General features: G+C 71.1%; 39 protein-coding genes, 1 tRNA gene and 4 pseudogenes (2 of these 44 running past the window's edge). 28 read left to right on the top strand and 16 right to left on the bottom strand.

From position 1 onward, the window contains the following. The 3 genes and pseudogenes from FGW37_RS29620 to FGW37_RS29610 all read right to left on the bottom strand — a co-directional run. Positions 1-215, bottom strand: a protein-coding gene (locus tag FGW37_RS29620; RefSeq protein ID WP_246430876.1) for an IS5 family transposase (it extends 582 nt beyond the left edge of the window). Within the gene, positions 1-215 belong to an annotated coding region that runs on past the window's edge; the region does not span the whole gene. A 119-nt stretch (positions 216-334) separates the two neighbouring features. After that, a complete protein-coding gene (locus FGW37_RS29615) occupies positions 335-808 on the bottom strand; it encodes an NUDIX hydrolase (RefSeq protein WP_179083876.1) in 474 nt (157 codons plus the stop codon). Positions 809-897: 89 nt separating this feature from the next. Then, positions 898-1829 (bottom strand): annotated as a pseudogene (locus FGW37_RS29610) (IS5 family transposase). Between the two features lie 736 nt (positions 1830-2565). Here FGW37_RS29610 and FGW37_RS33555 point away from each other — a divergent pair. Continuing rightward, complete coding sequence (locus tag FGW37_RS33555; protein WP_246430629.1) at positions 2566-2760, top strand: helix-turn-helix domain-containing protein; 195 nt, start codon at positions 2566-2568, stop codon at positions 2758-2760. 61 nt (positions 2761-2821) lie between these two features. On the opposite strand, the gene FGW37_RS29600 is transcribed toward FGW37_RS33555, so the two are convergent. From FGW37_RS29600 to FGW37_RS29590, 3 genes and pseudogenes are all read right to left on the bottom strand, one after another. Next, the gene (locus FGW37_RS29600; RefSeq protein WP_246430628.1) at positions 2822-3937 is read right to left on the bottom strand and encodes an IS110 family RNA-guided transposase; all 1116 of its coding nucleotides are present in this window, start codon (positions 3935-3937) and stop codon (positions 2822-2824) included. A 102-nt stretch (positions 3938-4039) separates the two neighbouring features. Then, positions 4040-4447 carry a hypothetical protein gene (locus FGW37_RS34260; RefSeq protein ID WP_425506616.1) on the bottom strand — a complete coding sequence of 136 codons (408 nt, stop codon included), beginning with the start codon at positions 4445-4447 and terminating at the stop codon, positions 4040-4042. Positions 4448-4493: 46 nt separating this feature from the next. Further along, positions 4494-4697, bottom strand: a pseudogene (locus tag FGW37_RS29590) (IS5/IS1182 family transposase); the annotation flags it as partial. A 530-nt stretch (positions 4698-5227) separates the two neighbouring features. Here FGW37_RS29590 and FGW37_RS29585 point away from each other — a divergent pair. The 3 genes and pseudogenes from FGW37_RS29585 to FGW37_RS29575 form a co-directional block, all read left to right on the top strand. Continuing rightward, a complete protein-coding gene (locus FGW37_RS29585) occupies positions 5228-6985 on the top strand; it encodes an Hsp70 family protein (RefSeq protein WP_179083874.1) in 1758 nt (585 codons plus the stop codon). Between the two features lie 10 nt (positions 6986-6995). After that, positions 6996-7730 (top strand): hypothetical protein, encoded by a 735-nt coding sequence (locus FGW37_RS29580; protein WP_179083873.1) that lies wholly within the window; start codon positions 6996-6998, stop codon positions 7728-7730. Between the two features lie 509 nt (positions 7731-8239). Next, positions 8240-8849: pseudogene (locus FGW37_RS29575) on the top strand (IS5 family transposase); the annotation flags it as partial. Positions 8850-9037: 188 nt separating this feature from the next. Here the strand turns inward: FGW37_RS29575 and FGW37_RS29570 are convergent. Next, entirely contained in the window at positions 9038-11830 is a 2793-nt protein-coding gene (locus FGW37_RS29570; protein WP_179083872.1) for a hypothetical protein, read from the bottom strand. A gap of 464 nt (positions 11831-12294) precedes the next feature. Between FGW37_RS29570 and FGW37_RS29565 the strand changes: the two genes are divergently transcribed. The 4 genes from FGW37_RS29565 to FGW37_RS29555 all read left to right on the top strand — a co-directional run bounded on the left by FGW37_RS29565 (position 12295) and on the right by FGW37_RS29555 (position 15664). After that, positions 12295-13560, top strand: a complete 1266-nt coding sequence (locus FGW37_RS29565; RefSeq protein WP_179083871.1) for an IS701 family transposase — start codon at positions 12295-12297, stop codon at positions 13558-13560. Positions 13561-13954: 394 nt separating this feature from the next. Further along, positions 13955-14392, top strand: a complete 438-nt coding sequence (locus tag FGW37_RS33545; protein WP_246430627.1) for a type I restriction enzyme subunit R domain-containing protein — start codon at positions 13955-13957, stop codon at positions 14390-14392. Further along, on the top strand, positions 14364-15245 hold the full coding sequence (locus tag FGW37_RS33540) for a hypothetical protein (protein ID WP_246430626.1): 882 nt from the start codon (positions 14364-14366) through the stop codon (positions 15243-15245). The genes FGW37_RS33545 and FGW37_RS33540 overlap by 29 nt, the downstream gene beginning before the upstream one ends. Continuing rightward, positions 15194-15664, top strand: coding sequence for a protein kinase (locus FGW37_RS29555; protein WP_246430625.1), 471 nt, complete (start codon positions 15194-15196; stop codon positions 15662-15664). The genes FGW37_RS33540 and FGW37_RS29555 overlap by 52 nt, the downstream gene beginning before the upstream one ends. Positions 15665-15711: 47 nt before the next feature. Here the strand turns inward: FGW37_RS29555 and FGW37_RS29550 are convergent, their stop codons facing one another. Further along, positions 15712-16224, bottom strand: coding sequence for an NUDIX domain-containing protein (locus tag FGW37_RS29550; RefSeq protein WP_179083870.1), 513 nt, complete (start codon positions 16222-16224; stop codon positions 15712-15714). Between the two features lie 1196 nt (positions 16225-17420). Between FGW37_RS29550 and dhaK the strand changes: the two genes are divergently transcribed. Further along, entirely contained in the window at positions 17421-18413 is a 993-nt protein-coding gene (gene dhaK / locus FGW37_RS29545; RefSeq protein WP_179083869.1) for a dihydroxyacetone kinase subunit DhaK, read from the top strand. Positions 18414-18433: 20 nt separating this feature from the next. On the opposite strand, the gene FGW37_RS29540 is transcribed toward dhaK, so the two are convergent. The 4 genes and pseudogenes from FGW37_RS29540 to FGW37_RS29525 form a co-directional block, all read right to left on the bottom strand. Further along, positions 18434-20527, bottom strand: a complete 2094-nt coding sequence (locus FGW37_RS29540) for a nuclease-related domain-containing DEAD/DEAH box helicase (RefSeq protein WP_179083868.1) — start codon at positions 20525-20527, stop codon at positions 18434-18436. 112 nt (positions 20528-20639) lie between these two features. Next, a pseudogene (locus FGW37_RS29535) lies at positions 20640-21611 on the bottom strand (M4 family metallopeptidase); the annotation flags it as partial. Between the two features lie 228 nt (positions 21612-21839). After that, a complete protein-coding gene (locus FGW37_RS29530; RefSeq protein ID WP_246430624.1) occupies positions 21840-22571 on the bottom strand; it encodes a response regulator in 732 nt (243 codons plus the stop codon). After that, positions 22564-24420 carry a sensor histidine kinase gene (locus FGW37_RS29525; protein ID WP_179083866.1) on the bottom strand — a complete coding sequence of 619 codons (1857 nt, stop codon included), beginning with the start codon at positions 24418-24420 and terminating at the stop codon, positions 22564-22566. Before FGW37_RS29525 ends, FGW37_RS29530 begins: the two co-directional genes overlap by 8 nt. Positions 24421-24899: 479 nt before the next feature. Here FGW37_RS29525 and FGW37_RS29520 point away from each other — a divergent pair, with 479 nt between their 5' ends. The 10 genes from FGW37_RS29520 to FGW37_RS29475 all read left to right on the top strand — a co-directional run bounded on the left by FGW37_RS29520 (position 24900) and on the right by FGW37_RS29475 (position 37619). Further along, positions 24900-25973 (top strand): radical SAM protein, encoded by a 1074-nt coding sequence (locus FGW37_RS29520; protein WP_179083865.1) that lies wholly within the window; start codon positions 24900-24902, stop codon positions 25971-25973. A 119-nt stretch (positions 25974-26092) separates the two neighbouring features. Next, positions 26093-28801 carry a class III lanthionine synthetase LanKC gene (gene lanKC, locus FGW37_RS29515; protein ID WP_246430875.1) on the top strand — a complete coding sequence of 903 codons (2709 nt, stop codon included), beginning with the start codon at positions 26093-26095 and terminating at the stop codon, positions 28799-28801. Positions 28802-29222: 421 nt separating this feature from the next. Continuing rightward, positions 29223-31835: a class III lanthionine synthetase LanKC gene (lanKC, locus tag FGW37_RS29510; protein ID WP_179083863.1), complete on the top strand. Its 2613-nt coding sequence runs from the start codon at positions 29223-29225 to the stop codon at positions 31833-31835. Continuing rightward, entirely contained in the window at positions 31832-33124 is a 1293-nt protein-coding gene (locus FGW37_RS29505) for an MFS transporter (protein ID WP_179083862.1), read from the top strand. The genes lanKC (FGW37_RS29510) and FGW37_RS29505 overlap by 4 nt, the downstream gene beginning before the upstream one ends. Beyond that, positions 33111-33305 carry a Fe-S cluster assembly protein IscX gene (gene iscX, locus FGW37_RS29500; protein WP_179083861.1) on the top strand — a complete coding sequence of 65 codons (195 nt, stop codon included), beginning with the start codon at positions 33111-33113 and terminating at the stop codon, positions 33303-33305. Before FGW37_RS29505 ends, iscX begins: the two co-directional genes overlap by 14 nt. 306 nt (positions 33306-33611) lie before the next feature. Then, positions 33612-35225 (top strand): M4 family metallopeptidase, encoded by a 1614-nt coding sequence (locus FGW37_RS29495; RefSeq protein ID WP_179083860.1) that lies wholly within the window; start codon positions 33612-33614, stop codon positions 35223-35225. A 214-nt stretch (positions 35226-35439) separates the two neighbouring features. Further along, a complete protein-coding gene (locus FGW37_RS29490; RefSeq protein ID WP_179083859.1) occupies positions 35440-35823 on the top strand; it encodes a hypothetical protein in 384 nt (127 codons plus the stop codon). Beyond that, positions 35820-36665: a transcriptional regulator gene (locus tag FGW37_RS29485; RefSeq protein ID WP_425506615.1), complete on the top strand. Its 846-nt coding sequence runs from the start codon at positions 35820-35822 to the stop codon at positions 36663-36665. Before FGW37_RS29490 ends, FGW37_RS29485 begins: the two co-directional genes overlap by 4 nt. A 118-nt stretch (positions 36666-36783) precedes the next feature. Beyond that, positions 36784-37248 (top strand): roadblock/LC7 domain-containing protein, encoded by a 465-nt coding sequence (locus FGW37_RS29480; RefSeq protein ID WP_343067204.1) that lies wholly within the window; start codon positions 36784-36786, stop codon positions 37246-37248. Then, entirely contained in the window at positions 37245-37619 is a 375-nt protein-coding gene (locus FGW37_RS29475; protein ID WP_179083857.1) for a hypothetical protein, read from the top strand. The genes FGW37_RS29480 and FGW37_RS29475 overlap by 4 nt, the downstream gene beginning before the upstream one ends. A 23-nt stretch (positions 37620-37642) precedes the next feature. On the opposite strand, the gene FGW37_RS29470 is transcribed toward FGW37_RS29475, so the two are convergent. Then, entirely contained in the window at positions 37643-38038 is a 396-nt protein-coding gene (locus tag FGW37_RS29470) for a rodlin (protein WP_179083856.1), read from the bottom strand. Positions 38039-38244: 206 nt separating this feature from the next. Here FGW37_RS29470 and FGW37_RS29465 point away from each other — a divergent pair, with 206 nt between their 5' ends. The 6 genes from FGW37_RS29465 to FGW37_RS29440 all read left to right on the top strand — a co-directional run bounded on the left by FGW37_RS29465 (position 38245) and on the right by FGW37_RS29440 (position 50035). Then, a complete protein-coding gene (locus FGW37_RS29465; protein WP_246430622.1) occupies positions 38245-45828 on the top strand; it encodes a type I polyketide synthase in 7584 nt (2527 codons plus the stop codon). Then, positions 45822-48173 carry an MMPL family transporter gene (locus FGW37_RS29460; protein ID WP_179083855.1) on the top strand — a complete coding sequence of 784 codons (2352 nt, stop codon included), beginning with the start codon at positions 45822-45824 and terminating at the stop codon, positions 48171-48173. The genes FGW37_RS29465 and FGW37_RS29460 overlap by 7 nt, the downstream gene beginning before the upstream one ends. 115 nt (positions 48174-48288) lie before the next feature. Beyond that, positions 48289-48834, top strand: a complete 546-nt coding sequence (locus FGW37_RS29455) for a TerD family protein (RefSeq protein WP_179083854.1) — start codon at positions 48289-48291, stop codon at positions 48832-48834. A gap of 187 nt (positions 48835-49021) precedes the next feature. Next, positions 49022-49429, top strand: coding sequence for a septal ring lytic transglycosylase RlpA family protein (locus FGW37_RS29450; protein ID WP_218650613.1), 408 nt, complete (start codon positions 49022-49024; stop codon positions 49427-49429). Between the two features lie 72 nt (positions 49430-49501). Beyond that, positions 49502-49951: a DUF6234 family protein gene (locus FGW37_RS29445; RefSeq protein ID WP_179083852.1), complete on the top strand. Its 450-nt coding sequence runs from the start codon at positions 49502-49504 to the stop codon at positions 49949-49951. Between the two features lie 10 nt (positions 49952-49961). Beyond that, positions 49962-50035 (top strand) — tRNA-Lys (locus tag FGW37_RS29440). Between the two features lie 57 nt (positions 50036-50092). Here the strand turns inward: FGW37_RS29440 and FGW37_RS29435 are convergent. Beyond that, a complete protein-coding gene (locus FGW37_RS29435; protein WP_179083851.1) occupies positions 50093-51142 on the bottom strand; it encodes a trypsin-like serine peptidase in 1050 nt (349 codons plus the stop codon). Positions 51143-51339: 197 nt separating this feature from the next. Here FGW37_RS29435 and FGW37_RS29430 point away from each other — a divergent pair, with 197 nt between their 5' ends. Together FGW37_RS29430 and FGW37_RS29425 are read left to right on the top strand one after the other, a co-directional pair. Then, complete coding sequence (locus FGW37_RS29430) at positions 51340-53238, top strand: ABC transporter ATP-binding protein (RefSeq protein WP_425506614.1); 1899 nt, start codon at positions 51340-51342, stop codon at positions 53236-53238. An 87-nt stretch (positions 53239-53325) separates the two neighbouring features. Next, positions 53326-54531, top strand: coding sequence for a serine hydrolase domain-containing protein (locus FGW37_RS29425; protein ID WP_179083850.1), 1206 nt, complete (start codon positions 53326-53328; stop codon positions 54529-54531). Positions 54532-54569: 38 nt separating this feature from the next. Here FGW37_RS29425 and FGW37_RS29420 read toward each other — a convergent pair whose 3' ends face one another. Next, the gene (locus tag FGW37_RS29420; protein WP_179083849.1) at positions 54570-55460 is read right to left on the bottom strand and encodes a DUF2268 domain-containing putative Zn-dependent protease; all 891 of its coding nucleotides are present in this window, start codon (positions 55458-55460) and stop codon (positions 54570-54572) included. A 55-nt stretch (positions 55461-55515) separates the two neighbouring features. Then, positions 55516-57240: a DNA polymerase/3'-5' exonuclease PolX gene (polX, locus tag FGW37_RS29415; protein WP_179083848.1), complete on the bottom strand. Its 1725-nt coding sequence runs from the start codon at positions 57238-57240 to the stop codon at positions 55516-55518. A gap of 97 nt (positions 57241-57337) precedes the next feature. Here polX and FGW37_RS29410 point away from each other — a divergent pair, with 97 nt between their 5' ends. Beyond that, positions 57338-57671, top strand: partial view of a CapA family protein gene (locus FGW37_RS29410; RefSeq protein WP_179083847.1) — the 5' portion only. The gene runs 626 nt beyond the window's last position; the window shows 334 of its 960 coding nt (coding positions 1-334); its start codon is at positions 57338-57340; its stop codon lies off the right edge, out of view.

Raw genomic sequence — 57671 nt, 5'->3', positions numbered from 1 at the left:
TCGGTGAACCGTCGGTGTGTGGTCGGCCCGGAGGGGCCGAAGCCCGCCGGCAGTTGACGCCACGTACAGCCCGTCGTGGCCACGAACACGATGGCCGCCAGCACCTGCCGATCCCCATACCTGCGTCGACGTCCGCCTTGGGGCCGTACCGGAGCGGCTGGGACCGCCCGTTGGAACAACTCCCACAATCCGTCCGGCACCAGACGCTCCACCATCGCCGTCACGACCGTAACCCTAACGATCAAGCCAGTTGAGACCGTCTCTTAGGGCGTGTCCGGCCGATCATGTGAGCCAGGTGACGGTCAAGCAGGCCGGGTAGATGTTGGTGGTTGCCTCAGTGCTGGATCAGGCCGCCGACCGGGATGGACGCGACGTGGCCGGTCACCGGAAGGGTCTGCGCCAGGGTGAGGCCGACGTCGACAAGTGATGACCGGCGCAGGCCAGCGACGTCGGGGATCGGAGTCCAGGTCAACTCGGCGATTTCGCCGTTCGGCTCCGGCCGGAGTTGGCCGCCGGTGATGCGGACTTGGTAGAAGATGCCGACATTCTGGTGCTCTGGTCCGCCGGGGATGGTGCGTTCGGCTGCGGGGATGATCCTTGAGTCCACTCCCAGCAGGCGTTCGACCACCGCGTCGCAGCCGGTCTCCTCGGCGACTTCCCGGATCACCGCGTCGAACGGATCCTCCGCGTGCTCGACCCTTCCGCCCGGAAGGGTCCAGTTGGTCTCGCCCTTCGGTGGTACGTGACAGGCGAGCAGCACCCGCCTGTCCTCGATGCACACGGCGTACGCCGCCAGCCGGAAACTCATCCCAACCTCCCCACCGGACGCTACCCCAACGCCCAAGACCCGCGCGTCGCTAGTTTTACTGGCCCGTCACCCGGGACCTGTCCCGCCGGTTACGTTCGCAGCCAGATGACGAGGGCTGCCACTGTCGCGGTGCCGAGGAAGACATAGCCGCGCTTGTCGTAGCGGGTGGCGACCGCCCGGTGCTGCTTCAAGCGGCTGATCGCCCATTCAACGGTGTTGCGCTTCTTGTACATCTCTGCGTCGAAGCCCGGTGGCCGTCCGCCGTGTGAGCCTTTGCGAAGGCGGGCGGCCTGGCTGTCGATCTTCTCCGGGATGGTGTGCCGGATGCCCCGCCGTCGCAGGTAATCACGGCAGGGCCCATTGCTGTATGCCTTGTCCGCCGCCAGGCTGCCGGGCTTCTTGCGGGGTCTTCCCAGGCCGGTCCGCGGAACGCGGATCTTCTCCAGTACCGACTTGAACTGAATGCAGTCCGCCCACTACCCGGGTGTGACGATCAGGGACAGCGGACGGCATCGGCCGTCCGCGCTCAGGTGGAGCTTGCTGGTGAACCCAACCCCACGAGCGGCCCAGGCCCTCACCTCCAGCACCACCTCCACCAGGCGGGCGACGAGGCTCTGCCACGCGCTTTCGCCCTGGTGTTCCGGCGATTCGGCCCCCTTTCAGGCCGAAACCGGAGGGGATCGGTGCGGGCACCAGCCGCGTGCTGGTGCGCGCGGACGATGGTGGAGTCAACCGAGACGTCCCAGTCGATCTCGCCCGCGGCATCGGCGGCGGCCTGTACCTGCTGGAGCAGACGCTCCCACGTCCCGTCGGCCGACCACAGCCGGTGACGTTCATAGACGGTCTTCCACGGCCCGAACCGCTCGGGTAGGTCGCGCCACTGCACGCCGGTCCGAACCCGGTGCAGAATCCCGTCAATCACCTGCCGGTGATCCCGCCATCTGCCACAACACCTGTTACTTACCGGCAGAAACGGCCTTAGCCGTTCCCACTCCACATTAGTCAGATCACCCCGCCCCATGCCAACACCAACGACCCCGTCAGGGACTCGTCACATGATCGACCGGACAAGTCCTAGCCACAGGGTTGGCTGTCGTCTCGTGAAGCCCTACGCCGATCCTGCCCTGGCCAACTCCAGAGAGGGCCGGCCACGCGAGCGAACACGCAGGAATCTGAAGGAGCAGATCGCTCCGAAACAAGCAACGTAGCGCGGGATCGCCGGTTAGCCAAACCGGCGATCCCGCGCATCATTGGTAGTCCACCGCCACTACCTGCCCGTACGTCGAAAGGTGCTGACGAGACGTTCACCCATTCATTCCACCGCACACCGTCAGCGCTTCACGCCGCCTTGCGCGGAAAAGATCCCGGGCGCGCTTAAGATCTTTCGAATACGCAGCCGGACCTCCGGGGCGCCATGCCGAGGTACCGAGTCTCGTCACGCTCCGGGCAATACCATGCCGGAAGCAAGGGCGAGTTGCATCACTTGACCCGGATGTCCATATCGACCTCAGCGCGCGATGCACAGTGACCTCGCCCACGCCACCTGCCGTTCTCGCTTCCTGCCCCGACACCACGAATTACTGACCAACCACAGGCATGAGAGCCCTACATTTCCTGCGGTTTCGACACGCCGGAATGTAAACAGCATCACTTTGAAAGGAACTGGAGAATCCGCATTGCGCAGTCAGACTAGCGAGCAACAAGGTGCCCAGTACAGCCCTACACACATCCGCGCCACCTGGAGCGGGACGGGGAGCGTGGAGGACGCATCCAAGGCCCTCGGGTTCTCGCGGGCGAAGGGCTACGACCTGGTCCGTCACGGGGAGTTCCCCTGCCGCGTGATACGCATCGGCCGTAAGACGCGTGTTGTCACCGCCTCCCTGCTCCGCGTACTCGACAGCGGAGAGCCGGAGTACAGCGGCGCCCGCGCCGAACACTGCGCACCGTCATAGTCCGCGATGCGACGAGCCCCCGCCGTAGGCCGCCCGGCGGGGGTTCGTCGCATCACAGCCCCTATGAGCGGGGTCCTGGCTGTAGCTGTCTGACCAGGTGGAAGACCTCCCGGGCCGCGTAGCGCTTCAGGCAACGGACGATTTCGCGACGGGTCTTTCCCTCCTTGATCCGGCGCTCGTAATAGTCCTGAGTGCGCGGGTCGACCCGCAGACGGGTGAACACGATGCGATGCAGCGCGGCATTGGCCTGCCGGTCGCCACCACGGTTGAGACGACGGAACTGCCAGCGTCCCGAGGAACGCTCGACGGGACTGACCCCGCACAGCGCGGCGAACGACGCCTCACTGTCCAGCCGTTCCGGATTGTCCCCCACCGTGATCAGCAACGTGACGGCCGTGTCCGGACCGATCCCGACCACGTCGAGCAGCTGCGGGGCATGACATTCCACGATCCGGACCAAACGAGCGTCCACATCCCGGATCTGCTCGGAAAGCTGATCGATCCGGTGAGCCAACAGCCCCAGCGTGATCCGAGTGGCCTGCAGCACAGACTCCTCGCCGACGTCCTCGTGATTGCTCGCGTCGGCGAACCGCGCACAGGTACGGAAGAGTTCGGCATCACCCAGTCCGGCGAGCTCTTCCCGCAAGGCGGGGTCAGCAGTAACGAGGACGGACTTGAGCTGGTTGATGGCCTGGGTACGGGCTTTGACCGCCGACGCCTTCGTGAGCTTGTACATTCTCGCGATCTGCACCGGTCCGTCGCCCGCTTTGGCCCGGGCGCGGGCCCGTCCGGTCAATACGGCTCGCGCCGCGTTCTGGGCATCGAGCGGATCCGACTTGCCGCGCCGACGGCGATCTGACCGGTCCATCCGATTCACATCAAGCACGTCTATGCCCTGGGCCAGCAGATAGCGGGACAGGGACGCCCCGTAGGAGCCGGCCCCCTCCACACCGGCCCGCCTGACGGCTCCCCACTTCCTGGCCCACGTCAGCAGATCACGGTATCCCGCCGCGGTGGCCGGGAACTCGCCGGTGGCCAGCACCGCCCCCATCATGGAGAGCACCGCACCCACATGGGCATCCCGGTGCGTGTCCACTCCCAAAACCACCTCCTCCGCAGGGCGGCGACGGTGGCTCTGCGGAGCAGGCAGCGTACTGGACATGGTCGATGTGGGCATGTCCGCTCCCCTTCCGGTCCGATGGCGCGTCGCGCTGCCGGTACCGGGCCGCGTCGGACGGTCAGAATCGTGAGGACGCCACAACAATCGGCAGGCCCGCCCCTATCGGGACACGCTCCGTCGGCCCGGCACCGACAACGCGCCATCCCTGGCCAACGGCCGACAATGTGTGATCGGGACACTTTGGTCAGGCGAGTCATGAGTCAGACCCCGGACCCGGGACAGCACCCACCCATCCTTCCGCCCGTCACCGCACCCCACCCAGAAACACCGAGCATGCTCAGTCCCAACTCCTGGAACATCCCGGATCTGACTCCGGCCGATCGTTATGCGGCGCACAGGCAAACATCTTCGTTCATGTTGCTTCACGACCGGTGCAGCTCCTCCACGACTGTCTGCACCACGGGGCAGCGCATCAACGTGCCGGTGATCGGGTCCGATCCGCAGTTGGCCGAGCAGCGGCACCGCCCGCTGTGGGCACTCGAAGCGTCCGCAGACCCGATAGCCCATCCCGATGGGGGTGGCGGCAGCGGTGCGGCCGAGGTCGAGGGGCCGTCAATGGCACCGCATGCTGGAAAGTGCGGCTGCTTTCGCACCAGCAGGCCCGGTCCTGAAGCGGGAAGCTCCGGGGCCGGCCCTTGCGGACCGGGTCGGCACCCTCGCGTCGCAGTGCGGTGACCAGCTTGCCGAACTGCCGCAGGCTCAGCCCGGTGAGTAGCGCTATCCAGGAGGGCTCCGACACCGCAATCACACCAACCACGGCAAGATCATCTAACCTCTGACCAGCAGTTACGAGACAACGCTTAAGAGATCCCGTGGCTCTTCAAGACACTCCGCACCGTGTTGCGTGAGTGTCCTGAGAGCTCGGCAATGGCCACCTCGGAGAAGCCCCCCTTCTTCGCTTCCAGGATCAGGCGATCCCGTTCCTGGCACATGCGCCGGTACTCCGTGAGCTTCGCACGGATCACCGCTTCGGCCGCGGGTTTCGGCGCCGGTGCGATCCAGGTTGGGGACCCCGGCACGCACGTATGTGACATGTTGCGCCTATCCGGTTCCATGCGCGGCAGCGTAGAACCGTCGACGGCGAACCGCAGGTCAACACGCTGTGCAGAAATGCGCAGAATGCTCGAAATTGCACAGTCTCATTGGTCTGCTCGGGTGAATATCGTGTTCCTGCCAGGGCTGGGAGTTGAAGGCGCAGCCGCCCCCTGGGACACCTTGACTGCTCCGCCACTGGCGGACCCGCCCAGGGAACTCATCCCGCGGCGCCATCCGAGTAAGGAACGCACAGTGTTCGACGCGCGCGTCTTCGCCGCTGTAGACATCGGGACGTATGCGATCGGCGGAGGCTGGACCACGTCCTCACCAGACAACGAGTCTCCCGAAACGCGAAAGATCCACTTCTTCAACAACTGGGAATCGCAGCCGGGCCCCACCGTGAAGAACCTCTCGGCGCTCCTCCTGGACGCCAGCGGCGAGATGATCGCGTGGGGCTACGATGCCCGGCGCATGTGGCTCACCCAGGGCGTGGCCCTGCGCACCGTAGGAGCCAAGTACTGCCACGGCTTCAAGATGGATCTCGGCGCTCTGGAGGAGGGCGCAAGCCCGGTCGACGACACCTCCGAACCCGAACGCACCGATAACGCCTGCGGCGTGAGCTCCCGTGACCTTTTGACCGCGAACCTGCTCACGATGCTGCTGCGCCAGGTCGTGCAGACGATGCTTCAACAGATCATCGCCAGCGGCTACGACGAGGACGACGTCCGCTGGGTGCTGACGGTGCCCGCCTGCTTCACCGACTACCAGAAGGCCATTTACCGTGATGTGATCAAGAACGCCGGGCTGCCTGGCGAAGACGGTCGGGTCCTTCTCTCTCTGGAACCCGAAGCCGCCGCCCACTACGCCCGCGTATCCGGAGCACGCCAAGGCCACGCCGGCTCCACGCTGATGGCCCCGGGCGCTCGCTTCATGGTCGTTGACTGCGGGGGCGGCACGGTCGACATCACCGCCTACCAGAACGACCAGGACGGCAAGATGATCGAGATCGGGCGATCCCTGGGCGACCGCCTCGGCTCGGACTTCCTCAACCGCCGAGTCGAGAGCGAATACCTTCTAGACGGCTTCGGCAAGGACGTCATGGAAGACATCCGCGAGGCGTGCCCCGATGCCCTGCTGCACATGATCGACCAGTGGGAACGCGCCAAGGTCGCGGTGAGACTCGACCAAGAGGAGAACATCAACCTCCTCATCCCCACCGGGATCGACCGGAAGTTGGGGGCGGCGGGCCGACGCCGGCTGGCCCGCCGCCAGAACAAGGTCGACGACGCCATCGTCCTCACCCCTGCGCAACTGCACGCGCTCTTCGACACCGTCGTACCGGGCACCCTCGGCCTCATCGAGACGCAGCTCAACCAGATGGAATCCGCTCAGAGCGACCCCGACGCCCCTAACATGATTGTCCTTGCCGGCGGCTTCAGCAACTCGCCGTACCTCCAGCAGGCCATCAGGGAGCGCTTCGCGACCCGTGCCACCATCGTCGTGCCCCCGAACCCCGACATCGCCGTCCTGGCCGGCGCTGTTCACTTCTGCTACGACCCGCAGACCCGCGCCCGCCGCAGCCGGTTCACCTACGGCATCGACACCGCGATGCCCTTTGAAGAGGGCATCGACCCTGAATCGACCCGGCTGAGCACACCGGACGGGGACAAGTGCGTGGACAGGTTCAACGTCTTCGCCACAGCCGGACAGTCAGTGCCGACGGACGCCGAGGTCTGCCACGTGATCTTCCCCTTGTTCGACCACCAGAAGAGGATCACGTTCGGCGTCTTCGCCACCCGGGACACCGAGCCCCGATACGTCACCGACGACGGCTGCGACCAGATGGCAGAGGTCACCATCGACCTCGGCCCGGTCATGCGCTTCGACCGGAAAGAGCGCGGAGTACGCACCTTCATGAAGTTCGGCGAGACCGAGATCAAAGTCCGCTCCGAACTGGTGCAAGGAGGCGGCGAAGCCGCTACACAGGTCCGCTTCCATTCCAACTACTGATCCGAGACCCATGATCTTCCTTGAGCCCGGGCAATCCCCGCGGCAGACTGCCAGCTGGCCGACAGAGGTCGACACGGACATGTGCATCCCCCCGGCCCCCGTACCAAGCACCAAAGAAGCCCTGGAGACCGCCCTTCAGCAGATCGACGCGCTGGAGTTCGAGGTGCGACGCGGGGCCACCGAGCATCAACGCATGTGGGCGCACATCAGCCGCCTCGAACGGCAGCTCGGCACTCTCCTTGCCGCCCAACTCGATCGACGCGACGATCTCGCGGGGACACAGCACTGCGAGCACCAGGAGCTCTCTCGCCAGACCCGGACACTGATTGAGCAGCAGTTCCAGAACTTTGCCCGCCAGTACAGCGACAGAACCGACCTCGACACGGACCGGCCCCGCCGGGAGCGTACCGCGCACCTCATGTCCATGCTCATCCGACAGCTCCTGGACAAAAGGCCAGCGTCCAGCTGGTCCATCCAGCAGTCCCTTCGTCTAGGGGAAGACCCCGGCATCGAGGCCGTGATCAACCGGCTGCGGACCGACTGTGTCACCCTGACGGAGCGCATCAGCAAGGTCGGACTCGCACATGAATGGGGCTACGCCCACGCCGTAGGAGCGCCCCTGGACTCTGGCAGACAAGAAGCCTGGGCGTCGTGCGACCCGGATGCGCCGATCTCCTTCCTCGTAGCGCCGGCGTACCTCGTCAACGGGCGCATCTACAGCCGCCAGCTCGTCTATACCGTCTGACGGACAGGGGCCCATGGGCGTGGGCTCCGACCCGTCCTGTCCCCGGCGGCGGACGACACGCCGACGACCGCCAGGCCCACCGCTTAGTCTGCCGAGTCAGGAATCCTGTCCAGGTGGGCAGAGTTGCCTCGTGGCACGTATGGGGCGGCCGCCGGCCGAGCTAACGCTGTTGGATTAGGAACGGACTGCACTGGAGGGGTGGGTGTGACGCCGTTACACGCCGCAGGCATGCGCCTTGCGGTGCCGGATCACCCTGGAGTGCTCAACCGCTGCTTCAAACAATGCCGTGACGCCCATGCATGGCCCCAAAGGGGCCGTTCCAGACTGCGGCAGCTGCCAACCGCCGCGCGTAGAGCCCCCGCCGGCACCTGCCCGGCGGGGGCCTCAGTGACCGTCACGTGTCACGTTGCTGTCACCAACACTGTCGACGCGCCTGGACCACGACGGCCCCACCTGCATGGACAACAGCGATATGGACCACGTAGACGCCAGAAGATGGTTCTGACTACCTGTGGGCACGTTTAGCTCCCTTGTTGCCGCAACACCCCGAGCGGCGGCACTGGTACACAGAACGGCGCCGGATACCCGACCGGACTGCCTGGCGGGCATCCTCTACGTGCTGCGTCCCGGAGTGGCCTGGCGTGACGTGCCACGTCAGGTGGTGGGCTGCTCCGGCGTCACGGCCTGGCGTCGCCTGCGGGACTGGACCGAAGCCGACATCTGGCCCCAGCTGCATGCCGCCCTGCTGGAGATGGACAACTGCGCCGTCAACGGCTCATAGGTCCGCGCCCTCAAAGGGGGCTTCACACAGGACCGTCGCCGGTCGACCAAGGCCGTCCCGGCAGCAAGCACCACCTGATCGTCGTCCAGCACGGCACTCCGCTCGCGGTGTCGCTGACCGGCAGAAACCGACACGATGTCACCCAGCCCATCCCCCTCCTCGACGCCATTCCCCGCATCTGCGGCCGCCGAGGGCGCCCCCGTCACCAGCCCAAGCGGCTGTTCGCCGCCCGCGGCTACGACTTCGACAAGTTCCGGCGATTGCTTCGTAGCCGAGGGATCACCCCGAAGATCGCCCGCATAGGTGTGCCGCACGGCTCAGGCATGGGCAAGACCCGCTGAGTGGTAGAGCGGAGTTTCGCCTGCAGTGAACGGTCCGGGTGGACGAACCGTCAGCCGATCAAGTTCCACTGGCCCTGGCCAGCGGGACTACGGCCTCGCCCATTCATCCCGACGGTCACTTCGGAGGATCCACACCGAGCCTCGAGCACGCCAGCAGTGCGCTCCCAAGCTACGCCGGCAGTAGCTCAGCCCGCGCCGCTAGCGATCTGCCCATCGGCCTCCAAACCATACTTGCGCAAGCGATCGCCTTCATCGTGACGCCCTAGTTCCTTCAATAGATCCACCATCTCGGCGATAGCAAACGGTTCTCCCGCCAGGATTGCCTTCCTGTACCAGGAAACTGCCTCCTCGCCGTTGGCTTGCCGCGCAGTGAGGAATGCCGTGAGATGGAGCGCCGATGTGTGGCCCTTTTGAGCGAGTTGCTTCGCGCGCGACACTGCCTCGTCAACCCGCCCAAGCTGTTCGAAAAGCCCTGCCATGCGCCAGAGGGCGAAGGCATGTCCTTGCTCAGCCAAGGAGCCCAGCCAACGCAGCGCCTCGTCCTCGCGCCCCGACGCGACCAGCAGCTCGGCGGCCGTGTGGAGCACTGCCATGTCCACACGCCTCTCGGGATCCAGGCACCAGCGCAGCGCATCGTCAGAACGCTCTGCCTCCATGAGGATTCCGAGATATGCGGCCGAGGCGAATGACCGGCCGGCCGTCGCGAATGGCTCCAACCACGTCGCAGCTTGCTCGAGTCCTTCACATTTCACGGCCAGTTCAGCTCCGACACCGAAGGCCATGTCATGGCCAGCGTCTGCCGCACGCTTGAAGGACGCGAGCGCCTCGACCGAACGACCGGCCTGAGCAAGTGTATTGGCCTTGACCATCAGGTCGATGGCCCCCCCTTGAGCCAGCTGGTTCAGCCAGGCAAGGGCCCTATCAGCACCATCGGTGTCCCACACCATTCCTACGGACTGCCGGATCGCGAGTGCGTCTCCAGAAAGCGCTGCTCGCCGGTAGAACTCAAGCGCCTCTGCTGGGCGGCCGTTCTGCTGAAGCTGCTCAGCGGCTTCGCGGGCGGCAGCGGCATCACCGCGGTCGGCGAGTCCGCCGAGCCAGGAGATGGTCTCATCCGTACTGCGTGAGTCCGCTGTCAGCTCGACGACCCAGGAGAGCGCGAGCTCATCATTGGCTTCGGCCAGTCGTGTCAGCTGGTTGACTACTTCATCCTTCTGGCCGAAAGCCTCCGACAGCTCGACCAGGTTCGCATAGGCGTCCTCGTCCCTGGACTCGACTGCGCGCTGATACCAGCGCAAGGCTTCCTGGTGCTGCTCGGCTCGTTCCATCAGATCGCCCGCGAGCCAAGCAGTGCCTTCGATGCCCGCGGCTTCGGCACGCAGATGGAGCTGGAACGAGTGTCGAAAGAGACCGCGGTTTCGGGCTTCCCAGGCCAGCCCGACAAGATCATTCGTCTCTGCATGTTCGGGAATCGCACTCCAGAGTGAAGCCGAAGCAGGCCCGGTCGCCCGACTCGACCGTCCATGGTGATCGAGGTAGTCGGCAAGACGAAAATGGGGTTCCGCGTGAACTGCCTGACCGGGACGGGGGCGCACCAGACTGAGAGGACTGGTCGCACCACGGCAGGGCTGCTGAAGCACGGAGAGGGTTTGGTCGAACCAACCCTCCCTCAGAGCGGACCATTCGTGATCGGTGAGATAGCCGACGGCAGCCAGTTCCAGCAGCGTACGAGGCAGTGCTCCACTGCATCCGATCCGGCGGGCATCCATTGCTGCATGGATCACAGCCTGCGCAGGGGCAGGGGCAGTCGTATAGCGCTCCACGAGAGCGAAAGCGGCAGAGAGGTACTGGACAATCCTCCCGTCGCCGACTCGGCGAAGTGCCTCTGCCAACCGCCGGTCCTCGTGTGCTGCTCTGCGCGCTTCCAGCAGAGCTTGCTCATCGAACGAGCGGGGAACGAGGACACTGTGGCCGGCAAGCAGCAAGCGGGCTTCTCGGTGCCCATCCGGTGCGCCCGAAGCCGGCGGCAGGGTAAGCCTTTCCCAGTGCTCCGGCCAGGCTGTTCCCAAGACCACGACCGGGCCCCGGGTGGGATCCTTGAGTAGCTCCCTCAGTGCCGCGGCCGCCTGCTCGCCCAGCTGAGGCGACGCCAGGTAGGGCTCGATTTCGTCGAGCCAGACCACCGTCCTCGGCCCGACGGACAGCACGCCATTTAGGAGTGCCTCCGCTGGGCTTGGAGCAATCGGATACCAGAGTCGCCAGTCGCCAGGCAGCGCTTGGATGGCCTCCCAGCATGCTCGTGTCTTACCCGTGGAGGATTCGCCAACGAGTACGACTAGAGCGCTCTGTTCGTCGATGGCCCGTGCGACAAGCTGGCCCACCCGCATGTCGTGTTCCCGGCTGATGTAGGCCGGCAGCGGGGACAGCCGGTCACCGGGATCCCTTGCTTCGACCTCAATGACACGGTGTACCTCCAGAGCGAATGGATCGGTGAAGTCCCGGATCGGGGAGCCCACCACGGTATGAGTGTGCTGCATGGCGGGCTCCAGGCCCTCTGCGCAGAACACCTCTGCCGTGGCCCGCCCGAAGAACCGGGCAACCAAGGCACGCCGCGGGAAGAGCAGGTCAGAAAGCTGCTGACGGCCCCAAAGTTCGATGTCGAGTGGGTGATACTCCGTACGCAGTTGATGAAGCCGATCCTCCACCGCGGTGTCGCCAGTATAGGCAGTGGTGACCAGCACGAAGCGAGAGGCGTCAAAGGGGCGGGTTCCTTCGGCATACATCCGAACCGCATCTGAGAGGGCATCGGCGGTGAAACTCTGCCAACGCTTAGCCTGATAGACGGTCAGACTGCCATCGTCAAAGTAACCCACGACATCGATGCCGTGCTGCTTCTGCCCGTTCCTGCCGTACAGCCTGGACCGGACCGCACCCTCAACTTCACGGGCCAGCGCCACGATCAGATGCTCGAGACTCACCCAGGACAGCTGCTCTACCTGAAGGAGAAGCGGGGCTGTCACCATAAGCGGCGGAGGAAGATCTGGAGGTGGACCCACAAGCCTGTGACCTGCGTCGATCTCTTCCCAGAATTCTTTCACGTCCACTCTCTCCCCCCACACACAAAGTGCACCCAGTACCCCTGTCTCGCTTCGCCCGACGCTCCCGATGGTCGCATCACGCACGGCGGCAGGTGCCGCACGTGATCCCGAAAAGGGACCCTACTGCCCGGTGTGGCATCCTGCCCTGGCTGGTGGGTCGAAGGGTTGCCCTGTATCCCCCACACACCTTCACCAATTCCGCGGTTGCCAGCACTGCCTGCCTGTGCCCTCGCGGCGACGAACAGATCCTGCACCGCGGGTTTCTCGTAAACTCCCTAGTAGGGCTTGGTCAGGTTCAGTCGTCGGTGGAGTGTCCTGATGATCGGTTGTTCCGTTGATCGGATGTGACGCCTGAGGAACTGGCTGCGGTCCGATGTGATCTGGAGGACTTCACGGAGGAGGTGTTCGAGCCGTTCGCGCGGGCGGATCAGCGCCGGTGGGGCGGGGTGTATCTGCGCGGGCTGTTGCTGGACGGGCAGCGCAAGTCGGTCGAGCCGATGGCAGCCCGGCTCGGCGGGGATGGTAACCGGCAGGCCCTCGCGCACTTCATCACGACCAGCCCGTGGAACCCGGCACACGTACAGGCCCGGCTCGCGTGGAAGATGGAACAGGCCATCAGGCCAACCGCGTTGATCATCGATGACACGGGCTTCCTCAAGGACGGTGACGCCTCGGCGTGTGTGTCGCGGCAGTACACCGGCACCGCGAGGAAGGTCACCAACTGCCAGGTCGGCGTGTCGCTTCACCTGGCCTCCGATCACGCCTCGGCCGCCGTTGACTGGCGTCTGGTCCTCCCGGAGACCTGGGACCCGGCTTCCCCGAAGGCCGACCCGGTCAAGGTGGCCCGCCGCTCGCAGTGCGGCATCCCCGCCGGCGTCGGTCATGTCGAGAAGTGGCAGCTGGCCCTGGACATGATCGACGAGACACGGTCCTGGGGCATCGACGTGCCCCTGGCCGTCGCCGACGGCGGATACGGGGACAGCGCTGACTTCCGTCTCGGCCTCGAGGAACGCGGACTGCACTACGTCGTAGGCATCTCCACCACGGTGACCGCACACCCTGGTGACGCGGTGCTGGCTGTCCCGCCCTACAGCGGAACCGGCCGCCCGCCGACGGCGAAGTACCCCGGCCGGGCCGGGAGCGTGAAACAGCTGGTCACCGAGGCCGGACGGTACGCGGCCAGGTCGGTGCAATGGCGTGAGGGATCCCGTCCCGGCACCGGCCGCAGCGGCCTGAAGCGTATGTACGGGCGGTTCGTCGCCCTGCGGATCCGCCCCGCCGGACGAAAGGTCCGCCAGGCATCCCGCGGTGCGGAACTGCCCGCGTGCTGGCTGCTGGCCGAATGGCCCGCCACCGAGCCCGAACCAGCCCAGTTCTGGCTCTCGAACCTGCCCGCCGACACACCGCTGACCACGCTGGTGCGGTACGCGAAGCTCCGCTGGCGGATCGAGCACGACTACCGCGAGATGAAACAGGCCCTGGGACTCGCGCACTTCGAAGGCCGGACCTGGAACGGGTGGCACCACCACGTCACCCTCGTCTCCGCTGCCCACGCCTTCTGCACCCTCCAGCGCCTGGCCCGAGCCCCAAAAGAAACAGCGCCGGCCTGAGCCTCTACCGGATCGTCCGCGAACTGCAGACCCTCCTTGCCGCCTGGACCGGCGCCTGCCCCACCTGTCACCGCGACATACCCACACCCACACCAACCTGACCAAGCCCTACTAGGCACCGGAGCAATCTGCACCCCCACTGGCCAGCTTCCGCGCCCCGCGATAGCGAAGGCCATGGGCGACTACGTCACCGCCACCGCGCCGATGTGGGGCACGGGTACCGCCGACTATCGACCAGCGCGGCTTCACCGACTGCGGCACCCTGGTCGCGTTCTCCAAGGCACTGTCCCTCGACGGGATCGAGTACACCGAGGCCAAGCTCAATGGCCTCCCCGAACGCGAACTGCCGGCGCGTTTCGGCCACACCCGCGCGGACGACCCGAACCCGCCTTCGGTGCCGAAGCCCGAACATCGCATCCTCGTCGTTGCCGAGAAGTACCAGACCGGCTTCGACCAGCCACTGCCGACGACCATGTACGTGGACAAGATCCTGGTGAAGCTGGCCGCGGTGCAGAATCTTTCCCGGCCCAACCGCACCCACCGGCTCAAGACCACTGAGGACCTGTTCATCCTCGACTTCGCCAACCGGCCCGAGGACATCGAGCAGGCTTTCCAGCAGTACTACGAGGCGTCGGTCAGCGAGCCCACCGACCCCAATCTGCTGTTCGACCGTGAACGTGAGGTGATGGCCTACCAGCTCCTGGTGGAAGCTGAGATGGACACCTTCGTCACCGCATACTTCGCTGCCTTCCAGGGCGGCTCGGCCACCGACATGGCCATCATGAAGGCCCATGCCCGCCTTTATGGCTATTTGCAGCCCGCCCTGGACTAGCTTCAATGCGCTCAGCGCCACCGAACCGGACACCGCCGCCGAATTCCGCCCCGCCCTGGACTCCTACACCAAGGCGTACGGCTGGCTCTCCCACGTCATCGGATTCGAGAACCTCGAACTGGAACGGCTCTATCAGTACGGACGTTTCCTGCTGCGCCGCCTGCCCACGCCCGCCCGGAGCGCCGTCGCCGACATAGGGACGGCCGCTCCGAATCACATGCGCATCGCTCAGACGGGCACCCCGGAGCTGCGCCTGGAGGCAGTGGGCGCGCAGGTACTGCCTGGCCTGGTACCCGAGGCGGCCGTCGCGGTAGCCGAGGCGGAGGAGATGTCGCTGGCCGAGGTGATCCAGTCCGTCAACGACGAGGACGGGACCGGGCTGTCCACCACCGACCAGATCCTGCTCGGCCAGCTCGTTGTCGCCGTCAGCGAGGACCCCGAACTCCGGGCCATCGCCCTGCACCAGGACCAGGACGTCTTCGGCGGGGAACTGGAGAAGGACCTCGACCGGATCGTCATCGACCAGGCGGCGTCCAACGACGCATTGAGGGTCCGCTACTTCGACGACGCCGACGTCAACCGCCTGTTCAAGCAGGTCGCGACGCAGCAGGCGTACAGCTCATCCGGCGGCCGGTCCGACGTGAAGCCGAGCGCCGGGCCACCGAACAGCGGGCCGCCGAGATCAAGTCGTCCGGAAGCCGTCGGGCGGAACCGCCGACCGCATAGCCTGTGCTCTGCAGCACGTCAGGCAAGAGGCCGAACGGGATGGTCACGCTCCAACCACGCAGAGAGGGACCTCGCATGGTGCAGAGCGGCACGCCGAGCTTCGACGCTGGCGTACCGGCCCGCGTGATCGCGGGCCGGTACCGGCTGCACACGCCCATCGGCGCGGGCGGCATAGGCGAGGTCTGGCAGGCGTACGACGAGCAACTGGACCGCCGGGTCGCGGTCAAGATGATGCTGGCCGAGAGCCCAGTCCCGCCCGGGTTCCAAGGTGCGGCCTTCCAAGAGACCCTGCAGACCCGCCGCGCCCGATTCCTGCGCGAGATCCAGATCACCGCCGGCATTGAACACCTGGGTGTGCCGGCCGTCTACGACACCGGCACCGACGAGCCCAGCGGACGGCTGTTCGTCATCATGCAGCTCCTGCAGGGACGCGAACTACAGACCTTCATCGACGAGACCGACTACGAAAGCGAGACGGTCCCCGCCTCCTGGGCCGCGGCCGTCGGCGCACAGATCGCCTCTGTCCTTAGCGTCCCGGCCCTCTGAGCGGAACGAGCCAGCGCGAACCGTGTGTGCTGCAGCCAGCCGATCGGCTACGGTCGGGCGATCGGCACCGTGAGGTACCTGGCCAGCACCGCGTGGCTGTCCGGAGTGAACGTGTGCCGACCGATGAATTCACGGAGTTCGTGGTGCGTGAGCCAGCCGCACCAAGTCACCTCCCCCGGGTCGAGGCGCATGCGCTGGACTACTTCGTTGCCGATGACAGCCTCGTGCACACCCATCCAATGCGGGCTGAGACCACTCCGGTTGAGGAAGGCACCGACGAAACGAACCGGCACGTCCATGCCCGTCTCCTCGGCCAGTTCTCGAGACGCAGCGCTCTGATACGACTCGCCGACGGTTACCGCACCGCCGAACATCAGCTCGTACTGGCCCGGGAAGCGAGCCAAGTTCAGGGCCCACCGATGGACCAGGATGCGCCCTCGGCTATCACAGCACACGGTCGCAGCGATCCGGTGCAGCCACCCGTTTCGGATTGCGTCACTACGGTCCACCACCTCCACGTATTGACCATACTCGTCAACGCGTTCCACCAGTTCACTCATGAATCGCATTGTGTCGGACGCCCCTGACAGCCGCCTGCCTGCAGCGGTGCCCAGGAGGGGCACGTATCCCTCGTGCGGACGGATGAGCGGGTGCGATCGCAAATCAGCCCCCGAAAGCGTCACAGGCACACGGACCGCACGAGACACCGACCGCATTGTGCGCGCCAGCGCAGCCGATCTCACAACGAAGCCGCACCGGAGCGCTTCGGTGCGGCTTCGTCTCTCACAGCTCCGCGGCAGAGGCCCGTCAGGATGGTCCCGACAGGGCTTCGCTGTATTCCCCCGTAGTCACACAGCTATCACGAAACGGGCGGACTCTCCCGTACCGGGAGGTCCTGACCTGCGATTTCTCCCCCACACTGGACTGGCCTAGACGCCCTTGGACGGTCCTTACAACCTGTGCCATGTAGTACCGCAGGAAAGATCCCTCTGCTGGCATCACATACCAAGATCCGGACCTGCTGGAGAGCTCTGTCCTACCTGCGCCAATCACTCAACGTGCCTGCGGTGCCGTCTCAGAGCGACTGGCTTCCCTCTTCGCCGTTGCCCCGCAGCATGGCCAATTCTGGGGGGAATCTGGGGAGTATGGACGGTACTGGGGAGCGCGCGGGGAGAACCGACTACATAACGCGGCACGAACCTGAAAGGCGCCGAAACAAGCATCAGCGCAGGTCAGCGCCGCGAGGTGGAAAACTTCATGACGAACGTAACCCGCTGGGACGAGCACCCCGACGAACCACCGTGTCCGTTCGGACAGGCTTGATCATGGTCGGTTGCGTCCCGATCACTCTTATCGCCGGACGCTGCACGCCGGCACGGCCAGCTACCTGGCCCGCCACAATCAGGCCACATATCCCACAAACTCCGACTCGCCCAGCCATCACCTTCGCGGGGTCTCTCACCCTGGCTGCCGCGCTCACGACAGCAGTCAGGGAGGTCTCCACCTGATGGGGCTCAATTCCTGGGACACCGGAGTTTCTCAGCGCACCGGCCTCAGTACCCTAGGCCCATCACGCTGAGTAGTTCACCATTAACCTGATGCCCCGTCAGCAAAGTCAGCATTGGGTCAGCATCAGTACCGCCACAGACCGCCACCGACCGCCAGAGCCCGCCAAGATCAATTACTCCCTTCATTGCAGCTGACCTGCGGAAATGCAGGTCAGTGACCTAACCCTCCGTTACTGAAGGAGCCCGCTGTGAAAATGCTCATCAACGTTCCCGAGTCCGTCGTCCCCGACGCCCTGCGGGGTATGGCCGCTGCTCATCCCGAGCTCAGTGTCGACGTCGAGCGGCGCATCGTCGTGCGGCGGGACGCGCCCGTGGCCGGGAAGGTGGCGCTTCTGTCGGGAGGTGGGTCCGGGCATGAGCCGTTGCACGGGGGGTTCGTGGGGGTCGGGATGCTGGATGCCGCGTGTCCCGGGGAGGTGTTCACCTCGCCGGTGCCCGATCAGATGGTGCGGGCCGCCGCTGCCGTGGACAGCGGCAAGGGCGTGTTGTTCATCGTGAAAAATTACACGGGTGACGTCCTCAACTTCAACATGGCCGCCGAGCTGGCCGAGGACGAGGGCATTCAGGTGGCGAGCGTGCTCGTCAACGACGACGTCGCCGTCCAGGACAGCCTGTACACCGCCGGGCGGCGCGGTACCGGCGCCACGCTCTTCGTGGAGAAGATCGCCGGTGCGGCCGCCGAGGAGGGGGCGCCGCTGGAGCGGGTGGAGGCGATCGCGCGGCGGGTGAACGAGGCGTCGCGCAGCTTCGGGGTGGCCCTGGCCTCGTGCACCACTCCCGCCAAGGGCGGGCCGACCTTCGACCTGCCCGCCGGGGAGCTGGAGCTCGGCGTGGGGATCCACGGCGAGCCGGGGCGGGAGCGGCGCGCGATGATGACGTCGGGCGAGATCGCGGACTTCGCCGTGGACGCCGTACTGGCCGACCTGCAGCCGACCGGCCCGGTGCTGGCCCTGGTGAACGGGGCCGGAGCGACGCCGCTGCTGGAGCTGTACGGCTTCACCGCCGAGGTGCACCGCGTGCTGCGCGAGCGCGACGTGCCGGTGGCGCGGACCCTCGTCGGCAACTACGTCACCTCGCTCGACATGGCCGGCGCGTCGGTTTCGCTCTGCCAGGTGGACGAGGAGCTGCTGCGGCTGTGGGACGCGCCCGTGCAGACGCCCGGGCTGCGCTGGGGGCGCTGACCCGCCGGCTGCCCGCCGCCTCAGCTCCGCGTCACCGATCCCAGCCACAGCGTGTCCCTCGCCCTCGTCATCGCGACGAAGAGCTGGCTGCGGTGGAGTTCGCGGCGCTCGCGGGCGACGCCGTCGTCGGTGCCGTCACCCGCCCCGGCCGCGGCCGGGGCGTCGTGGTCGGGCAGGTGCACGTGTTTGAACTCCAGCCCCTTGGCCCGGTGGTAGCTGCCCAGCTTCACGCCGGGCACCGGGCGGCCGTCGTACTGCTCCAGGGTGATCGCGGGTATGCCGGCCCGGGTGAGCAGCCGCCGGTAGCGTTCCCGCTCGGTTCCGGTGCGGCAGAGCACCGCCGAGTCGGGCCAGGCCTCGGGGCCGAGGGCGTGCAGGGCGGCGAGGAGTGCCTCGTCGTGTTCGGCCCGGGTCGCCGCGGTGCACCGGGTGACCCGGCCGTCTCCGTAGGCGAGGTCGACGTCGCGGCGCCCGGCCGTGGGGGTGCCGTCGATGTCGTCGAAGGAGTCGTCGGCGACGACGGCGAGGGCGGCGTCCAGGATCTCTTTGGCGTTGCGGTAGTTCTTGCGCAGCACCTGCCCGCGGTCGCCGCGCACGTCGATGCCCGCGTCGGAGAGGCGGAACCCGCCCGGGTAGACGGCCTGCTGCCCGTCCCCGACGAGGAGCAGGCCGTTGCCCGCGTCACCGACGAGCGCGTGCAGGAGGCGTACGCCGACGAGGGTGAGGTCCTGCACCTCGTCGACGATGACCGAGGTGTACGGGGTGGCGCCGGGGTGCGCGAGGGCTTCGTCGAGGGCGAGGGCGAGGATGTCGTTGAAGTCGTGCACGCCCTTGCCGGTGCGGTTGCGCTCGTACTCCTCGTACAGCGCCCACACGGCCTCGCGGTGGGCCCGGCGCAGGTTGGTGCGGCGGCGTACGCGCCGCAGCGTCGCGTACTGCTCGAAGGCCGTGATCCCCCGGCCCTTGACGACGTAGTCGATCTCCTCCTGCCAGTACCGGGGTACCGGGTCGAGGGTTTCGAGGACCGTGCCGCGGCCGTGGCTCTGCCAGGCCCGGCTGAAGGCGTCCACGGCCTTGTCGGGGTCGAGCCGGCCGGCGACGCCCCTGTCGCGGAGGAACTGCCCGGCCCACGCGTGCAGGCTGCTGAAGTCGACCCGGTCGGCGACGGCCGGGGCCATCGTCCTGAGGAACGTGCTCTGCACGCGGGGCAGGTTGTTGGCGAAGGTCACGTAGAGGACCCGGCCGGTCGTGCGCTGGGCGACGTACGCGGCGCGGTGCAGGGCGACGACGGTCTTGCCGGTGCCCGCCGGGCCGCTGACGCGCGCGGGGCCGGACCAGTTGCGGCGTACGAGGGCCAGCTGGTCGGGGTGGAGGAACGTCATCCACTGTTCGATCGGGGCGCTGCGGGCGGCTTCCACGGCCGCGTTCCGTATCCCCTCCACGTCGAAGAGCGCATCGTCGAAGGGCGCGTTCTCGGGCCCGGCCGCGGAGGGCGCCGCCGACGCTGCGGGCCCGGTGCGCGGCGAGGTGTCCTCGTAGTCGCGGAACACCTGCTCCAGGTGGTCGGCGACGGCCTTCACCTCGGAGGGGCGCAGTCGCAGCCGTTCGGCGACGAGCGCCGGTGTCACGTCCCGCTCCCCCAGCAGCCGTACGGTGCCGAGCCGGGCGTTCACGGACCGGCCGGCGAAGACCATCAGCGGCTGGACGGCCACGGGTGACAGGTTCCGCGCGGAGACGGCGTTCTCCGCCAGCCGGGTCACTTTGAGCAGCTTCTCGACCTCACGGTCGTACGTGCGCCCACCGGCCGTCAGGTGGCCGTCGGCCGCCTCGGGGGCGTGTCGCCAGTTCTTGACGTCGATGACGAAGACGCCCCCGGGGCCGACGAGCAGCATGTCGACGTTGGCCGAGCGGGTGCCGGGCCAGCGCCGGTCGAGCAGCAGGCGCCAGCCGCGCCGGGTGAGGACCTGCAGCTTCGCGGCGACCTTGCGTTCGCCCTCGCTCGCGGCTTCCCAGTTACGGACTTCCCACTGGGCCGCCCTGAGTTGTTCGCGCAGCTCGCGCTCGTACCGCCGGGCCTCCTGCGCCCGCTTCCACGCCGATCCCCCCGCGCCCATGAATGCTCCGCCCCTCCCTGACCGCCCCGGACGTAAAGTAATGATCGTATAACGCACCGGAGTGGCCGCGGAGGGCTCTTGCTTGACGCGGAGGGGCCTCTTGCACGGCGTGTTACTTGACGTTGACCGCCGCCCACGCCGCGGCGACCGTCGCGTACTCGCTGCTGCTCGTGCCGTAGAGATCGGCTGCGGCGCGCAGGGTCGCGCCGCGGGCCGCCGCGTAGTCGGTGTTCGAGGTCATGTGGGCGGTGAGCGCGCGGTACCAGATCTTCTCGGCGGCCGCCCGGCCGATGCCCTCCACGGGCTTGCCGTCGTGGGTGGGGCTGTCGTAGGGGACGCCGTTGATGACCTTGGGGCCGCTGCCCTCGGCGAGGAGGTAGAAGAAGTGGTGGGCGGGGCCGCTGGAGTAGTGGACGTCGATGCCGCCGATGCCCGGGTACCAGTAGTCCTTGGACCGGCCGTCCTTGGAAGGGTGGTCCATCCGGCCGCTCACGGTGTTCCCGGTGATGTCGGTGCGCTCGCCGATCAGGTAGTCGCCCGGGTCCCTCGGGTTGTTCGCGAAGAACTCGGCCGCCGCGGCGAAGATGGTGCTGGTCGCCTCGTTGAGGCCGCCGGACTCGCCGCTGTAGGTCAGGTTGGCGGTCGCCTCCGTGACGCCGTGGGTCATCTCGTGCGCGCCGGTCTCGATGGTGATGACGGTCCGTCCGTTCCCGGCGCCGTCGCCGTACGTCATGCAGCGGCTGCCGGAGTCCCAGAAGGCGTTGGCGTAGTCGTTTCCGTAGTGGACGCGGCTGCAGGTGCCGCGGCCGTCGCCGTAGACGCCCTTGCGGCCGTGCGTGCGCAGGTAGTAGTCCCAGACGACGGCCTGGACGTAGTGGGCGTCGACGCCGTCGGACTGCCGGCCGCCCTCGCACCAGACGTTGTCGGCGTCGGTGAACAGTGTGCCGCTGCCGGTGGTCGCGCCCTTCATGTCGTACGTCTTGTGGTTGCCGCGCTCGGGGTCGTTGAGCTCGTACAGACCCGTGGTGGTGTTGCGGGTGGTGTCGAGCGTGACGTTGCCGTAGCTGCCGCAACCGGTGCCGGTGGCCGGCTCACCGGCGGCGCGGGCGCTCGCGGGGCCGGTCTGCAGGCCGGTCAGGAGGAGGACGGCGGCGGCCGGGAGAGCCAGAGCGGGAGCGAGGGGCTTTCTGCGGGGCATGGCGGCACCTTCTTCGGGCTGCGGCGGTGAGGGGCTGTGCCTGCGGGGGAACCGTGGGGCAGGAAAGAGCGTGCCACCGCACGCCGCCTCTTGTCAGGATCCCGACAACGAATGTCAGTTGTGCGATCCGTGCGCCCCGCGCGGCCCGTGCGGAGCATGCGGTGCGTGCGGCCCGTGCGGTGCGTGCCGGAGGTAGGCCAGGACGGCGCTGACGCGCCGGTGCAGTTGCGGTATCTCGGCGAGGCCCAGCTTGGCGAAGGTGGAGTTGACGTGCTTCTCGATGGTCGACTCCGACAGCCGCAGGGACTCGGCGATCGCCCGGTTGGTCTTGCCCTCCGCCATGTGCCGCAGGACGTCGAGCTCCCTGCGGGTGAGCCGTGACAGCGGCGCGTCGGCGGTGCGGGCATGGCTGCCCATCAGCACCTCCACGATGCGCGGGTCGACCACGGAGCGCCCGGCGGCCACCTCGCGCAGGGCGCGCAGCAGTTCGTCGACCTCGCCGATGCGCTCCTTGAGGAGGTAGGCGAGGCCGTCGGTGCCGCAGCGGAACAGGTCGAAGGCGTAGTTCTCGTTGGCGTGCTGGGAGAGCACGACGACGCCGATGCCGGGGTGGCCCGCGCGGATGGCGTGCGCGGCGGTGATGCCCTCGGTGTGGTGGCCGGGCGGCATGCGGATGTCGGCGATGACGACGTCGGGGCGGAATCGCTCGACGGCGTCGAGGAGCTCGACGGCCGTGCCGACCGCGGCGACGACGTCGGCCTGTCCGGTGTCCTCCAGCAGCCGCCGGGTGCCTTCGCGCACCAGGTAGTGGTCCTCGGCGATGACGACGCGCAGGGGGTCAGGCACGGGTCTCCTCCCTCACTCGCTCCACGAGCCGCGCCCGGATGACGGTGCCCGTACCGGTGCCGCTGGTGATCGTGAGCTCGCCGCCCACGGCCTCGATGCGGTCGCGCATGCCGGTGAGCCCGGATCCGCGGGTGGTCTCGGTGGGGAATCCGGCGCCGTCGTCGCGGACCTCCACCAGGAGCCTGCCGCCGCTGCGGGCCATGCGGATGGTGACGTGGGTGGCTCCGGCGTGCTTGAGCACGTTGGTGAGCGCCTCGGAGACCAGGTAGAAGGCGGATTCCTCGATGTCGAGGGCGAAGCGCACCCCGCCCAGCGACTCCTCGCTGTGGACGGTGACGGGCAGCGGCATCCGGCGGGCGCAGGAGGTCACGGCGGCCACGAGGCCCTGGTCGGTGAGGATCGGCGGGTGGATGCCGTGGGCGAGTTCGCGCAGCCCGTCGATGACGCGGTAGGCGTCGTCCTGGACCTCGGTCAGGGCCGCGTCGATGTCGCCGCCGCGGTGCAGGCGGTTGCGGGCGAGGGCCAGTTTGGCGACGAGGGCGACGAGTTCCTGCTGGATGCCGTCGTGGAGCCGGCGTTCGATGCGGCGGCGCTCGGTGTCCTGGGCGTGGACGATACGGGCGCGGGAGGCGTCGAGCTCGGCGGCCTGGCGCTGCACCTCCTCGACACGGGCGCACAGCTCGGCGGCCAGGCGCATGTTGTGCACGGCCAGGGCGGCGGAGCGGGCCAGGGTCTCGCCGATGTCATGGTCCTCGGGGGTGCAGCGGCCTTCGGCCTTGGGGCCGTATTCGATGAGGCCCAGGACGTCCTCGCCGTACAGGAGGGGGAATTCCCCGAGGGGCGCGGTGCCGGGGGGCCGTTCCCCGGCCCGGGCGGCGGACACGGGCAGTCCGTCGCCGCCGAGCCGGACGGCGACCCACTGCAGGTTCAGACCCTCGCGCAGGCCGGTGGCGAGCTGCGGTGCGAGCCGGTCGAGGTCGTAGGCGTGCTCCAAGGTGGTGCCGAACTGGACGAGGAGCTCGAACCGGCTGAGGCGCTTGCCGAAGACGCGGCGCTCGGCGAGGGCGTTGAGGCGGGCGCGCAGCGGCTGGAAGAGGGCCGTGGCCACGACGGCGACGAGCAGGGACAGGCCGACGGGGAAGTACTGGCCCGCGGTGAGCCCGAGGGTCAGGGCCATGCCGAGGTACCAGCTGTTGATGATGAGCCACAGGGACCCGTAGACGGCCGAGCGGCGGATCACGAGGTCGACGCCGAGGAGGCGGTGGCGGAAGGCGGCGTAGACGATGACGAGGGACACGGACACGTAGGGCAGAGCGCCGAGGACCGCGCCGACGAAGTAGAGCACGCCCTGCTCGCCCTGCCAGGAGCGGAAGAGCCGGGAGGCGGCCCGGACCAGTAGGAGGGCCGCGCCGGGCGCGGCGAAGGGCAGGAGAGCGGCGACGTCCGGGCGGCCCACGGCGTGGGCGCGCAGGCAGCGGACGACGAGGAGGACGGCGCCGAGGCCCGGCATCCAGGCCTCGGGGTAGTAGAAGACGACGTAGTGGACGGAGAGCTGCGACATCCCGGTCAGCGGCAGCAGGAGGGGCAGGGCCAGCAGGCCCCACAGGGCGCGCAGGATCCGGCGCTCGTAGGGGAAGAGGACGGCGCCGTCCGGCAGCAGGGCGAGCAGCCGGACGAGGAGGATGCTGACGATCAGGTCACAGGTCTGGCTGAGGACCTGGAGGCCGTAGTCCGCGGGCAGGAGGAGGGCGTAGGGACGCGGGCGGAGGTTCCAGCCGAAGGCCCGGATCAGAAGTGTGGTGCTGTAACGGATCGCAATGGTCGCCGAAAGCCAGGTACCGATCAGCAAGAGGCGCCTTGCGACCGGACTTGACGGTGCGTGCCACCAAATGAACAAGCCGGCGAAATAGCACGGGAGAACGGAACCCAGGATCCACGGCAGCGTATACCTGTTCTGCAGCTGGGTCGTCCCGACGAGCGTTGCCCAGAGCATGCACAATCCGCCGCAGACGGCGATGACGCGCATACCCCCGCTTCTGGCTGCTGCCACGAAGGACATTATCGTGGGCCGTCTCGACGGCAGTCCAGAGAAGAAATCCCCCGACGTGCATGGCGGTTAACCTCCATGCGCTTTGGCGGGCCCCCGGGTGCCCCGGAAAGGCGGCGCCCGGCACACTCGGGGCATCGCATCAGGGAAGTCGCGGTACGGGGGAGACCGGACCCGGGACGGCGCGCCCCCTCCGGGGCGCCCGGGCCCGGTCTGCCGGTCCGCCACCGGCCTTTCGGGTTCTTCGGGTTCCTCGAGTTCTTCGAGAACGGATGGCTGCCATGAGTCGTTCCTCCGGTTCCGGGTCCGGTCCAGAAGTGATCATCTGGGACACCACCTACGCCTGCCCCCTGCGCTGCTCGCACTGCTACTCGGAGTCGGGCCGCCGCCCGTCCCGGCAGCTGAGCCCGCCGGACATGCTGCGGGTCGCCGACGCCCTCGTCTCGCTCGGGCCGCGCGTCGTCGCCCTGTCCGGCGGCGAACCGCTCATCGTCCGGGGCCTCTTCGAGGTGACGGCGAGGCTGCGCGACGCAGGCGTGAAGATGTCCGTCAACACCAGCGGCTGGCTGATGAACAGGGCGCTCGCCGGACGCCTCGCCGACCACTTCGACGAGGTCATCGTCAGCCTCGACGGAGCGACACCCGAGGTCCACGACCGCATCCGGGGCCGGGCCGGCTCCTTCGACCGGGTCATGGCCGCGCTGGCGCTGCTGGACGAGGTGGCGCAGGAGCGCCTGGCGGCGGGGCGCGAACGGCTGGTCTTCGGCATCGACTGCGTGGTGATCCGCAGCAATTTCGGTCAGCTGGAGGACTTCGCCGCCGACATCGCCCACCGGTTCCCCCGGCTGCGCACCCTCGCCTTCAATTCGGCCGTCCCCGAAGGGCTCGCCAGCCGCCGGGAATTCTGCCGCCGCGAACTCCTCGACGACGCCCAGGTGGCCCGCCTGACCAGCGCGGAACAGCTGGCCCGGCTGCGCGAGCTCGCCCCCGCTTCGGTGTCGGTCTTCACCACGGACAACTTCAACCTCGTCATGAACCCCGAGCGGGTGGCGCGCCGCGTCGACACCCCGGTGATGCAGGTGGAGCCGGACGGCAGGGTGCGCGGCATCCCGGTCTACGAGGGGACGGTCGGCAGCCTCCTCGAAGAGCCCGCGGCGCTGCTGTGGGAGCGCACACTGGACCGGCTGACGGATCCGTTCGTCGTGGAGACCCTCTCCTCGGTGCACTCCATGCAGACCTGGGCGGAGGCCGTCCGGCGGATGGACCTGCGCTTCGGGTCCCCGGAGGACCTGGCGAGGATCGGCCGGCGCTCGGTCCGCACGAATCCCCCGGAATTCACTGCCGTTGCGCAATGACCGGCGATATCCGGCAGTCTCGGGTACGAAATTACCGGACGGATTTCACCTCGAATCGCCCGCTTCGCCTCCGCGCCCGATGGAATTCCTCGCCGCTACCGAACGGAGGAGCCGCCGTGATGAAACTCAAGGACTACGACCGCTTCTACCGGGCGGACCCGGATTTCTTCGAATTCCCCGAGCGGCTCGACGACTCGGCGGAATGGCTGCCCGCCGCTCACCGCACACCGCCGAAGGGCTGGGAGCGTACGGAAGCGGGCTGGTGGGTGACCCTGCGGCCGCGCGCGGTGGAACCGCCCGCGCAGGGATGGCGGATCCACGTGTCCGTGACGCTCCCCCGCCTCCCGCGGGCGGCGGAGATCGTCCGGGGCTTCTGCCTGCGCCACGGCATGCCGTTCGACGTCGTCCGCAGCGTCCCCGCCGCCCGGGCGCTGGGCGACGAACACGCGGACCGCCTCACCGGCGCCGACCTGATGACGCTCCACCCCGCCGACGAGGCCACGCTCGCCGGTGCGCTCACCGAGCTCACCACCTTGCTGGAGACGCTCCCGGGCCCGTACGTCATGGGCGGTCTGCGCCACCGCTCCGGGCCCCTCTACGTCCGCTACGGCTCCTCCGGGGCCCGGCGATGTCCCGAGGCCGTCGGTGACGGCCGGGCCTACGGTCCCGGCGACGAGCCCCTCCTGGTCCCTGCGCTGCAGCGCCCCGACGGGAGCCTCGTCCCCGAGAACCGCCGCCCGGTCTTCCGCTGCCCGGACTGGGTCCCCCTGCCCGGGATCCTCGGCCCGGACCTGGCGGCCCTGCACACCGCCCCCGACGGCCCCTTCCCCTACCGGGTGCGGAAGGCCCTGAACATCACCAACGGCGGCGGCACCTACCTCGCGACGGACGGCGTCACCGGCGCCACGGTCGTCCTGCGCGAGGCACGGCCCCACGCCGGCCTGGACCTGCGCGGCGACGACGCCGTCACCCGCCTCACCCACGAGCGCGCCGTCCTCGCGCGGCTGGCCGGCCTGGACTGCGTACCCCGCGCCCTCGGCCACCATGTCCACGCCGGGCACCACTTCCTCGCCGTCGAGCACGTCGAGGGCCGCACGCTGGCCGAAGCCGCGGCCGCCGGATTCCCGCTGACCTCGGACGAGCGGGCCGCCGAAGAAGCACCCGGGTACGCCGCCTGGGCTCTGGACACCCTGGACGGGATCGGCGGAGCCCTGCGCGCCCTCCACGTCCGGGGCCTGCGCCTCGGGGAGCTCAACCCGAAGAACATCCTGCTCCGCGCCGACGGGCGCGTCGTTCTCGCCGACCTCGAGACCGCCACGGACCTGGGCGACGACAGGGCGCCGGCGCTGGGCGAGGAAGGGTTCACGGCGCCGCCCGGCCTGCGGGGCGCGGACGCGACGGCCTTCCTCCTCGACGCCCTGCGGCTGTGGCTCCTGCTGCCCGTCCCGTACCGCAGCCCGGCGACACTGCGCGTCCTCACCGCGGCCGTGGACGAGTTGTACCCGCTGCCCGCCGGGTTCGGGGCCGGGCTGCTGACCGGGCTCGTGACCGGGCTGCGGCCCGGCCCGCCGCCTCACTGCACCGGACCGGTACGCGGGCTCGACGCGGTCCCGGAGGACCACGCCGAGATGCTCGCCGCGGAGCGCCCCGACTGGCCGGCCGTCCGGGACTCCCTGGTCGCCGGCATCCACGCCATGGCCACGCCGGAGCGCGCGGACAGGCTCTTCCCGTGCACGCCGACCGGCCCGGACTCCCTGGGCGGCTACGCGTTCGACTACGGCGCGGCCGGGGTCCTCTACGCCCTGCACCGGGTGGGCGCACAGGTGCCGGCGGAGTACGTCGCGTGGCTCGTGGCCGCCGCCGAGCGCGACCCCGCCCCTCGGCCGGGCCTGTACGACGGACTCCACGGCGTCGCCCTGACCCTCGACCTGCTCGGCCACCGCGAACAGGCCCTCGAAGTCCTCGCCCGCTGCCGGCCGCTCGACGCCCGGGCGGTCCGCCCCGACCTGGCGGGCGGCAAGGCGGGCATCGCCCTGAACCTGCTGCGGTTCGCGCGGGTCACCGGGGACTCGGCGCTGCACGAGAGCGCGCTGCGTACCACCGAGGAGGCGGCCGGGATCGTCACGGCCGGTCCGCTCGCCGCCCGGCGCGGCGTTCCCCCGCCCTGCGGCCTCCTGCACGGTGCGGCGGGAATCGCCCTGCTCTTCCTGCATCTGTACGAGGAGACCGGGATGACGCGTCACCTCGATCTCGCCGACCGCGCGGTGGGGCTCGACGCCGACCGGTGCACCCTCCAGGCCGACGGCGCCCTCACCCTCTTCGACGGCACCCATCACCTGCCGTACCTGCACGGCGGGAGCAGCGGGCTCGCGTTCCCCCTGCAGGGCCTGCTCAGGCACCGGCCCGGGGGTGAGAGGGCGGCGACGCTCGCCGCCGTCCGGCACACGTGCCGGGCCCTGTACGTGCGCAACTCCGGGCTGCTGCGGGGACGGGCGGGCGCGATCGCCACGCTCGCGGCGCTGGACGGCCCTCTTCCCGGGAGCGCGGAGAGGGCCGGGAGCGGAGAGCGGGACAGGAGCGCAGCGAGGGCCGGGGCCGGGGACGAACCCGCGGTCCTCACCCAGATCCGCCGCCTGGCCTGGTACGCGCACTCCTACCGCGGGCACCTCGCGTTCCCGGGCTTCCGGATGCTGCGGCTTTCGGCGGACCTCGCCACCGGTTCGGCAGGCGTACTGCTCGCTCTGGGATCCGCGTTCGAGGGCAACGGCCCCGCCCTGCCGTACCTCGACCCGCGGCCGCCGACCCGACGAGCCGGAGAACGGAGGTGATTCGGATGTCGGAGATCCTGGACCTGCAGGAGCTGGAGGAGGAGCCCCCCTCCCAGTGGCCCTGCGCCAACAGCTCCCACAGCACCCTCGGCATGGGCTGACGATCCGTCACGCACGTGCCGGGTCCACGCGATGTACCGACCCGGGAGGAGGTGAAGCACATGTCGGAGGTCCTGGAGCTGCAGGAGCTGGAGGAGGAGACCCCTTCCGTGTGGCCCTGCGCCAACAGCTACGAGAGCGCTCGCGGCGCCGCCTGACGCGTCGTTCTCCGTAAGGACTGCCGGCCGTGGGCTGCCCGCGGCCGGCAGGTCGGAAGGCGGCAGGCCGGAAGGCCAGAAGGCCGGCAGGCCCTGAGGCGGCAGCACATCACGAGGTCCCGCAGGAGTCCGGGACCCGCCGGAGTCCGCAAGGGAAGGTCACCATGCTCGCTCAGGGTCATCTCGTCGCGGACCCCTTCTTCGTCGAGACGCTCGACCGCATCGAGGACGCCGCCGACCGCTTCGCGCGCGCGGCCGGCCCGCCGCCGCGCGGCTGGCAGCGGGCCGAGCGCGGCGGCTGGGTGAACATCCACCGCCCGGAGGCCCGGCTGCCCCGGCAGGGCTGGAAGATCCACGCCTCCGCCACGGCCGCCCGGGCGGAGCACGTGATCGATACGGTCTGGGACTACTGCACGGGGCGCGGCATCTGCTTCAAGTTCCTCCGGAGCGCCACCGTCCTCAAGCACGTCAACGGCAAGCAGGCGCCGCGCTCCGCCGGGGGCAAGCTCGTCACCGTCTACCCGGCCGGCGAGGAGGAGCTGGAGCGGACGCTGACGGACCTCTCCGCGCTGCTGCGCGGCGTCGAAGGACCGTACGTCCTGAGCGATCTGCGCTGGGACGACGGCCCGCTCTACGTACGCTACGGCGGTTTCAGTCTCGCCTACTGCTTCTCTCCCGAGGGCGAGTACGTGCCGGCGATGGAGGGGCCGGACGGCGTGCTCGTGCCCGATGTGCGGGGGACCTCGTTCCGGGTGCCGCCGTGGGTGGAGGCGCCCGCCTTCCTCGGCGCCCGTATCCGGGCGGCCGAGGCGGGCACGCCCGGGGGCTTTCCGTACCGGGTGGAGAAGGCGCTGCACTTCTCGAACGGCGGTGGTGTGTACCGCGCCGTGGAGCGGGGTTCGGGCAGGCGGGTCGTCCTGCGGGAAGCGCGGCCGCACGCCGGTCTGGACGACAGCGGCGCGGACGCCGTGGCGCGCCTGGAGCGCGAGCACGCGGTGCTGCAGCGGCTGGCCGGCCTCGACTGCGTGCCCCGGGTGTACGCGCGGACGCGTCACTGGGAGCACCACTTCCTCGTGGAGGAGCTGGTCGACGGCGAGAGCTTGCAGGAGGCGGTCGGCAGGCGCCACCCGCTGCTGCGGCACGGCTCCGGCGAGGAGGAGGTCGCCTCGTACACGCGGTGGGCCTGCGACGTCCTCGGGCGGATCGAGAAGGCCGTGGCCGAACTGCACGCGCGCGGCATCGTCTTCGGGGACCTGCAGCCGGGCAACGTCATCGTGCGCCCCGACGACAGTGTCTGCCTGGTCGACTTCGAGACGGCCTTCCCGCGGGACGACGCCGGCCTCCGGCCCGTCCTGGGCACGCCCGGGTTCACCGCCGCGTGGGCCCGGACGGGTCCCGCCGTCGATGCGTACGCGCTCGCCGCCCTGGCCCTCGCGCTGTTCTGCCCGCTGACGCCGCTGCTGCGCTTCGACCGGGCGAAGTACGCGCAGCTGGCGGGCTGGGTGGAGGAGCGGTTCCCGGTGCCGGCCGGCTTCGGCGACCGGCTGCGCAGGGAGCTCGCGCCACCGGCCTCCGTACGGGTCGTGGACGAACCGGTCGCAGGCGACCCCTTCGCGGACGCCGCCCCGGACGACTCGCCCTGGCCGGAGGAGCGTGCGGCCGACGGACGGGCCGCGCTGGATTCCCTCTGCGAGGGCATCCTGCTCAGCGCGACCCCGGAGCGGACGGACCGGCTCTTCCCCGGGGACGTACGGCAGTTCGACGATCAGGGTGCCTCGCTGGCGTTCGGCGCGGCCGGGGTCCTGCACGCCCTCTACGTCACGGGGCGGGCGGACCACCCTGCGTTCGGCGACCACGTCGACTGGCTGGTGCGGGCCTGCGAGCACACCCGCTGGCCGCGGCCCGGGCTGTACGACGGGCTGGCCGGCATCGCCTACGTCCTGGACGAGCTGGGCCGGCCCGGCGAGGCCCGTGAGGTGCTCGCGCGGCTGGACGGGATCGGCCTCCGGGGGTGTGGTGCTGGCCTGTTCGGCGGTCTCGCCGGGATCGGGCTGACCCGCCTGCACTTCGGTGACGCGGACGGGGCGGCGCGGCTCGCCGGCCGGCTCGCCCGCGCACTCGCGGGCCGTGAGCAGGTGGCGGGCAAGCCGGACGCGGTGGGCCTCACGCACGGCTGGTCGGGACCGGCGCTGCTGTTCTCCGGGCTGTACGCGAAGACAGGCGAACAGGAGTGGCTGCGGCACGCGGAGACCGCGCTGGCCAGGGACCTCGGCCACTGCGGTGTGCCGCACGAGGGCCGGGTCCGCGTCCGGGAGGGGCAGCGGTGGCTGCCGACCCTGGACCGCGGCAGCGCGGGCATCGCCCTCGCCCTGGACGCGTACCTGCAGCACCGCCCCGACGACCCGCACTTCGCGCTCCTCCGCGACCGTATGCGCGACGGCCTCGGCACCGAACTGCTCCTCTCCCCCGGCCTCCTCGACGGCCAGGCGGGGCTGCTCTACGGCCTCGCCCACCTTGCCGGCCCCGACTCCGCACTGGTCCCGCACCTGCGGAGTCTGGGCCTCCACTGCGTACGGTTCCAGGGGCGGCGGGCCTTCGCGCCGGCCGGGCTGCTGCGGCTGTCCATGGACCTCGCGACCGGCGCCGCGGGCGTCCTGCTGGCGGTGCACACCGCGCTGGCCGGCGGCCCGGCACGGATGGCGCACCCGCCCCTGCCGCTGCTCCCGGCGCCGTCGCCACCTGCGCCGTGCGGGCGGCGGCCGGGGGCGGGGCCGTGAAGCCCGAGGCGGCCGGGCGCCCGGGCCCGCCCCCCTCCGGCAGCCTGCGCCGCAACCGGGACTTCCAGCTGCTGTGCGCCGGGCAGGGGCTGTCGATGCTGGGCTCGGGCGCCTCGGCCGTCGCGCTGCCGCTGCTGGTCCTGCAGGCCACCCACTCGCCGTTGCACGTGGGGCTGGTGGAGGCGGTGTGGACCGGTGCACTGGCGCTGGCCTGTCTGCCGGCGGGCCCGGTCGCCGACCGCTTCGACCGCCGTACGGTCCTGCTGGTCTGTGAGACCGGCCGGGCGGCGGCGAGTGCGGCCCTGGCAGCCGCGGTCCTCACCGGCTTCTCGCCGCTCCCGGTCCTGCTGGCCGCGGGGGTGGTGCTGGGGTTCCTGACGGCACCGTTCAACGCTGCGGTCCTGCCGGCGGTGCGGCAGGTCGTGCCGGAGAGCAGACTGGCCACCGCCCTGGCGGTCAACCAGGTGCGGGGGCAGTTCGCGTTCCTGCTGGGGCCGGTGGTGGGGGGTGCCCTGTTCGAGGCGGGAGCGAGCTGGCCGTTCTGGCTGGACAGCGTCTCCTACGCGGTCTCCGCCGGATGCGTCGGCGCGCTGCGTACGCGGATGCGGCCGCCCCCGCCGGACGCCGGGCGCGAGGGCCTGTGGCGGTCGTTCACCGTGGGCATCGGCTTCCTGTGGAACGAGCGCCTGCTGCGCCGCCTGACCCTCATCGCGTCGGCGCAGAACTTCGTCTTCGACGGGGTGTACCTGGCCATCGTCGTGATCAGCGCGCGGCAGGGGGCGTCGGGGCTGTCCGTCGGGATGCTCACGGCGACGTCGGCGGTGGGGGCGATGGCCGGGGTCGTCCTCGCCCCGCGCGTGGGCCGGCTCCTCTCCCCTTCCCGGGTCCTGCTCATCACCGGTGTGCTGTGCGCGCTGCTCGTCGGTGCGATGGCCTGCACGGCGAGTGCGCCGGTCCTCGCCGTGCTGCTGGCGGGGTGCACCCTGGCGGTGGCCGTCTCGGGTTCGGTGCTGACGGTCGCCCGCCTCCTGCGCACCCCGGCGCATCTGCAGGGCAGGGCGAACAGTGCCATCGGCCTGCTGTTCATGGCCACTCCCCCGCTCGGCTCGTCTCTGACCGGTCTGTTCCTCGACGAACTGCCCGGCTACGTCCTCTTCCTGCTCTTCGGCGCGCTCCTGGCCGCGCTCGCCGCCGCGTCCCCGCGCGACGCAGCGCTCGCCGCGGCGGACTCCGGCTCCCTGGACCGTTCGAACGGTGTAGGTCACACTCGGGCGCATGCGATGGACTGACATCCAGCAGATTGCGGCGCAACTCGCCGCGAAGCACCCGGACCGCAAGCCGCTCGCCGTCGAATTCCCCGAGGTCCGCGACCTGGTGGTCGGGCTGGACGGCTTCGGCGACGACCCGGCCCGCTACAACGTCCGCATTCTGGAATCCATACAACTCGCGTGGAGCGACAGAAAGGGCTGATCCTCGCTGCCCCGTCCGTCCCTCCGTGCACAGCCGGACGGCGGACGGGGCGCGCGCCGGGGCGGTGCTGCGGGGCCGCACGGCCCGTGCCGGCCGGGCCGCCGATACCACCTCTCCGGCGGCGGCGACGGCAGCGAACCGGACATCGTAGGAAAACTCCGCGCCACAATCTTGTCGCGCACCTGTCAACTTTGAGCGCGAGCTGGCACCATCCTCTCGATTCACTCCTGCATCAACGGGCAGTCCGCCCTGGGATGTCCGATCCCTCGCCGGGCCGCGGCCCGGCGCCCCTGCTAGGAGACAGAGTTGAGACGCTTCACCACCCCCCGCAGCCACACCGTCCGCACCACCGCCCTCCTCGCCTCCGCCGCCCTGTGCGCAGTAGCCGTGCAGACCGGCGTGGCCGGTGCCCAGGCCGAGCGCGGCCCGAGCGCCATGGCGGTCCCGATGAGCCCCGACCAGCGGGCGTCCGAGATACGCGGCGCGCAGGACAACGCCGCCGCCACCGCCGGGAAGATCGGCCTCGGCGCCAAGGAGAAGCTGGTCGCCCGGGACGTCGTCAAGGACGCGGACGGCACCGTGCACACCCGCTACGAGCGCACCTACGCCGGGCTCCCCGTCCTCGGCGGCGACCTCGTCGTGCACCAGGAGCCGAGCGGCCGTACCTCCGTCACCAAGTCCACCGAAGCAGCCCTCTCCCTCACCTCCACCGATGCGGCGCAGCCCGCGTCCGCGGCGGCGAAGGCCGCCCTGTCGGCCGCCTCCGCGGCGCACACTGCGAAGCCCTCGGCGGGCACGCCGCGCAAGGTCGTCTGGGCCTCCTCCGGCACGCCGGTCCTCGCCTACGAGACGGTCGTCGAGGGCGTGCAGCGCGACGGCACGCCGAGCGAGCTGCACGTCATCACCGACGCCGCGACCGGAGCGGAGCTCTTCCGCCACGAGGCGATCGAGACGGGCACCGGCACCAGCCAGTACAGCGGGACCGTGCCGCTGACCACGACCAAGAGCGGCAGCGGCTACCAGCTCAACGACGGCGCGCGCGGCGGCCACAAGACCTACGACCTGAACCAGGGCACGTCCGGCACCGGCACGCTCTACTCCAACGCGACCGACACCTGGGCCGGCGGCCGGCTCACCGCGGGCGTCGACGCCCACTACGGCGCGGCCGTGACCTGGGACTTCTACAAGAACACCTTCGGCCGCAACGGCATCCGCGACGATGGCAAGGGCGCCTACTCCCGCGCCCACTACGGCAACGGCTACGTCAACGCGTTCTGGAGCGACGCCTGCTTCTGCATGACCTACGGCGACGGGACGGGCAACAAGAAGCCGCTCACCGCCATCGACGTCGCGGGCCATGAGATGACCCACGGCGTCACGGCCGCGACCGCGAAGCTGATCTACAGCGCCGAGTCCGGCGGGCTCAACGAGGCGACGTCGGACATCTTCGGCACCGCGGTGGAGTTCTCCGCCAACAACTCCTCGGACACCGGCGACTACCTCATCGGCGAGAAGATCGACATCTTCGGCAACGGGAAGCCGCTGCGCTACATGGACAAGCCGTCCAAGGACGGCAACTCCGTCGACAGCTGGTACAGCGGCGTGGGCGGCAAGGACGTCCACTACTCCTCGGGCGTCGCCAACCACTTCTTCTACCTGCTGTCCGAGGGCAGCGGCGCGAAGACGATCAACGGCGTCCAGTACGACAGCCCGACGTCCGACGGCTCCAAGGTCACCGGAATCGGCCGGGACAAGGCCGCCAAGATCTGGTACAAGGCCCTCACCTCGTACATGACGTCCAACACCAACTACAAGGCCGCGCGCACCGCGACGCTGTCGGCCGCCGGTGCGCTGTACGGCACCACGAGCACCGAGTACAAGACCGTCGGGGCGGCCTGGAGCGCGGTCAACGTCAAGTAGACCCGCGCCCGTCCCGCTCGTTCCGGGGCCCGCCCACCTCCACGGGGCGGGCCCCCACCCCTGCCCGCGCACCGTCCGGATCCCGCCATGCACCCGCTCTACATGTGCCGAGAGAAAATGCCAAAACTCTCCCCTCACAGCACTCACATCGATTACCTTCCGTCGCAGCGATGACGCCACTGGTAATCGGGCACGGGGGGCTGGAGAGGATCGTGTGACCGGTATCGACGGGTGCCTGGCCGAGGCCATGACCATCCCGGGCGCGCGGGGCGCGAGCCTCGTGGACTGGACGAGCGGGCTCGCGCTGGGAGAGGCGGGCGAGGGTCCCGGGCGCGACCACGAGAGCGCGGCGGCCGACGCCGCCGAGCTGGCCCGGCTGGCCTTCGAGAACGGCGCGTTCACCGCGGCGACCGCACGGACCGGGCCCGTGGAGGACCTGATCGTCACCGCGCGCGGCAGCTACCACCTCCTCCGCTTCGTGGAGACGGAGTTCGACAGCAGCGTCTTCCTCTACCTGTGGCTGGATCGCGAGGAGGCGAATCTCGCCGTCGCCCTGTTCCGGCTCAAGGGCCTCGCCGAGCGGCTGGTCCTGGCGTGAGCGGCATACCCGCGGCGTCCGCACCGGAGTCACCCGCTTCCGCACCGGACCGGCCGGCCCCCGCCCCGGACGGAGCCCCCACGCCGGACCGGGCCGCCCCCACGCTGGACCGGCTCGCCGCCGAAGGAGCGACCGGCGCGCTGCACGGCCGCGTCGGCGCGCTCTACCTCACCGACGGCGCCGTGGTGCACGCCGAGAGCCCGGTCGTGCCCGACATAGGGTGGCGGCTGACCGCCCGCGGGCGGCTGTCCCCGCAGGCCTGGGAGGAAGCGGTCGCGGAGGGCGGGCCCGGCTACCGGGCGGGCAGCCTGCTGGTGGAGCGCGGCCGGCTCAGCCGCGGCGAGCTGGAACTGTGCCACCTGAGCGCGCTGTTCGACGCGGCCTACTTCGTCCTGTCCCCGCTCGACCGCTCCCAGCACGCGCCCGACCGCTTCCTCGGCGAGGCCCGGCACTGGCTCGGCCCCATCCGTCCCGTCCCCGTACCCGCGCTCCGGCGGGAGGTCGGCCGCAGGCGGAGGCTGCTGGAACGAGCCTGGCCGTGTCCGGAGGTGGATGCGGCGCCGGTGGTGCCCGTCGGCGAGGGCGGCTGCGACGGCCCGGGCCCGGCGAGCGGGCGGCAGGCGGTGCTCGCCGCGGCTGACGGCGTCCGTACGCCGCTGCAGATCGCGCGGGCGCTGGGGCGCTCGGCCTTCGCCACCCTCCTCGACGTGCGGCGGCTGGCGGCCGCCGGCCTGGTCCGCACGCCCCGCGCGGACGCCCCGTCTCTGCCGGGACCGCCGCCTCCCACCGCTCCGGAGATCTCTCTGCTGTACCGGATCCGCGACGCCCTGGAGGCCCTGTGACTCCCTGTCCGACCTGTCCGGCCTGCACGGCCTGCACGACCGTGCCGTACGCCTGCCTGCACCTGCCGATCCCATGATGAGGCGCGCCTTCAGACAGCTCGCCGGAAGGAGACAGCCGATGACCGCCGCACCCGAGGTGCTCACCGAGCTCCAGGGGTTACGCGCCCGGGTCCCGCATCTGACCGGGGCGATGGTGGCCAGCACCGACGGGCTGGTGATCGCGCACCTGGTCACCGACATGGAGCCGGACGGCGTGGCCGCGCTGACGGCGGCGGCGCTGGGGGTGGGCGCGCGGCTGACGGAGGCCGTGGGCCACGGCGGCTTCCGCGAACTGCTCGTCAGCGGCGAGCGCGGCTACGTGGCGACGTACGCGGCAGGGTCCTCCTGCGTGCTGACGCTCCTGGCCTCGGCCGACGCCAACGTCGGGCGGCTCAACCTGGAGGCCCGCAGAGCCGGCGCCCGCATCGCCCCCTTGGTCGACGGAGCCCTCGAACGCCCGCGCCAGGCCCCCGCACCACCCCGTCCCGACGCGCCCCGTCCCGATACGCCCCGTCCCCACAACCAGAGCGGAGTCACCTCATGACGAACACCGAAACGGCCCTCAAGGACGCGATGAGCTCGATCGAGGGCGCCCTCGGCGCGGCCCTCGTCGACTACGGCAGCGGCATGGCGCTGGGCACCCTCGGCGGCTCCCAGTCCCTCGACCTCAACGTGGCCGCCGCGGGCAACACGGACGTGGTCCGGGCCAAGCTGCGGACGATGGAGATGCTCAACATCCAGGACGCCATCGAGGACATCCTCATCACGCTCGGCTCGCAGTACCACCTGATCCGGCTGCTGACCGGCCGCGGCGGCAACGGCCTCTTCCTGTACCTGGTGCTGGACGCCCGGCGCGCCAACCTGGCGATGGCGCGCCACCAGCTCAAGCGGATCGAGGCGGAACTCGAGGTGTAGAGGTGTAGCGGGTAGCGGCGGGCCTAGCGGCGGTTGCCGGTCCCGTTGTCGGCCACCAGCGAGATGCGCTCCGCGATGTGCGACAACGGGTTGTTGCCGTTGCCCGTCACCGAGCCCTTGGTGCACTGCTGCTGCTCCTGCGACGTAAGCACCGGGATGTCCTGCAACCCGACGTTGACGAGCAGCAGCAGGGACTGCACGCCGAGCTTGCCGACGCCTAGGCAAAGGTCGTTGAGCGTGCCCTGGACCGCGGTCGTCTGCGGGCTCATGTAGCCGCCGGTGAGCGTTTCACCGGAGCCGGTTCGCGCGCCGTTGGCGTTGGCCACGTCCCGGCTGTCGCCGACGGCCGCCGCAGGTCCGGCGATCATGCCCACCGCCGAGGCCGTCAAGGCCGTTGCGGCCATCACCTTCTTGAGCACTTCTGCACCTTTCGCTCGGTCCGCGTTCCCGGAGGAACGCGCACTGAACAACTCCCCGATGTCGCAAATGTTCCGGCTTGTCACCCATTCGACCGCCGCCCGACCCGGGCCACTTGCCTTCACGTTACGTAGTCGACAAGATGCGGTGCGTCACCAATCGTGCGGGCTCGTCGGTGGAGCCCGGTCCGCCAGGAAAGGTCGTACGCGTGCATCCGGAGGGCTCAGAGGGTTCGGCGGAGAACGACCGGGCCGTGGCCGTCGTCGGGGCGGCCTGCCGTCTGCCCGGGGGCATCAGCGACCTCGCGGGGCTGTGGGAGGCCCTGGAGCAGGGACGGGACCTGATCACCCGGGTGCCCGGGGACCGCTTCGAGACGTCCCGCTTCGTGGACGAGTCGGCGCGGCGCCCGGGCAAGAGCTACACGGCGGCGGGCGGCTTCCTGGACGACATCGCGGGCTTCGACGCCGCCTACTTCGGCATCTCGCCCCGGGAAGCCGCACAGATGGACCCTCAGCAGCGGATGCTCCTGGAGATGACGGCCGAGGCCCTCGACGACGCCGCGATCGACCCGGTCACGCTGGCGGGCTCGGACACCGCCGTGTACGTGGGGGTCTCCGACGCCTCCTACGGCGCACAGCAGATGCTGCGGATCGAGGGGGTCGACGCCTACACCATGGCGGGCGGCGCGGCGTCGATCGCGGCGAACCGGATCTCGTACGCCTTCGACCTGCGCGGCCCGAGCATGGCCGTGGACACCGCGTGCTCCTCCGCGCTCGTGGCGCTGGACCGGGCCTGCCGGACGCTGCGCGAGGGCACCAGCCGCACGGCCGTCTCCGCCGGCGTCAACGTGCTGCTCAGCCCTTACCCGTACGTCGGGTTCTCGCAGGCGTCGATGCTCTCGCCGCACGGCAGGTGCGCGCCGTTCTCCGCCGCGGCCGACGGCTATGTGCGGGCCGAGGGCGGCGGGGTCGTCGTCCTGAAGCTGCTGCGCGACGCACTGGCCGACGGCGACCGCGTCCACGGGGTGATCCTGGCGTCGGCGGCCAACAGCGACGGCAGGACGGCGGGGCTGGCGCTGCCGAACCCGCGGGCGCAGGAAGCCCTGTTGACGTCGGTGTACGAGCAGGCCGGCGTGGATCCCGACGACGTCGTCTACCTGGAGGCGCACGGCACGGGGACGCCGGCCGGGGATCCCGCCGAGTGCGAGGCCGTCGGCCGGGCGCTGGGGGCGCGCCGCCGCACGGGGGCGCTGCCGATCGGCTCGGTCAAGTCCAACCTGGGCCACCTCGAACCGGCTTCGGGGATGGCAGGGCTGTTCAAGGCGCTCCTGGTGCTCCGGCACGGCCGGATCCCCGCCTCCCTGCACGCCCTGCCCCTCAACCCGGGCATCGACTTCGAGGGCCTGGGGCTCGCCCCGGCCACGGAGGCCCGGCCGGTCGGCGAGGTGCGGGGGCGGCCGGTCGCGGGCGTCAACTCGTTCGGTTTCGGAGGCGCCAACGCCCACGCCGTCGTCGCGGCCGCACCGGCTCCCGCGCGGCGCGCCCGGCATGCGGCCGGCGGGCCGGGCACGCTGCCGTTCGTGGTCTCCGCCCGGACGCCCGAGGCCCTCGCGCAGGCTGCGGCGCGGACCGCGGAGCGGCTGGGGCAGGCGGGGCCGGAGGAGTTCTACGACCTGGCCCACACCAGCTGCGCCCGGCGCGGCAAGCACCCGTACCGGGCGGCCGTCGTGGCGGAGGGGCCGCAGGAGGCGGCGCAGGCCCTGGGGCGGCTGGCCCGCCGCTCCGCGCTGCCCCCGCAGCCGGCTCCGCCGGGCCCGGCCGTCGAGGCGGTCACCGGCGAGGCGGTGCGGCAGGGCAGGATCGCGTTCGCGTTCTCCGGCAACGGCTCCCAGTGGGCGGGCATGGGGGCCGATCTGCTCGCTGCGGAGCCCGCCTTCCGGGCGGCCGTGGAAGCGGTGGACGAGGCGCTGGCCCCGCGGCTGGGCTGGTCGGTCGCGCGCGAGCTGGCGGAGCCCTCGCCCGGGCGCCTGGCGGCCACCGAGGTGGCCCAGCCGCTGCTGTTCACGCTGCAGACCGGCGTGGTGGCCGTGCTGCGCGCCCACGGCATCACACCGTCGGCCGTCCTGGGCCACAGCGTCGGCGAGGTCGCGGCGGCCTACGCGGCCGGGGCGCTGACCCTCGACCAGGCTGCGTGGGTGATCGCCGAACGCAGCCGGGCACAGGCGGCGGTGGCCGGCTGCGGGCGGATGGCGGCCGTCGGCATGTCCCGGGAACAGGCCGCGGACCTGCTGACCGGCTACCCCGGGCTGGAGATCGCGGGGGTCAACACCCGGCGGGACGTCACGGTCGCGGGCCCCCGCAACCAGCTCTACCGGCTGCTGGGAGACCTGGCCGGGCAGGGCGTGGTCTGTGCCGAACTCGACCTGGACCACGCCTTCCACAGCGCTGCCATGGACCCGCTGCGCACACCCCTGCACAAGGCCCTCGCGGGCCTGAGCCCGTCCCCGGTGCGCGTGCCCCTGCTCTCCACGGTCACCGGCGACGTGCTGGAGGGGCCCGAGCTGGACGCGGAGTACTGGTGGCGCAACGTCCGCGAACCGGTGCTGTTCGCGGACGCCGTCGAGCGGGCGCTCGGCCGCGGCGCCGACGTCTTCCTGGAGATCGGTCCCCAGCCGGTGCTGCAGAGCTACCTGCGGCGCATCACCGCCGCCCACGACGCGCCCGGGCCGCGGGCGGTCACCCCTACCCTGCGCAAGGGCGACGACGGCGTGCGGGCGATGCGCACGGCGGTGGCCGCCCTGCTCGCGGCCGGCGCCGAGGCCGACTGGAGCGCCCGCTTCCCGCGCCCGGGGCGGGTGGCCTCGCTGCCCGCCTATCCCTGGCAGCGCGAACGGCACTGGAGCGGCGGCCCGGAGTCGTGGGTGCGCAGCAGCGGGGACGGCCGTACGGAGCACCCGCTGCTGGGCGAGCGCATGCCGGCCCCGCTGCCGGTGTGGCACGGCGCGGTCGAGCCGGCCCGGCTGGCGTGGGTGGCCGACCACCGGCTCGGCGGGGCCGTCGTCATGCCCGCGACCGCCTATGTGGAGATGGCCCTGGCGGCGGGCCGCCGGGTGCTGGACACCGCGGTGGAGGCCGACCATCTGGAGTTCGTCCGGCCGCTGTTCGTGCCGTGGGGCGAGCCGGGCAGGGTGCACACACAGGTGTCGTTCGACCCCGAGGACGGGGTGGTGCTGATCAGCAGCACGGACGACCAGGTCACGGCGCAGCGCAGGCACGCCCGCGGGCGGGTGCGCGCCCGGTGGGGGCGGCCTCCGGCGCCGGTCGACCTGGCCGCGGCCCGGGCCCGGTGCGGCCGCCGCGTCGGTGGCGAGGAGCACTACCGGCAGGTCGGCGAGGCCGGTCTCGGCTACGGCCCGTCGTTCCAGGTGCTCGGCGAACTGTGGGCGGGCGCGGGCGAGGTCGTCGCCTTCTACAGCGATCCCGGGCCGCTGGAGGGGCTCGACATCAGCCCGGCCCTGCTGGACGGAGCGGTGCAGACGGGGGCGCCCCTGCTGGAGGAGGAGGTCCTCGAGGGGCACACGTATCTGCCGGCGGCGATCGATGCGGTCCGCGTGTGGCGCGGCCCGGCGCCCAAGGGGGCGGTGCACCTGCGCGAGCGGGGCCGGACGGCGACCGAGGTGTGCTGGGACATCACCGTCACCGACGAGGACGGCACGGTCACGGTGGAGCTGAAGGGGTGCCGCATGCGGCGCCTGACGGGGGCGCGGCGGACGCCGGTGACCCGCCAGGAGACGGTGCTGCGCGCCGCTCCGCGTCCCGGCGCCCCGCTGGAGCCCGGGCCCGTGGCGGCCCCGCAGGAGATCGCCGAGCGGGCCGCGAGCCGGATCCTGGCCCTGCGCCGCGACTGGCGCTCGGCCGGCTACCCGCGCTTCGCCGCCCGGCTGCAGGAGGCGGCGGCCCACGCCTACGCCGCCGCGCTCGACGGTCTGCTGCCGGAGGGGGCGGGCTGGTTCACGGTGGGCGACCTGGTCGCGGGCGGGATGCTGCCCGGGCACCGGCAGGCGATGGAGCTGATGCTGACCGCCATGACGCAGTACGGGCTGGCGCGGCGGGATCCTGACGGCCGCTGGTTGCGGCAGGCCCCGCCCGGGTGCGCGATCGGCATGCTGCGCGAGGCCCTGCGGGAGCAGCCGGCCTTCTCCACCGAACTGACGCTGGTTGTACGCCAGTTCCTCCACCTCGGCGAGATCCTGCGGGGTGCGCGCGACCCGCAGGACCTGCTGGGGGTCGAGGGTGCGACGTCGTCCCTGGAGCAGTTCCACGACGTGGCGCCGGTCATGCGTTTCCACAACCGCGTCGCGCAGACCCTGGTGCGGGAGATCGTGGCGAGCCTGCCGGCCGACCGGCCGCTGCGGGTGCTGGAGATCGGCGCGGGCACCGGCGGGACCACCGCGGCCCTGCTGCCCCTGCTGCCGGCCGACCGCACCCGCTACCTCTTCACGGACGTGTCGTCGTCGTTCTTCGCGCGGGCCCGGCAGCGCTTCGCCGCGTACGACTTCGTGGACTACCGCACGTTCGACGTCGACACCGACCCCGCGGGCCAGGATCTGCCCGGGGGCGGGTTCGACCTGGTGGTCGCGGCCGGCTCCCTGCACCCGAGCACCGACCTGGAGGCGGCGGTGCGCCGGGTCGCGTCGCTGACCGCCCCGGGCGGCCGGCTGCTGGTGCTGGAGAGCCACGACCCGCTGTTCCTCCTGCCCTTCTTCGGCACGCTGGAGAGCTTCTGGCACCGCACGGACACCGGACTGCGGCCCCACTCGCCCCTGCTCGGCCGCGAGGAGTGGGCCAGGCTCCTCGCGCGGTGCGGATTCACCGGCACCGTACGGACCGGTGACGACGCCGAGCCGGCCTGCGAGGACTTCTCCGTCTTCCTGACCGCCCGCGCAGGCGGGCCGGTGCAGGCGTCGGCGCTGCCCGCCGCGGGCATCGGCACCGCCTGGGTCGTGGCGGCCGAGACCCCGGAGGAGGACGCGCTGGTGGGGGCCGCGGCGGGCCTCCTGCGGGCCGCCGACGCCGTCGAGGTGCACACCACCGTGGCCAGTGAGGACCCCGGCGCGTGGGCCCCGCTGCTGTCCCGGGAGACGGTGATCGTCCTGGTGCTGGCCCCCGCCGGCGCCGGCGGCCCGGGCGAGGTGGTGGAGCGGGCCGTCCGGCGCAGCGCGGTGCTGCGTGCCCTCGCGGTGGCGTGCGGGCGGCTGACCGGCAGTCAGAGCGTCTCCCTGTGGCTGGTGACGCGGCCCTGCGGAGCCGTGCCGGAGCCCGGATCGCCCGGGCCCGCTCCCGCGGACGCCGCCGCGTGGGGCACGGCGCAGTCCTTCGCCAACGAGCAGGCGTCGCTGACGACGCGCCGGCTCTCCCTGGCGCGCAGCGGCGACACGGCGGCGGACGCGGAGCGCCTCGCCCGGGAGCTCCTCGCCCCGTCGGAGGAGACCGAGGTCGTCCTGACGCGTAGCGGCGGCCGGTTCGTCCCGCGCGAGCGGGACTTCCCCCGGCCGCTGGTGCCCTCCCCCGCGGTCGGTGCGTTCGCCCTGGAGGTCCGCGACCCCGGGCTGTCCTTCCGGCCGGCCTGGGTGGAGAGGAAGCGGCCGGTGCCGGGCCCCGGGCAGGTCCTGGTCGCCGTGCGGGCGGCCGCGCTGAACTACCGCGACGTGGTCCTGGCCACCGGCGCCCTGGCCGGCGAGGACTCCGCCGACGGTCGTTTCGACGCGGTGTACGGGCTGGAGTGCGCCGGGACGGTCGCGGCCGTGGGGCCGGGCGTCACGGGGATCGCCGTGGGCGAGCGGGTGTTCGCCAGCGGCTCGCACTGCCTGGCCTCGCACATGGTCACCTCCGCGGACGCCGTGGCCCGGATCCCCGACGGGACGGGCTTCGCCGAGGCGGCCACCTTGCCCGCGGTCTTCCTGACCGTCCACTACGGCCTGGGTTGGCAGGCCGGGCTGGCGGCCGGGGAGACCGTGCTCGTACACGGCGGGGCGGGGGGCGTGGGGCTCGCGGCCCTGCAGTACGCGCGGTTGCACGGCGCGAACGTCATCGCCACGGCCGGCAGCCCCGCCAAGCGCGACCTGCTGCGTGCCCTGGGCGTCGAGCACGTCCTGGACTCGCGCAGCCTGGCCTTCGCCGGGCGGGTGCGGGAGCTGACCGGCGGGCGCGGGGTCGACGTCGTCCTCAACTCCCTCGCGGGCGAGGCCGTCTCCCGCAGCCTGGAGCTGCTCCGGCCGGGCGGGCGCTTCGTCGAGCTCGGCAAGCGCGACATCCTGGAGAACAACCGGCTGCTGCTGCGCCCCTTCGAGCGCGACCTGGCGTTCTTCGGCGTCAACCTCCTCGCCCTGCTGGCCGACCCCGGGCGGGCGGCCTCCCTGTTCGCCGAGGTCACGGAGCGCGTCCGGGCGGGCGACTACCGGCCGCTGCCGCACACGGTCTTCCCCGCCGCCCGCGCCGAGGAGGCCTTCCGCCTCCTGCAGCACTCCCGGCACATCGGCAAGGTCGTCGTCTCCTTCGACCCGCTCGACGAACCCGCCCTGGTCGAACCCCGCTCCCGCGCCCCGCACCTCGACGCCGGCGCCACCTACCTCGTCACCGGAGGGCTCGGCGGCTACGGCGCGGCCACCGCGCACTGGCTCGCCGACCACGGCGCGCGCCACCTGGCCCTCGTCGGACGCAGGGGGGAACGGACCCCGGGCTGCGAGACCCTGCTCGCCGGCCTGGAGCGGCGCGGGGTGCACGCCGTGCCCTACGCGGCGGACGTCGCCGACCTGCCCTCCATGCGGCGCGTCGTGGAGGAGATCGACGCGGGCGGGCACCGGCTGCGCGGCGTCGTGCACTGCGCGATGCACTTGGACGACGCCCCGCTGGAGGAGCTCACCGACGAACGGTTCCGCGCCGTGCTGGCCCCCAAGGCCGGGGGTGCGGCCGTGCTCGACGCGCTCACGCGCGGCCGGGAGGACCTGCAGCTGTTCCTGATGTTCTCCTCCGTCGCCGCACGCGTCGGCCAGGTCACCCAGGCCCCCTACGCCGCGGGCAACCTCTTCCTCGAAGCGCTGGTCCGCCGGCGCCGGCGCGACGGCGAGCCGGGCCTGGCCGTGGGCTGGGGCGCCCTCGGCGGCACCGGCTACGTGGCCCGCAACGGCCTCGCCCGCGCCCTGGAGAGCGGCGGCGTGGAGGCCCTGACCCCGCGCGAGGTGTTCGACGCGGCCGGTGTGCTGCTGAGCGACGGCACGGAGGTCGCGGGGGTGGGCCGGTACAACTGGGCGCGGCTGCGCGCCTGCCTGCCCTCGCTCGGCGCGCCCCGGTACCGGCAGCTGGTTCCCGAGCCCGACGAGGAGACCGGCCGCACCCACGAGGAGATCGTGCAGGCCCTGTCGGCGATGAGCCCCGCGGACGCCCTGCAGGCGCTGGCCGGGAGCCTCGTACGGATTCTGGCCGACGTCCTCCACCTCGACCCCGGCCGCATCGACCCGGCCCGGCGGCTCGAGGACTACGGCGTGGACTCCCTCATGGCCGCCGAGCTCCTGGCCACGCTGCGGCGCCGCTTCGACGTCCAGGTGCCGCCCATGGAGCTGATGCGCAGCGGCGGCACGGTCCTCGACATGGCGCGCATCGTCCAGCTGCGGCTGGGCCCGGGTACGGACCCGGGCGCTCCGCAGCCCGCGCCGGGCGCCGGGCCCGCGCCCCGCCCCGGCGTGCCCACGCAGCCCGGACCGGCCGGGGACCCGGCGGGCCAGGCGCCGTGCTGACGTCCCTGGCCCGCTTCTGCGTCCGCCACCGCTGGCCCGTCCTCGCCCTGGCCGCGCTCGCCGCCGTGGCCTGCGCGCTGCTCGGGCACGGGGTGGCGGCCCGGCTGGCGAGCGGGGGCTGGACGGTGCCGGGCTCCCCCTCGGCCCGTGCCGAGGCTCTGCTGACGGACCGTTTCCACGCGGGCGCGCCCGATGTCGTGCTGCTGGCCCGCGCGCCGGACTCGGTGGACGCGCCCGCGGCGCGCGCGGCGGGCCTGACCCTGGTCGGCCGCCTGTGCCAGGAGCCGGGGGTGACCGGCGTCGACTCGTACTGGACCGGTCCGGTCGCCCGCGGCTCGTGCCCTGCGGCGGGCGGCGGCAGGGCGCCGGGAGGCGGCGCCGAAGTGGACGACGCCGCGCTGCGCTCGGACGACGCCCGCACCGCGCTCGTGGCGGTGCGCCTGGACGGGAGCGGGCCGGCCGGACGGGCGGCCGTCGAACGCCTGCTGCCCATCGCCACCGCGCCGCAAGGCCCCCTGCGGGTCCGGGCGACCGGGCATGCCGTCCTCGACCGCGCCCTGGAGCACTACAGCGAGCGGGACCTGCTGCGTACCGAACTGATCGCCCTCCCCGCCACGTTGCTGCTGCTCGTGTTCGTCTTCGGGAGCGTGGCCGCGGCCTGCCTGCCGCTCGCGGTGGGCGCGGTCGCGGTGGCCGGCACCCTGGCGGTGCTGCGCGGCCTGACCGCCGTGACCGAGGTGTCGACGTTCGCGCTGAACCTCACCGGCGCGATGGGGCTCGCGCTCTCCGTCGACTTCAGCCTCTACCTCGTGGCGCGCTACCGCGAGGAGATCGCCTCCGGGAGCCCGCCGGAGGACGCTCTGGCGAGTGCGGTCCGGTCGGCCGGGCGGATCGTCGTCGTCTCGGCGGCGGCCGTGGCCCTGTGCCTGCTCGGCCTCCTGGCGTTCCCGCTGTACTTCCTGCGCTCGATGGCCTACGCCGGGGTCAGCGTGGTGCTGCTCGCGGCGCTCGCCGCCCTGGTGCTCGTCCCCGCGGCGCTGGCCTGCTTCCCCCGGGCGATCGGAGAGGGCGACCTGTTCGCGCGCCGGCGCAGGGCGCCGGACCGCGCCGGAGCCGGGTGGCAGCAGCTGGCCCTGCGCGTGATGCGCCGCCCGCTGCTCGTCACGGTGCTCGCCACCGGGGTGCTGCTCGTCCTCGCGCTCCCCTTCCGCCAGGTGGTCTTCGGCTTCAGCGACGACCGGGTCCTGCCCCGCGACGCCCCGGAGGTGCAGGCGACGCAGGCCCTGCGGGACGGCTTCCCCCAGTTGCGCAACCCCGTCGAGCTGGCGCTTCCCGGGTGGCGGCCCGACCGTCCCGGCCGCATCGCGGAGCTGGACGCGTACGCGAAGCGGCTGTCGGCGCTCCCCGGCGTCCTGGGCGTGCGGACCGCGACCGGCTCGTACGTGCTCGGCCAGGACGCCCCTCTGGCCTGCCCGGCCGAGGCCTCCCCCGCGCGCGGCACGCTGCCGGGCTGCCCTGCCCTGCGGCACTTCACTTCTCCGGCGGGCACCTGGCTTGCGGTCAGCGGCGAGGCTGACCCGTACGCCCCCGCGTCCACTGCCCTCATCGCCCGGCTGCAGGAGGCCCGGGCACCGGCACCGCCGCTCGTCGGCGGCCCCACGGCCCAGTTCCGGGACGCCCGGAACACCCTCGCGCAGCGGCTGCCGTGGGCACTGGGGGCGATGGCCGTCGCCACGTTCGTGCTCCTCCTGGCCTTCACCCGGAGCGTGTTCCTGCCCCTGAAGGCACTCGCGCTCAACCTGCTCAGCCTGACCGCGACCTTCGGCGCGATGGTGTTCATCTTCCAGCAGGGCCACTTGAAGTGGCTGGTGGGCGACTTCACCGCCACGGGCACGGTCAGCGTCGTCATGCCCGTCGTCGCCTTCTGCCTGGCCTTCGGGCTGTCCCTGGACTACGAGATCCTGCTGCTGGCCCGCATCAGCGAAGCCCACGCCCGCACCGGCGACACCGTGCGGGCGACGGCCGCCGGGCTCCGGGCGGCGGCGCCGCTGTTCACCGCGTCCGCCGCGCTCGTCCTGACGGTGCTGCTCGCCCTGGCGACGGCCGAGGTCGCGCTCATGAAGCTCCTCGCCGTCACGACCGCCCTGTCGGTCGTGCTCGACGCCGCGGTCATCCGCCCGCTCCTGGTGCCCGCCGTGATGCGCCTGGCAGGCCGCGCCAACTGGTGGCTGCCGACGCTGCCCCGGCGCGGCGCGCGCACCGTCCTGCCACAGCCCTCGCCGCCGCCGGCCGCGTCTCCTTCCCCTGAACACGGTTCCCACGGGATGGTCTCCCCTACGGAATAGTGCAGTTCACAAGCTGCAGTTCACCCGCAGGCGCCCCACCCGGGGTAGCGGCGCCGGCGGTTGCGGCGGCAAGGTGGGAGTGCACCAGCAACACGGAAGTGGGAGGGGATGTCCGGTGAGCGGTCTCAACAAGGGGGCGGGCGGCCTCAGCAAGGGGCTCGGCAAGGTCCAGGTGTCGCTGAGATGGGATCCGAGCCCGATGGGCCTGCCCGACAACGACCTCGACCTCATCGCGGCCACGTACACCGCGGACGAGCCGTACGGCAAGCCCGCCTATCTCGTGCACTTCGACAGCCGGTCGCCCGACGGCACCATCCTCCTCAACCGGGACAGCCGCACGGGCATGGGGCTCGGCTCGGACGAGGTCATGACGCTGGAGCTCGACCGGCTGGCTCCCTCGTACGCCCGGGTCGTCGTCGGGGTGGCCATACAGCAGGGCGGCGGGCGCAAGACCTTCGGGGACGTGGCCAACACCGGCATCCGCGTCACGGAGGGGTACACCGAGCTGGTCGCCCACGACTTCGCTGAGGTCGCCGGAGCCACGGCGGCGACGGTCGTGGAGTTCGTGCGCACCGGGCAGGGCGGGTGGGAGTGGCGCCCCGCCGTCCGCGGGTTCGACGCCGACCCGGCGGCCTTCGCAGCGGTGATGGGCAGCGCCTGACCCGGGCGGGAGGGCCGCACGGCACGCGCACCGCGCGCCCGGGCGGCACTCTCCCCCACCCGGCCCTGCCGCGTGCCGCCGCATGCCGCCGATCGGCTGCTCCGCCCCGTGCCGAGGACTGGAAGCCGTCCGCAGCGGACACGATCTTTCAGACCTGAGGATCAGCGGAGCGAGGACCGAGGACCCCATGACGCATGCCAGGACGCCCGGCCGCGCCCCTGCCACGGTGGCGCTGGCGGTGGTCCTGGCCGGCGCCGTCCCCCTCCCCGCCGGTGCCGACGACCGCGACCGGCGGACGTGCATCGCCTCGTGGTACGGCGCGCCGCAGGAGATGCTCGACGGCTGGCCCACCGCCAGCGGCGAGCCGTTCGACCCGGAGGCGATGACCGCCGCCAGCCGGGACCTGCCGTTCGGCACCCGCGTACGGGTCACCAACGCCGGAACCGGTGACCAGGTCATGGTCAGGATCAACGACCGGGGCCCGAGGGACACGAGCCGCTGCATCGACCTGTCGCGGGCCGCGTTCGAGGAGATCGCCGACACCGGCCAGGGCCTGGTCCGGGTGAGCCTCGAAACGCTCGGCGGCGTCGCATGAGCCCGGCGGGGCGGGTGAGCATGAGTACGCGTACTCATGCCGCCGACGCGGCCCGGGGGAAACACTGAGGTCATGGCACCTCTCCCCGTGGCACCTCCTGCCGTGGTCCCGCACCGGTCCGGATCCGGCACAAGCGCCGTCCCCTGGTACGCGGATCTGCTGACCGCCCTCGGCCTCCTGGCGCTGGAGGTCGTCGCGGCCGCCGGCTGCCTGTACGTCGTGGGCATCGAGGGCTGGGCCTACAACGCCGATTACGGCGGCCGCCGGGACGCACCCCCGCCGCCGGACACCTCCGGACAGCTCATGACGTGCGCCGCCGTCCTCGCCGCGGTCGCCCTCGTCGCGGCCGTCAGCCTGGCCTTCGCGCGGGCCTTCATCACCGTCGTCGTCCAGGGGCTGGTGGCCGCGTGCCTCGGCCTGGCCCTGCTCGCCATCCCCATCGCCGACCACGGCGGGACCGACAGCGGCGCCCGTCCGGTCCCGGTCCGGACCGCGGGCGATACACCGTCATTCGTACGGTAGTATTCATTTCGCGCCGCTAGCTCAGTTGGTCAGAGCGGCTGACTCTTAATCAGCAGGTCCGGGGTTCGAGTCCCTGGTGGCGCACTTGTGAGGGAAAGGCCCCCGCCGGAAGGCGGGGGCCTTCTCCGTGCCTGCGGCGCGTCAGCTCGTCTGCGCCTGTTCGTAGAGGGCCTTGGCCTCGTCGCCGAAGTACGGGCCGAACATCGTGTTCGGCAGGAACGTGTACCCGAAGCTGTTCACCGACGCCTGCAGGCCGGTGCCGGTCGCCTCGTCGAACGACGCGAACCACGGGCCGCCGCTGGAGCCGCCCGTCATGTTGCAGCTCAGCCCGTGATCCTTGGTGAGGAGGAAGTCCTTGGTGGAGTTCCCGCTGCAGTGGATGAGCTTCTTGCCGTCGTACGGGGACGCGGCGGGATAACCGAAGGCGTACATGGGCTTGTTGTAGGCCCCGTTGAACTGCAGGCCCTGCGCTCCGACGGTGTCCGCGAGCCGCTTGCCGCCCAGCGGGGCCACGACGGCCGCGCCGATGTCGAAGTTCATGTCCTCGGACGCCGTCCACTGCGGTGTGGCCAGCGTCTTGGTCGCCGCCCAGGTGCCGTAGGGCGTCTTCCCGTCGTCGTAGCCGGGGGCGAAGGTCCAGTTGGTGTGCCAGTTGCCCTGGTACTTGACGCAGTGCCCGGCCGTGATCACGGTGCTGGCGTTGCGGCTGGTGACGGCGTCGGCCGAGCAGGAGGCGTTGCGGCCCTGCATGGTGAAGAACACCCGGCCCGAGGTCTTGGCCACCGCGCCGCCACCGGTCCACGGGCCTCCCGGCTGCGGGAAGGAGGCGAGGGACGCGGCGGCAGGGGCGGGGGTGGCGGCGACGGTGAGCGTCTCACCCCGGGCCACCGGCGCCTCGCCGCGGGCCGCCGGAGCCGAGAGGGTGCCGGGTGCGACGGAAGGCGGGTCGAGCGGGACGGCCGTGCGCATCCGTTCGGGCGTCCAGTAGTCGGCGATGGCCTGCTGGGCCTCCGGTGAGGCCGCGGCGGTGTGCACGGCCGGGGCCGGGGCTCTGCCCGGAGCGGGGTCGGCCGTCGCGGCCTGTGCGCCTGCGGCGACCAGGGCGCAGGCGGCCAGCAGCACACCTGCGGTCGTACGGCGGGATCGTCTCACGCGTACTCCTTCTGCGGTGCGGATACGGCAGGTGCGCATGAGAGTGCCACGCGACCCCGAAGATTGACAGGGGCGCGTCAAACAGCAGAGGTACTCACTCCGAAGCGGTCAGTCAAAAGGCCCACCTTCGGGTGGATTAAGAGCGTTCACCCCTAACTCGCCCGCGTCATACGGCATCGTGCAGGCGCTCACCATCGGAACCGGACCGTCGACACCCGCAACCAAGGGGATTCACGTTGCCCGCCGAGACCACCGAGGTACATGAGGAATTACGCTTCCGCTCCCCGACCCTGACCGCCTTCGAGAAGAGCCCGCTCACCGCCCGTGCGATGAGCCGGCGCCTGCCCCAGCTCGTCCGCAAGGCACTGAACCTGGCCTGGCGCGTGGACAGACGGGCCGTCCTGACGCTCCTCGTCTGCCAGGTGCTGTCCGGCGCGTTCGAGGCCTTCGGGCTGCTGGCCACCAGCAGCACGATCACGGCACTGATCACCTCCGGCCAGATCGAGGACCGGCTCGTCGACGCGCTGCCCTCGCTCGCCCTCCTCGCCGGGGCGGCCGGGACCCGGGCCCTGCTCGCCATCGCCGTCGCCAACATCTCCAGCCGGCTGGCCCCCCGGATCTCCCGCGAGGCCGAGCTCCAGATGCTCGACGCGGCGATCAACGCCGAACTCGCCGCCTACGACCACCCCGGCTTCAACGACAAGCGCGAAGCCGCCGACCGCGGCGCGGACGTCGCCCAGGACCTGCTCACCGAATCCCAGGACCTCATGGCCTGCCTCGCGTCGCTGATCGCGGCGGCCGGCGTGGTGACGCTCCTGCACCCGGTCCTGCTGCCGCTGCTCCTGCTGGCCACCCTCCCGCAGGGCATCGCGAGCGTGAAGGGGGCGCGGGTCCACTACCAGACCTCCCGCGCCCTCAGCGGCGACCGCCGCGTGCTCAACCACCTGCGGTGGCACGTCACCGACAAGCTCTTCGCCGACCAGCTGCGCTCGGGCACCATGGCCGAATTCCTCCTCGGCCGCTACCGCTCGATCAGCAACCGCATCCACACCACCACCGACAAGGCGGTCCACCGGGGCGCACGGTACGCGCTCGCGGGCGCCGTGGCCGGCGGTCTGGCCTCCGGCCTGGTGTGGGCCGCGCTCGCCCTCCTGCTGGGCACGGGGCACATGTCGCTCGCCTCGGCCGGCACGGCGGTCTTCGCCCTGCGGTCGGTCGGCTCGTCCCTGCGGGGCATGGTCTCCTACGGTGCCCGCCTCTTCCGTACCGGCCTCTACCTCGACGACTGGGCCGAGTTCATCGACGAGGCCGGCGGGCACCGCATGCAGCGCGGCACCCGGACCCCCGCGGCCCCGGCCGCCGTCCGCGCCGAGTCCCTCACCTTCTGCTACCCCGGCTCCGACCGCCCCGCGCTGCACAAGGTCAGCCTGGAGGTGCGGCGCGGCGAAGTCGTGGCCCTGGTGGGGGAGAACGGTTCGGGGAAGACCACCCTCAGCAAGCTGCTGACCGGCCTGTACCTGCCCACCGAGGGCAGGGTCACCTGGGACGGCGCCGACTCCGGCGCATTCGACCCGCAGGCCATGTGGCGGCAGACCGCCGTCGTCCCGCAGGACTTCGCCCACTGGCCCATGTCCGCCCGCGACAACATCACCCTCGGACAGGCGCACGAGGGGGACGGCCTCGTCCTCGAGGCGGCCGCACACGCAGGCGCCGACGAAGTCCTCAAGGAGCTCCGCAGCGGGCTCGACACCCTCCTCGCCCGCGAGTGGTACGGCGGCGTGGAGCTCTCCGGCGGTCAGTGGCAGCGCATCGCCATCGCGCGGGCCTTCTACCGCCCGGCGGGCCTGCTCGTCATGGACGAACCCACGAGCGCCCTGGACGCCCGGGCGGAGCACCGCATCTTCGCCGGACTGCGCAAGGTCGCCCAGGAACGGGCCGTCGTCCTCGTCACCCACCGCCTGGCCAACGTCGCGGTCGCCGACCGCATCGTCGTCCTCGACCACGGCCGGGTCATCCAGCTGGGCACCTTCGCCGAACTCGTCGAGGCCCCCGGCCTCTTCCGGGAGCTGTGGTCCCTGCAGAACGACCGGGGGCTCCCCACGACGCCGGAGGAGGTGAGCGGCGCCGTGCGCTGAGCGCGCCACCGCCCGATCCGGACCCGGGCCCGTATCCGTACCCCCGACCCGACCCCGACCCCCGACCCCCACTGAAGGAGGGCTGTCATGACGAAGTGTCCGCGTCCACCGAGGACGGTCCGTACGGCGCGAGCCGTACTGGCCGCGTTCCTGACGGCCGCCGCGATGGCGGGGGCCGCGCCGGCACCCGCTCCGGCGGGCGCCACCGACCACGTCCGGCCCGCCGCGCGCGGCGGAGGACACGAGCGCACCCAGGCCGCCCTGGACACCGCCGTCAAGGCGGGCGTCCCCGGCGCCCTGGCCCGGGTCCGTGACGCGCACGGCACCTGGAACGGCTCCGCCGGCCTCGCCGACCTGCACACCAAGCGGCCGAGGTTCCCCGGGGACCGCTTCCGCGCCGGCAGTATCGCCAAGCCCTTCACCGCCACCGTCCTCCTGCAGCTGGAGGCCGAGCACCGGCTCGCTCTGGACGACACCGTCGAGAAGTGGCTGCCCGGCATGGTGCGGGGGCACGGGAACGACGGCCGCAGGATCACCCTGCGCCAGCTCCTCCAGCACACCAGCGGGCTCTTCGACTACACCGAGGACCCGGAAGTCCTGAGGAACCTCACCACCACCGCGTTCCTCAAGCACCGCTACGACCGCTGGACACCCCGGCGGATCGTACGGACCGCGACGGCCCACGCGCCGGACTTCGCACCGGGCACGCGCTACGCGTACACCCCCACGGGCTATGTCCTCGCCGCCCTCGTCGTGGAGAAGGCGACCGGACGGCCCTACGAGGAGGAGGTGGAGCGCCGGATCATCGCACCGCTCGGCCTGCACTCCACCCGCCTGCCGCGCCACGAGCGCACGGTCCCGGCCCCCGCCGGACGCAGCTACAGCTGGTTCACCGACGACCCGGACCGCAGGATGCACGACGTCACCGACTTCGATCCCTCCCTGATCCGGGCCACGGGCGACCTGATCAGCACCACGGCCGACCTCGACCGCTTCCTCACCGCCCTGCTGCAGGGCAGGCTGCTGCCGCCGGCGCAGCAGCGGGAGCTGCGCACGACCGTCCCCACCGGCGAGGCCTCGGGCGCGTCGTACGGCCTGGGGCTGTTCCGGTACACGCTCTGCGGGACGGAAGTGTGGGGGCACACCGGCCTGTTCGTCGGGACGCAGAGCATCGCCTTCGTCTCGGCGGACACCCGGCACAGCCTCGTCCTCAACTTCAACACCGACACCCTGAGTGACACGGACGCCGCGGGGGACGTCTTCAAGGCGGAGTTCTGCCCCGCGTCGAAGTAGGTCCGGTCCGGGCTCCCGCCATGGCTGCAGGGCGCGCGTCACGCCCTGGTCGGCACGCCCGCGTTGGTGAGGATCTCGCGTGCCGGCAGGGCGGTGCTCCGGGCGGCGGTCAGGCCCGAGGCCGCCAGGTGGGCGTCGACGATCCGCAGGCCGACCCCGTACCCGGCGAAGTCCGGCAGCCCCACGGGCTCCTGGCCCATGCGCTGCGCGGTGGCGTCGCCCAGTACGTACGCGGCCAGGTTCTGCATCCCGGCCACGTCGATGTCGTCAGTGATCTTCGCGTAGGCGCTGTCCAGCCCGGCGCCGGTCAGCGCCTTCGACCACGGGCCCATGGCCTGCTCGCCGGCCAGCTCCCGGACGAAGGCCTCGGCAAGCCCCTCGGCGACGACGTGCTCCCCCACCGTGACGGTCATCGGGTTCCAGGCGACGTTGGCGTAGCGCACGTTGTGGTGGAACTCGTGCGCGGCCCCGTAGCCGATCTTCTTCAGGCTCGTGCCGGTGGGCCACATGATCAGCTCGATGGCTCCCGGGATCCCGCCCACACCGAAGTAGCCGGCACTGTGGCCCATGAGCTGGTCGTCGTCGGGGTTGCCGAGCACCACGACGACGTGCACGGTCTCGGCGTGCCCGATGCCGGGCACCGCACCGCTGATCCGCTCCCACGCGGCGGCGAGCGAGTCCTCGATGCGCTTCCACACGCCCGCGTCCTGCATCCGGCGCACGGCGGGCAGATAGCGCGGGTCGTCGCGGTCGAGCCGGAAGCCGCTGCTCTGACGGTGCATCGCGACCAGGTCCACATCGCCCATCACGGGGGCCATTACGCCCTGGAGCGGGCTGAGTATTTCTCGCAGGGCGTCGGGCCGCTCTTCCAGCGGTCGCTGAAAGAGGTCGAGCATGGCGGACGCCGTGTCGTGCACAACAATCTTCATGACCCGGGACCGTAGGCCCTCCCGTTACGGGAGGTTCAAGTGCTGCGCCGTGCCGTCACCGGCCCCCGGGGCGCAGGAAGCGCCGTAGCTTCTGGAACGGCCATGTGTTGATGACGTCTTCCTTCGTCAGCCATCCCCTCTGCGCCGTGCCCACGCCGTAGCGCATGTACGGCAGGTGGGTCACGGAGTGGGCGTCGGTGTTCACGGCGAACTTCACGCCGTAGCGCTTGGCGCGCAGGATGTCCTCGTCGCAGAGGTCGAGCCGTTCGGGGTGGGCGTTGATCTCCAGGGCGGTGCCCGTGCGGGCGCAGGCTTCGAAGACCGCGTCGAAGTCGGCCTCGATGCCCCGGCGTTTGCCGATCAGCCGTGTCGTGGGGTGTCCGATGATGTTGACGTGCGGGTTCTCGCAGGCGCGCAGCAGGCGGCGGGTGAGTTCGTCGCGGGTCTGGTTGAAGTGCGAGTGCACCGAGGCGACGCACAGGTCGAAGCCCGCGAGGAAGTCGTCCGGCCAGTCCACGTCGCCGTCGGGGCCGATGTTGAGCTCGGTGCCGTGCAGCACGTGCATTTTGCGGTGCTTCCCGTCGAGCTCACGGACCCGCTTTCGCTGCGCCAGGACCTTGGCGTCCGTCATGCGCTGCATGTAGAGGTTCGGGGCGTGGTCCGTCACGGCGTAGTACGCGTAGCCGCGCCCGGCCGCCGCGGTCACCATGTCCGCCAGCGTCGCCACACCGTCCGTCAGGTCGGTGTGGGTGTGGAGGTCTCCCCGGATGTCGCTTTCCTCGATCAGCTCGGGCAGCTCGTCGCGCAGGCCGGCGGCGACCTCGCCGCGGTCCTCGCGCAGGGTCGGGGGGATCCAGGGCAGGCCGAGCCGTGCGTAGACCTCCTCCTCGGTCTCCGAGACGATCTTCTTGCCGCTCTTGGCGTGGAAGAGGCCGTACTCGGACAGCTTGTACTTGTGGCGGACCGCGATCTCGCGGACGCGGATGTTGTGCGCCTTGGAACCGGTGAAGTACAGCAGTCCGGCTCCCCAGGCGTCCGCCGGCAGGACGCGGAGGTCGACCTGGAGGCCCTTCGTGGTGCGGATGGAGGTCTTCTTCTCGCCGTGCGCGATGACCTCGGCGGTGATCGGCAGCTCGGTGATCGCCTCCATGAGCGGGCCCGACCGGTCGGCCGCGACGAGGATGTCGATGTCCCCGATGGTCTCGCGCATCCGCCGCAGCGACCCCGCGTAGGTGCACCGCTCGCATCCGCCGACGCCGGAGAGGTCGGCGACGATCTGTTCGGCGACGTCCATGGCGGCGTTCAGCAGGATGCGGTCGCCCGCCTGCTGCATCAGGGCGATGCCGTGCAGGATGTTCTCCTCGGTCTTGGCGCCGAAGCCCTTGAGGTCGCGCAGCTTCTCGTCGTGGATGGCGTCGAGGAGCTCGTCGACGGAGGAGATGTGGAGTTCCTCGTAGAGGAGCATGGCCTTCTTCGGGCCGAGCATGGGGATGGTGATCAGCTCGCGCACTCCGGCCGGGATGACCGCCCTGGCCTCCTCGACCATGGAGAGCCGGCCGGTCCGCAGGTATTCGAGGACCTTCTCGGCGATCGACTTGCCGACGTTGGGGATGTCGAGCAGCCCCTTGAGGTCGAGGCGGGAGACATCGGCGTGGTGGCCGCCGATCGCGCGGGCGGCCTTCTCGTAGGCGCGCGCCTTGTAGGCGTCGCCGCCGGTGATGGTGACGAGGTCGGCGTACTCCTGCAGCAGCGCCTCGACCTCTTCGTTGGGCCGGGCCATGGATCTGCTGTTCCCCCTCGGCACGGATCCGACACATTCCCCATGAAAACTCACTATTCCTACAATGAAACGGGTGGGGCGAGGAGGTGGTTGAACCATGAAGCTCGCACTCGCCGGCGACACCATGCTCGGCCGCGAAGTCGCCGGACGCCTCGCCACGGAGCCGCCGGAGAGCCTGTTCGCCGACGAGGTCGTGGCCGCGGCGCACGAGGCCGACCTCTTCGTCCTCAACCTCGAATGCGCGGTCTCCGCACGCGGCGAGCGCTGGCGCGACCCCTTCAAGCCGTTCTTCTTCCGGGCGCCGCCCGTGGCGACGCAGACCCTGCGGCACCTCGGCGTCGGCTGTGTGAACCTGGCCAACAACCACGCCTTGGACTACGGCCCCGAGGCCCTGCTCGACACCGTCCGCCATCTGGCCGATGCCGGGATCG

Source organism: Streptomyces rectiverticillatus, from assembly GCF_013394065.1.
Lineage (GTDB): Bacteria > Actinomycetota > Actinomycetes > Streptomycetales > Streptomycetaceae > Streptomyces > Streptomyces rectiverticillatus.
The sequence above is the reverse complement of the archived record's forward strand: the minus strand, read 5'-3'. Positions and strand labels throughout refer to the sequence as shown.

Coding starts and splice junctions, on each gene's coding strand:
- polX (WP_179083848.1), bottom strand. CDS start 57,240: ATGGCCCGGCCCAACGAAGAGGTCGAGGCGCTGCTGCAGGAGTACGCC.
- FGW37_RS29580 (WP_179083873.1), top strand. CDS start 6,996: ATGATCTTCCTTGAGCCCGGGCAATCCCCGCGGCAGACTGCCAGCTGG.
- FGW37_RS29555 (WP_246430625.1), top strand. CDS start 15,194: ATGGTGCAGAGCGGCACGCCGAGCTTCGACGCTGGCGTACCGGCCCGC.
- FGW37_RS29600 (WP_246430628.1), bottom strand. CDS start 3,937: ATGCCCACATCGACCATGTCCAGTACGCTGCCTGCTCCGCAGAGCCAC.
- FGW37_RS29550 (WP_179083870.1), bottom strand. CDS start 16,224: ATGAGTGAACTGGTGGAACGCGTTGACGAGTATGGTCAATACGTGGAG.
- FGW37_RS29475 (WP_179083857.1), top strand. CDS start 37,245: ATGACGAACACCGAAACGGCCCTCAAGGACGCGATGAGCTCGATCGAG.
- lanKC (WP_246430875.1), top strand. CDS start 26,093: ATGAAACTCAAGGACTACGACCGCTTCTACCGGGCGGACCCGGATTTC.
- FGW37_RS29435 (WP_179083851.1), bottom strand. CDS start 51,142: ATGCGCACCTGCCGTATCCGCACCGCAGAAGGAGTACGCGTGAGACGA.
- FGW37_RS29615 (WP_179083876.1), bottom strand. CDS start 808: ATGAGTTTCCGGCTGGCGGCGTACGCCGTGTGCATCGAGGACAGGCGG.
- FGW37_RS29480 (WP_343067204.1), top strand. CDS start 36,784: ATGACCGCCGCACCCGAGGTGCTCACCGAGCTCCAGGGGTTACGCGCC.
- FGW37_RS29450 (WP_218650613.1), top strand. CDS start 49,022: ATGACGCATGCCAGGACGCCCGGCCGCGCCCCTGCCACGGTGGCGCTG.
- FGW37_RS29420 (WP_179083849.1), bottom strand. CDS start 55,460: ATGAAGATTGTTGTGCACGACACGGCGTCCGCCATGCTCGACCTCTTT.
- FGW37_RS33540 (WP_246430626.1), top strand. CDS start 14,364: ATGGCTATTTGCAGCCCGCCCTGGACTAGCTTCAATGCGCTCAGCGCC.
- FGW37_RS29445 (WP_179083852.1), top strand. CDS start 49,502: ATGGCACCTCTCCCCGTGGCACCTCCTGCCGTGGTCCCGCACCGGTCC.
- FGW37_RS29520 (WP_179083865.1), top strand. CDS start 24,900: ATGAGTCGTTCCTCCGGTTCCGGGTCCGGTCCAGAAGTGATCATCTGG.
- FGW37_RS34260 (WP_425506616.1), bottom strand. CDS start 4,447: ATGGGCTATCGGGTCTGCGGACGCTTCGAGTGCCCACAGCGGGCGGTG.
- lanKC (WP_179083863.1), top strand. CDS start 29,223: ATGCTCGCTCAGGGTCATCTCGTCGCGGACCCCTTCTTCGTCGAGACG.
- FGW37_RS29540 (WP_179083868.1), bottom strand. CDS start 20,527: ATGGGCGCGGGGGGATCGGCGTGGAAGCGGGCGCAGGAGGCCCGGCGG.
- iscX (WP_179083861.1), top strand. CDS start 33,111: ATGCGATGGACTGACATCCAGCAGATTGCGGCGCAACTCGCCGCGAAG.
- FGW37_RS29425 (WP_179083850.1), top strand. CDS start 53,326: ATGACGAAGTGTCCGCGTCCACCGAGGACGGTCCGTACGGCGCGAGCC.